The following is a 56,055-nucleotide window of genomic DNA, read 5'->3' as shown; positions in this document are numbered from 1 at the left end:
GGCCATCCAGCGCTGGCCCTTCAGCGTCTCCTTGAGCGAGTCGGCGGCGGTGATGCCGACCAGCATGACGACGAAGAGGAAGAGCATCATGATCGCGCCGGTGTAGACGACGATCTGCACGATGCCCAGGAAGTACGCGCCCTGGGCCAGATAGAACACCGCGAGGATGATCATCGTGCCGGCCAGCGACAGCGCGCTGTGCACCGACTTCTTCATCAGCACGGTGCCGAGCGCGCCGAGTACGGCGACGGTGCCGAGCACCCAGAACTGCACGGCCTCGCCGGTGGACGTCTGGGTCGCGGCGACGGCGATCGTGCTCATAGCCGCGCTCATACCTCGGCCCCCGTCCCGGCCGGGGCGGTACCGCCGGGGGCGGTGGTGTCGCCGGGCGGCGGTCCGGCGGAGCCGGCGGAGCCCACGGCCTCGACGGACCCGACCGAAGCGTCCGATCCAGCGGCGGCGACACCCTCCTCTGAGGGCGGCACCTCCCCCTTGGAGACGGCCACCTGCCGTACGGTGCCGGGCGCCGCCTCGGTGACCGCGCCCCGGTAGTAGTCGCCCTCGTCCATGCCGGGGAAGATCGAGTGCGGCGAGTCGACCATGCCCTCGGTCAGCCCGGACAGAAGCTGCTCCTTGGTGAAGATCAGCGACTCACGGGTGCGGTCGGCGAGTTCGTACTCGTTGGTCATCGTCAGCGCCCGGGTCGGGCACGCCTCGATGCACAGGCCGCACAGGATGCAGCGGGCGTAGTTGATCTGGTAGACGCGGCCGTAGCGCTCCCCCGGGGAGTAGCGCTCCTCCTCGGTGTTGTCCGCGCCCTCCACGTAGATCGCGTCGGCCGGGCAGGCCCAGGCGCACAGTTCGCAGCCGACGCACTTCTCCAGGCCGTCCGGGTGCCGGTTGAGCTGGTGGCGGCCGTGGAAGCGCGGCGCGGTGGGCTTCTTGTACTCCGGGTACTGCTCGGTCAGCCGCTTCTTGAACATGGCCTTGAAGGTCACGCCGAAGCCTGCGACCGGGCCAAGGAACTCAGGCATCGCTGTCCTCCGTGTTCTCGGTCTCGGCGGCGTCGGTGCCGGCTGCCCCGGACCCGCCGTTCGCGCCCACCAGTTGGGGCTGCGCCCGGCTGGGGCGCCGCGGCACCCGCTCCGCCTGCTGTCCCGGCAGCGGCGGTACGGGGTAGCCGCCCGCCATCGGGTCGAACCTCTCCGGCGGCGCGAGCGCGCCGCCGGTGGTCTTCTGCTTGTCCTCGTGGTCCCGGAGCAGGTCGACCAGCAGCGAGATCAGCAGCAGTGCCAGGACCGCGCCGCCGACATAGAGGACGATCTTGGTGAAATCGTAGTTCTCGTTGCGCATCGCCCGGACCGCGGCCACCAGCATCAGCCAGACCATCGAGACCGGGATGAGCACCTTCCAGCCGAGCTTCATCAACTGGTCGTAGCGGACCCGGGGCAGGGTGCCGCGCAGCCAGATGAAGCCGAAGAGCAGCAACTGCACCTTGATGACGAACCAGAGCAGCGGCCACCAGCCGTGGTTGGCGCCCTCCCAGACGGTGGAGATCGGCCAGGGGGCCCGCCAGCCACCGAGGAAGAGGGTGGTGGCGACCGCCGAGACCGTCACCATGTTCACGTACTCGGCGAGCATGAAGAGGGCGAACTTGATCGAGCTGTACTCGGTGTTGAAGCCGCCGACCAGGTCGCCCTCGGACTCGGGCATGTCGAACGGGGCCCGGTTGGTCTCACCGATCATGGTGAAGATGTAGATCAGGAACGACACCGGCAGCAGGATCACGTACCAGCGGTCCTTCTGCCCGTCGACGATCGCCGAGGTGGACATCGACCCCGAGTAGAGGAAGACCGCCGCGAAGGACAGGCCCATCGCGATCTCGTACGAGATCATCTGCGCGGACGCCCGCAGGCCGCCGAGCAGCGGATAGGTGGAGCCGGACGACCAGCCGGCGAGCACGATGCCGTAGATGCCGACCGACGCGGTGGCCAGGATGAAGAGGATGCCGATCGGCAGGTCGGTGAGCTGCATCGCGGTGCGCTGGCCGAAGATGGAGACCTCGTTGTCGGCCGGGCCGAAGGGGATCACCGCGAAGGACATGAAGGCGGGGATCGCCGCGACGATCGGCGCGAGGATGAACACCACCTTGTCCGCGCGCTTGACGACGAGGTCTTCCTTCAGCATCAGCTTGATGCCGTCGGCGAGCGACTGGAGCATGCCCCAGGGGCCGTGCCGGTTGGGGCCGATCCGCAACTGCATCCAGGCGACGACCTTGCGCTCCCACACGATGGAGAAGAGCACGGTGAGCATCGCGAAGGCGAAGCAGAAGACGGCCTTGATGACGACGAGCCACCACACGTCGTTGCCGAAGAACGACAGGTTCTCGGTGGCGGCCGCGAGTTGAGCGGTCATGACCGCACCTTCCCAACCTGGGCCGGCGCGGTTTCGGCCGGCGCGATGTCTTCCGGCGTGCTCGCCGCCGGCGCGGCGCCGACGCCGACGACCTGCCCCGGGCGGCTGCCGGTGTCCGAAGTGACCCCGCCGCCGGTGGAGTTGAGCGGCACCCAGACCACCCGGTCCGGCATCGGCGTGACCAGCAGCGGCAGCGTGGTGGCGCCGGCCGGCCCGGTGACGCTCACCAGGTCGCCGTCGGCGAGGCCCGCCTCGGCGGCGGTCGCGGCCGACAGCCGGGCGACGGCCGGGTGCCGGGTGGCGGTCAGCGCGTCGTCGCCCTCCTGGAGCCGGCCCTGGTCGAGCAGCAGCCGGTGTCCGGCGAGCACCGCCTGACCGGAGTCGGGGCGGGACAGCGGCACCGGAGTCTCCTGCGGGCCGGTGGCGTACGGGCCGGACCAGCCGGAGAGCAGGTCGAGTTCGGCGCGCGCCTGCCGTACGTCGGACAGGCCGAGCGACACATCGAGGGCGTCGGCGAGCATGGTCAGCACCCGGGCGTCGGGCAACTGGTGCCGGTTGGTGGCCTGGTCGGGCTTGATCGCGGCCTCGAAGGAGCGCAGCCGGCCTTCCCAGTTGAGGAAGGTGCCGGCCTTCTCGGCGACCGCGGCGACCGGCAGCACCACGTCGGCGCGCTCGGTCACCTCGCTCGGCCGCTGCTCCAGGCTGACCAGGAAGCCCACCGCGTCCAGGGCCTCGCGGGCCCCGGCCGGGTCCGGCAGGTCGGCGACCTCGACCCCGCCGACGACCAGCGCGGCGAGTTCACCGGCCGCAGCGGCCTCGATGATCTGGCCGGTGTCCCGGCCGAACCTGCCGGGCAGTTCGGCCAGTCGCCAGACCCGGGCCACCTCGTCGCGGGCCCGCGGGTCGGTGACCGGCCGGCCGCCGGGCAGCAGCCCGGGCAGCGCGCCGGCCTCGACCGCGCCGCGCTCGCCGGCCCGGCGCGGGATCCACGCCAGCGCCGCGTTGGTGGCGGTGGCCAGCCGGATCGCGGCGGTCAGCCCGCCGGGCACGGCGGCCAGCCGCTCGCCGACCAGGATGACCGATCCTTCGGCGCGCAGCGCCTCGGCGGCCAGCCGGCCGGCCTCGTCCAGGCCCACCCCGCCGGCCAGCGCGTCCAGCCACTCCGGTTCGGTGCCGGGGGCGGCTGGCAGCAGGATGCCGCCGGCCTTCTCCAGGCCGCGGCTGGTGTGGGTGGCGAGCGCGTACGTCTGCTGCTTGAACTTGCGGTGGCCCTTGCGCAGCCGCAGGAAGACCCCGGGGGCCTCCTCCTCGGCCTCAAGTCCCGCCAGCAGTACGGTCGGTGCCTTCTCCAGCAAGCGGTTGGTGACCGCTCCCCGGAGGCCCGCGGCACGGGAGGTGCCCCCACCGTCGAGGTCGAGGCCGCGGCCGGCCACCGCGGCGGCCAGGAAGTCGGCCTCCTCGGCGGAGTGGGCGCGCGCCCGGAAGTCGACGTCGTTGGTGCCGAGCACCACCCGGGCGAACTTGGCGTAGGCGTAGGCGTCCTCGATGGTCAGCCGGCCGCCGGTCAGCACCGCAGCCCGGCCGCGCGCGGCGGCGAGTCCGGCCGCGGCGGCGGCCAGCGCCTCGGGCCAGCTCGCGGCGACCAGGTCACCCTCGGCGTCGCGCACCAGCGGGTGGCTGAGGCGCTCGGGCCGCTGGGCGTAGCGGAAGCCGAAGCGGCCCTTGTCGCAGAGCCACTCCTCGTTGACCTCCGGGTCGTTGCCCGCCAGCCGCCGCATCACCTTGCCGCGGCGGTGGTCGGTGCGGGTGGCGCAGCCGCCGGCGCAGTGCTCGCACACCGACGGGCTCGACACCAGGTCGAACGGCCGGGAGCGGAAGCGGTACGCGGCCGAGGTGAGCGCGCCCACCGGGCAGATCTGGATGGTGTTGCCGGAGAAGTACGACTGGAACGGGTCGCCCTCGCCGATGCCCACCTGCTGGAGCGCGCCACGCTCCAGCAGCTCGATCATCGGGTCGCCGGCCACCTGGTTGCTGAAGCGGGTACAGCGCGCGCACAGCACACACCGCTCGCGGTCGAGCAGCACCTGCGCCGAGATCGGCACCGGCTTCTCGAACGTCCGCTTGCCGCCCTCGAACCGGGTGTCGCCCGCGCCGACCTGCATGGCCTGGTTCTGGAGCGGGCACTCACCGCCCTTGTCGCAGACCGGGCAGTCCAGCGGGTGGTTGATCAGCAGCAGTTCCATCACACCGCGCTGTGCCTTCTTGGCCACCGGCGAGGAGAGCTGGGTGCTGATCACCATGCCGTCGGTGCAGGTGATGGTGCAGGAGGCGACGGGCTTGCGCTGCCCCTCGATCTCCACGATGCACTGCCGGCAGGCGCCCACCGGGTCGAGCAGCGGGTGGTCGCAGAAGCGCGGCACCTCGATGCCGAGCATCTCGGCGGCCCGGATCACGAGGGTGCCCTTGGGGACGGAGATCGGGATGCCGTCGATGGTGACGGCGACCAGATCCTCCGGCGGCACCGCCGCCCCTCCCCCGGAGGGTGCGCTGGTGGTGATGGTCACGCGTGGTCCTCCGTACGGGACTTGTCGGCCCAGGCGGTGGAGCGGGCCGGGTCGAAGGGGCAGCCCTTGCGTTCGATGTGCTCCTCGTACTCCGCGCGGAAGTACTTCAGGGAGGAGAAGATCGGGGCGGCGGCTCCGTCGCCCAGTGCGCAGAAGGACTTGCCGTTGATGTTGTCGGCGATGTCGTTGAGCTTGTCGAGGTCCTCGGGCCGGCCCTTGCCGGCTTCGATGTCCCGCAGCAACTGGACCAGCCAGTAGGTGCCTTCGCGGCACGGTGTGCACTTGCCGCACGACTCATGGGCGTAGAACTCGGTCCAGCGGGTGACGGCCCGCACCACGCAGGTCGTCTCGTCGAAGCACTGGAGCGCCTTGGTGCCGAGCATGGAGCCGGCCGCGCCGACGCCCTCGTAGTCGAGCGCCACATCGAGATGGTCGGCGGTGAACATCGGGGTGGAGGAGCCGCCGGGCGTCCAGAACTTCAGGGTGTGTCCCGGGCGCATCCCGCCGCCCATGTCGAGGAGTTGGCGCAGCGTGATGCCGAGCGGGGCCTCGTACTGGCCGGGGCGGGCGACATGGCCGGAGAGCGAGTAGAGCGTGAAGCCGGGGGACTTCTCGCTGCCCATCGACTTGAACCACTCCTTGCCCCGCTGGAGGATCGCGGGAACAGAGGCGATCGACTCCACGTTGTTCACCACCGTGGGGCACGCGTAGAGCCCCTCGACGGCGGGGAAGGGCGGCCGGAGCCTGGGCTGGCCGCGCCGGCCCTCCAGGGAGTCCAGCAGCGCGGTCTCCTCACCGCAGATGTACGCGCCGGCCCCGGCGTGCACGGTGAGTTCGAGGTCGAAGCCGCTGCCCTTGATGTCCTTGCCGAGGTAACCGGCGTCATAGGCCTCGCGGACGGCTTCGTGCAGCCGGCGCAGGACGGGCACCACCTCACCGCGGAGGTAGATGAAGGCGTGGCTGGAGCGGATCGCGTAACAGGCGATCACCATGCCCTCGATCAGCGCGTGCGGGTTGGCGAAGAGCAGCGGGATGTCCTTGCAGGTCCCGGGCTCGGACTCGTCGGCGTTGACCACGAGGTAGTGCGGCTTGCCGTCGCCCTGCGGAATGAACTGCCACTTCATCCCGGTGGGGAAGCCGGCGCCGCCGCGACCGCGCAGCCCGGAGTCCTTCACATAGGCGATCAGGTCGTCGGGGGCCATCGCGAGCGCCTTGGCCAGGCCCTCGTATCCGTCGTGCCTGCGATAGGTGTCGAGCGTCCATGACTGCGGGTCGTCCCAGAACGCCGACAGTACGGGCGCGAGCAGTTTTTCGGCTGGTTCCGCGCTCATCACTCGCCCTCCTCCGGGTCGACCTTGGTGCCGGTGCCGGTGCCTGTGCCTGTGCCGGTGGTGCCCGCGGCGCCGCCCGAAGTGCCCGCGGTGCCGCCGGCGTTGTCCGCGACCGGGTCGGCCGGGTGGGCCGGGTCGGACTCGGCGGTCTTCAGCGGCGCGTCGTGCGAGCTGGGGTGCGCGGCGGGGGACGGCGCGGACGGGGTGTCGTACGTCCCGGCGTCCTGGTGTCCGGCGTCCCCGGCGTCCTCGCGCGGCGACTCGGCGCGCTGGCCGACCACCCGCGCCCCGGACGCCTCGCCGCGGTGCAGCTTCAGCCCGGCCAGCGAGGCGGGACCAGCCCCGCCGCTCGCCTCGACGGCGCCTTCGCGCGGGTCGGGGAAGCCGGCCAGGATGCGCGCGGTCTCCTTGTACGAGCACAGGGGGGCGCCGCGGGTCGGCCGGACCTCGCGTCCCGCGATCAGGTCGTCCACCAACTGCCGGGCGGAGTTCGGGGTCTGGTTGTCGAAGAACTCCCAGTTGACCATCACCACGGGGGCGAAGTCGCAGGCCGCGTTGCACTCGATGTGTTCGAGGGTGACCTTGCCGTCCTCGGTGGTCTCGTCGTTGCCGACGCCGAGGTGCTGCTTCAGCTCGTCGAAGATCGCGTCGCCGCCCATGACCGCGCACAGCGTGTTGGTGCAGACGCCGACCTGGTAGTCACCCGAGGGCTTGCGCCGGTACATGGTGTAGAAGGTCGAGACCGCGGTGACCTCGGCGGTGGTGAGATCGAGCAGTTCGGCGCAGAACCTGATGCCGGTACGGGAGACGAAGCCCTCCTCGGACTGCACCAGGTGCAGCAGCGGCAACAGGGCGCTGCGCGAACCGGGGTAACGGGCGATCACCTCCTTGGCGTCGGTCTCCAGCCGGGCCCGGACGTCGGCCGGGAAGTCCGGGGCGGGCAGCTCCGGGAGGCCCAGCGGGACGCCCCGGGACACCACGCCCTGGGGCACGCTCGGGAAAGCGCTTTGGGTCGCCTGCTGCGTCGCCCCCTGGGACACGCCTTGGCTGACGCCCTGAGAGGCACCCTGAGAGACAGCGGTCATCGGTCGACACCTCCCATCACGGGGTCGATGGACGCGACCGCGACGATGACGTCGGCGACCTGGCCGCCTTCGCACATCGCGGCCATGGTCTGAAGGTTGGTGAAGGAGGGGTCGCGGAAGTGGACCCGGTAGGGGCGGGTGCCGCCGTCGCTGACCACATGCACCCCCAGCTCGCCCTTGGCGGACTCCACCGCGGTGTACGCCTGGCCGGCCGGCACCCGGAAGCCCTCGGTGACGAGCTTGAAGTGGTGGATCAGGGCCTCCATCGAGGTGCCCATGATCTTCTTGATGTGGTCGAGGGAGTTGCCGAGGCCGTCCGGGCCGAGCGCGAGCTGCGCGGGCCAGGCGATCTTCTTGTCCTCGACCATCACGGGACCCGGCGCCAGCCGGTCCAGGCACTGCTCGACGATCCGCAGGCTCTCGTGCATCTCTGCCAGCCGGACCAGGAAGCGGCCGTAGGAGTCGCAGGTGTCGGCGGTCGGCACCTCGAACTCGTAGTTCTCGTAGCCGCAGTAGGGGTCGGCCTTGCGCAGGTCGTAGGGCAGTCCGGCGGCGCGCAGGATCGGTCCGGTGGCGCCGAGCGACATACAGCCGGTCAGGTCGAGGTAACCGACGTCCTCCATCCGGGCCTTGAAGATGGGGTTGCCGGTGGCGAGCTTGTCGTACTCCGGCAGGTTCTTGCGGAACTTCTTCACGAACTCCCGCACCTGGTCCACCGCGCCCGGCGGCAGATCCTGGGCGAGGCCGCCGACCCGGACGAAGGCGTGGTTCATCCGCAGTCCGGTGATCAGCTCGAAGATGTCGAGGATCATCTCGCGGTCGCGGAAGCCGTAGATCATGATCGTGGTGGCGCCCAGCTCCATCCCGCCGGTGGCGATGCACACCAGGTGGGAGGAGATCCGGTTGAGCTCCATCAGCAGCACCCGGATGACGGTGGCCCGGTCGGGTACCTGGTCGGTGATGCCGAGCAGCTTCTCCACCGCCAGGCAGTACGCGGTCTCGTTGAAGAGCGGCGTCAGGTAGTCCATCCGGGTGACGAAGGTGGAGCCCTGGACCCAGGTCCTGAACTCCATGTTCTTCTCGATGCCGGTGTGCAGATAGCCGATGCCGGAGCGGGCCTCGGTGACCGTCTCGCCGTCGATCTCCAGGATCAGCCGGAGCACGCCGTGGGTGGACGGGTGCTGCGGACCCATGTTGACGATGATCCGCTCGTCGTCGGCCTTGGCGACCGACTCGGCCAGCTCGTCCCAGTCGCCGCCGGTGACGGTGAAGACGCGGCCCTCGGTGGTCTCCCGCTCCTCGGCCTGGGCGGGCGCGTGCGGGGTGCTCTGTGTGCTGGTCATTAGCTGTACGACCTCCGCTGGTCGGGAGCCGGGATCTGCGCGCCCTTGTACTCGACGGGGATGCCGCCGAGCGGGTAGTCCTTGCGCTGGGGGTGGCCCGGCCAGTCGTCGGGCATCATGATCCGGGTCAGCGCGGGGTGGCCGTCGAAGACGATCCCGAAGAAGTCGTACGTCTCGCGCTCGTGCCAGTCGTTGGTCGGATAGACGGAGACCAGCGAGGGGAGGTGCGGGTCGCTGTCGGCGACGCCGACCTCGATCCGGATCAGCCGGGTGTGGGTGATCGACCGCAGGTGGTAGACGGCGTGCAGCTCGCGGCCGTGGTCGGCGGGGTAGTGCACACCGCTGACGCCGGTACACAGTTCGAAGCGCAGCGCCGGGTCGTCCCGGAGCGTCCTGGCCGTGGCGAGCAGGTGTTCGCGGGCGATGTGGAAGGTGAGTTCGCCGCGGTCGACCACGGTCTTCTCGATCACCTCGGCCGGCACCAGGCCCTGCTCCTCCAGCGCGCCCTCGAGTTCGTCGGCGATCTCGTCGAAGACGCCGCCGTACGGCCGGTGGCTCGCGCCGGGCAGCCGGACGGTGCGGACCAGGCCGCCGTATCCGGAGGTGTCGCCGCCGTTGTTGGCACCGAACATGCCGCGGCGGACGCCGATGACCTCGCCGGCGTCGTCGCGCTGGGACGGGAGGGTCTCGGGGGTTGCGGTTTCTTCGGCGTTCCCGGGGGTGCCGGGAGCGTTGGCGGTGTTGGAGGCCTTAGGGGTGCCGGGGGTGGCCGGCGTGGCAGGAGTGGTCACCGCAGCAGCCCCTTCATCTCAATGGTGGGGAGCGCCTTGAGCGCCGCCTGTTCCGCCTCGCGGGCGGCCTCCACGCGGTTCACGCCGAGCTTGCCGTGCTGGATCTTCTCGTGCAGCTTGAGAATCGCGTCCAGCAGCATCTCGGGCCGCGGCGGGCAGCCGGGCAGATAGATGTCGACCGGCACGATGTGGTCGACGCCCTGCACGATCGCGTAGTTGTTGAACATCCCGCCGCTGGAGGCGCACACCCCCATCGAGATGACCCACTTGGGATTCGGCATCTGGTCGTAGACCTGCCGCAGCACCGGGGCCATCTTCTGGCTCACCCGGCCCGCCACGATCATCAGGTCGGCCTGGCGCGGCGAGCCGCGGAAGACCTCCATGCCGAACCGGGCCATGTCGTACCGCCCGGCGCCGGTGGTCATCATCTCGATGGCGCAGCAGGCGAGTCCGAAGGTGGCCGGGAAGACCGACGCCTTGCGCACCCACCCCGCCGCGGTCTCCACCGTCGTGAGCAGAAATCCGCTCGGCAGTTTCTCTTCGATACCCATGCGTTGGCTCCCTGGTCCCCTTCTGTCCCTCTGTTACCGGTGACCCCGGTCCACCCGGCGCCCCCGGCAGTCCCGGAAGTGCCGGTGGTCCGGCAGGTCCTGGCCCTCTAGTCCCATTCCAGGCCGCCGCGGCGCCAGACGTAGGCGTAGGCGACGAAGACGGTGAGGACGAAGAGGAGCATCTCCACGAGACCGAACATCCCGAGGCGGTCGAAGGTGACGGCCCACGGGTAGAGGAAGACGATCTCGATGTCGAAGACGATGAAGAGCATCGCCGTCAGGTAGTACTTGATCGGGAAGCGCCCGCCGCCGGCCGGCTGCGGAGTGGGTTCGATACCGCACTCGTAGGCTTCCAACTTGGCCCGGTTGTACCGTTTCGGCCCGGTGATCGAGGCCATGAAAACGGAGAAGATCGCGAAGCCGGCCGCGAGACCTCCCAGCACGAGGATGGGCGCGTAAGCGTTCACCGTCCCCCGCTCCTTCCGTTCAGTCGGCTGTGACTGATGTCGAGGCCCCCCGCCGCAGGTGGGGGAGAACCGTGACCCGGACGTGTTCCCCGCCACAAAAAGCCGAAGATCGCGCCTATGTGAGGCAGTTCACAAGCCCAAGTCGCCTGCATCCTATGCCTCCCGGTCTGTGATCTGCGACACGGGGTACAGCACCGTCTTTGTGATCTCCACCACCCGGCGAACGATCATGAAGTCGGATGAGCGGTGATCAGGTGGCCCATGCATCACAAACGATCACTTCACGTCACAATGAGGGGTGTTTCCGCTGGTCACAGCGCCGGACGCACTATCAAGCAGGTCAACGCAAAGGCAAATTGGCCTTGGACCAATCGTCGTGATATCGCGAGCCGACCCGCTGCGGCGAGCCCCAAAACCCCGCCGCGGCACGCGTGAACGCGTGCACGAGCGCATAGGTGACCAGGGGCCGGAAAACCTCCCAAAGCATCCCTGGAGCAAGATCGTAAAACGGGCATTTAATACGTGAGCACGTCAAGTGTGGCGCATCCCACCTTTGTTGAACGGAACCATTCGTTCCTGATAGCCAGGGACGCATGTCCCCGAACCAGCTACGGACGCATACGTCCGACTCCCAGAGCCATACCCGCCGCCGGCGGCACGCGGCGCCGGGTCACCCCAGGTGGGTGCGCACGGCCGGACTCGTCGGCGGCGTTGTCAGCGCGCTCGCTCTCGGCGGCGCGGCCGCTCCCGCTTTGGCCGACAACACGCACAACTCCCGCGCCACCGGCAGCACGTCGGTCGCCACCGCACGGCCGCCCATCGCGGACAGCGCCCGGCAGGCCGCCGACGCCCTCGGCCGGACCGCCGTCGACGCGTCCTTCGTCGCGAACCAGGAGTGGGCCGAGGGCGTCGCCGCCCAGGACGCCCTGACCGTCAAGAAGGCCGCCGACGCCAAGGCGGCGACGGTCGCCAGGGCCAAGGCCGCGAAGGCCGCCAAGGAGCGGGCCGCCGCGAAGGAGCGCGCCGCCGCCAAGGCCGCCGCCGTCGCCGCGAAGGCCGCCCGGCAGACCCAACTCGTCGCCGTTCCGGTGGCCTCGGCCTCGCCCGCGCACACCGCGACGCTCACGTCGAACGCCGTGTCGAGCCCCGCGCCCAGCACGTCGAGCCCGGCGCCGGCCTCCGCCGGCAAGGTCGACCAGCTCATCGCCTTCCTGAAGGCGCAGATCGGCAAGCCGTACGTCTACGGTGCGACCGGGCCCGGCTCGTACGACTGCTCGGGCCTGACCCAGGCCGCGTTCGCCTCGATAGGCATCCAACTGCCGCGTACCTCGCAGGAGCAGTCGACCTTCGGTACGCCGGTGTCGCTCAGCGCGCTCCAGGCGGGTGACCTCATCTTCTGGGGCGGCGAGGGCAGCGCGTTCCACGTGGGCGTCTACATCGGCAACGGCCAGTACCTGGACGCGGCGAACCCCTCCACGCCGGTGGGGATCAAGCAGATGGTCGATTACGAGCCGGACTGGGCCGTCAGCGCGTTCTGATCGTTTTGACCGGGGGCTTGTGCCGCCCGCTCCTGCCGACCGCGCGGCAGCCGGAGCGCATCCGGGGCGTGGTCGTGAACCGCTCCCCCGAAGCGCAGGCACGCGCGTGCCGGGCGAAAAACCGTCGCAGCCCCTACCGGGGAACTTGTGGCGGTTTTTCGCCCGTTATGCGGTGATTGTTGGCATACCGTCAGGAGGGGGATGGCGGAGGCTGGGTGCTGGGTGCCGGGTGCCCTTGTGCTCGGCGGTCGGTGCCCTGTGCCTGGTGCTCGGCGGCCGCTGCTCGGTGCCTGGTGTCCGCCGCCCGGCGCCCTGCGCCCCTGGTCAGTCCGCCAGCAGGAGGACGCCCGTCGCCACCACGAGCGCGAGCACGACCACGTCCCCGGCGAGAAGCAGCGCGGGGTCACGTACCCGCACCCGCGAGGTGATCGCGCCGACCATCAGCAGCGCCAGCCCGCACAACGCGGCGACCCCCAGCGCGTGAACCGCGATCCCGAGCAGCACCCCGGCGCCCCCGGCGGTCTCCAGCGCCCCGACCAGCCGCCACGCCCCGGCGCCCATCGCGAAGTGGTCCCGCAACGCCAGGCTCTGCTTCACCCCGACCACCTTCACCCCGCCGGTCACCACGAACAGCACACCGACCGCACTCGCCAGCACGATCTCCGCAACGCCCACGCCCGCACCCCTGTCCTCGTCAGCCCTCGTTTGCCCAGGTCCACCCCGGTCCGCCCTGGTCCGCCCGACCCCGCCGCGCCGATCATGTCCCCTCCCCCGGCCCGCGACCCCGCGATCGGCGAAAGCTGCCGCCTGCCGGCCGCGGCGTCGCGGACGACGCGACGGAATGCGCGGGGGGCAAGGTCCGGGTGGGCGGCTGCGGTGGGTCCTTCGGCGCCTCACGCGAGGCCAACGGTCATGCGTCGGAACCCGGCTGATCCGGCTGATGCGGCTGATCCGGCTCGCCCGGCTAACCCGGCTTCCGCAGCACCTCGGCGATATTGGCCCGGTACGTCCGCAGTGCTCTCAGCCCGGCGGCGTAGCCGTCGCGATGCGCTGCGATGTCGGCGGCCTGAAGCCGCGCCCGTACCGCGTGCCAGATTTCCACCGTCCCGTGACGCCGCTTGCACGTGACGTCCGCGACGGCGGTGGCCCGCTCCGGCCGGGTGTGCCGGGTGTTGCCGTCGCTGCCGCGCTGCCAGGCGGAGTCCGTGTACGCGGCTACGGGGTCGGGATAGCGGGTGAAGCCGTGGTCCGCCATGCAGCGGGACCATGTGCCCCAGGCCGCGCGCAAGCGCGGGTCGCGTTCGACCGCCTTGTTGACTTCGATCGCCCGGCGGCCCGCGTAGAGGTAATCCCGGTTGAGGTCGATGCCGCGCATGAGCCGCCGGCTCGCCTCGTCGTAACAAGCGGGCCACTCCGCGGACTCGGCCCAGGTCATCCGGCGGCCCTTCGGTCGCGAGGCCGGATGCTGTGCCGGGTCCCAGCCGTAGCCCCAGCGGCGGGCGGCGTCGGGATCGAGGACGCCGTAGTCGGTGCTGACCGCGGTGGCGACTACAGGGTCGATGGGATCGCGGGGGTCGAGCGGGAAGTCCGGGTGGCCGCGGCCGGCCATGCACTGCCGGATCAGCAACGCCGACGCCTGCTGGGACCGCTGGTAGTCCCGCGCCGTGTCCGCGTACCGGTCCGCCGGCAGCGGGCCGAGGTCCGCCGCCGTACGCACGGCATCGGTCCGTTCCGGTCCGGACGCGCAGATCGCCGCCACCACCGCCACCCCCAGCGCGACCCCCGGCCGCCACCCCCGCCACCCCATACCCCCGGACCCTAACGGCCCCCCACCCTCCGGGTCGACCACCCGCCCCCGGCCGGACGTCGGCACCGTCCCCGGAGATCCTTGCGCCGCGGCGGATTTGCAGCGCGCCCGTTTCCGGAGGCCCGTCCGGAGCTAGCGTGGGGGTCATGATCGTATGGCTCAACGGCACGCACGGGGCGGGGAAGACGACGACCAGTGCGCTGGTGCAGCGGCTGATTCCGGATTCGCGGGTGTTCGACGCCGAGAAGGTCGGCGAGACGCTGATGGACATCCGGCCGGGGCTGCCCGCGACGGACAACTTCCAGCACTGGCCGCCGTGGCGGCCGCTGGTCGTGGAGACCGCCCGCCGGGTACTCGACTACACCGGCGGCACTCTGGTGGTGCCGATGACGGTCCTGGTCGAGGAGTACTGGCGCGAGATCAGCGCGGGTCTCGCCCAACACGCCATCCCAGTGCGGCACTTCGTCCTCCACGCCGACCAGGAGACCCTGCGCGGGCGCATCGCGGGCGACATGGTTCTCGGCCCCGACTCCCCCTTCCGCCTGCAATACCTCGCGCCCTACGCCGAGGCCGCCCGTACCTGGCTGCACGCGGAGGCGGAGGTCGTCGACACCACGCACCTCACCCCCACCCAGGCCGCCGAACTGATCGCGGCAGCGGTCAAGAGCTGAGGGGCCTGCACTCCCGTACGCGCGGCCCGGCCGCCCGGGTCATGAGCTGGATCCCGCGTCGCCTTCCCGCGCCTTGCGGGCGAGCAGGTGAACCGACTGGAACTGCCGCCGGTCGGCGGGCTGAGGCTCACTCACCATCCGGGCCACTTCGGCCAGCCCCGCTGTGCGCAGCAGGGCGGCTAGGTGGTCGGGCGACCACCGATAGGCCGGCGCGACGGCGTGGTCGAAGACCTGGGTCGGCCCGGACGGATCGTCGCCGGCCCAGAGCCCGAGCAGAAGGTAGCCGCCGGGGGCCAGCACGCGGTTGAACTCCGCGAGGATGACGGGGAGTTCCCCCGGCGGAGTATGGATGATGGACCACCGCGACAGCGCGCCGCCCAGCTCACCGTCGCCGAAGTCCAGCGCGGCCATCGAGCCCACCTCGAACCGCAGCCCCGGATAGGCCTCGCGAGCCAGCTCGACCATCGCCGGAGAGGCATCGACCCCGGATACCGCGAGCCCAAGTCCTTCCAGGTACGCGGTGATATGGCCGGGCCCGCATCCCAGGTCCGCGACCCGACCGCTCCCACTCGTACGCGAGACCTCGGCGAAGGCGCTCAACAGCCCCCGTTCGAGCGGCTCGTCCCGCAACGGATCGACAAACCGGCGCGCGTACTCGGCGGCCACCGCGTCGTAAGCCTCACGGGTGAAACTCAGGGCATCCTGTCCGATCATGCCCGCGACCGTATCCCCTGCCACTGACACCGACCGGGGCCCGCGATCTTCCCTCCGGCCCCTTCGGCCCCAAGCCAGGGCGGCCGGCAAGGGTGCGCTTACCGGACACCGTCAAGCACGACGGCCCGATCGCCCAGGCGCGCCGGTACCGCGCCGACCAACGGCCCTCCCCCGCTCAGCCGACGGGAAATTCGCCCGCCCGGACACCCCCGACGAACGCGCACCAAGCATCGGCGCCAAAGGCAAGCACGGGCCCCTCCGGGTCCTTCGAATCCCGGACGGGCACAACGCCGCCGACCATCCCGTCCGCCACCTCGACGCAGTTGTTCGTGCTGCCGCTGTAGCTGGACTTACGCCAGTTCACCGGAGTGTCCATCACTTCTCCTGCCCTACGACGTGGGTTGACCGTGCCGCCCACCCTCATCACGAATGATGCCCAGGCAGCCCGGACGTTCGCTCGGGGACACGGCCCGGAGTGGCCCGCGTGGACCGAACCGGGAACGGAATCGGGGCGGTGGCGCACCGGCGGGGCGGCCTCGGTGGGAAGGAGATCGCTACGCGCGGGGGGTGATTTTGGTGAGGCCGTTGATGATGCGGTCCATCGCGTCGCCGCCGGTGGGGTCGGTGAGGTTGGCGAGGAGTTTGAGGGAGAAGCGCATCAGCATGGGGTGGGTCAGGCCGCGCTGGGTGGCGAGTTGGAGGACCTTGGGGTTGCCGATGAGTTTTACGAAGGCGCGGCCCAGGGTGTAGTAGCCGCCGTAGGTGTCCTTGAGGATCTGGGGGTAGTTGAGCAGGGCGCGCTCACGCTGCGCGTCGGTGGCCCGGGCGTGGGCCTGGGTGATGACGTCGGCGGCGAGCTGGCCGGATTCCATCGCGTAGGCGATGCCCTCACCGTTGAACGGGTTGACGAGGCCGCCCGCGTCGCCGACGAGGAGCAGGCCGCGGGTGTAGTGCGGCTGGCGGTTGAAGGCCATCGGGAGGGCGGCGCCGCGGATGGGCTGGGTCATGTTCTCCGGAGTGAAGCCCCAGTCCTCCGGCATCGAGGCGACCCACGTCTTGAGCACCTCGCGCCAGTCCAGCTCGCCGAAGGCGGCCGAGGAGTCGAGGATGCCGAGGCCCACGTTGGACGTACCGTCACCGAGGCCGAAGATCCAGCCGTAGCCGGGCAGTTGGCGTGCCTGCGGGCCGCGCTTGTCCCACAGCTCCAGCCAGCTCTCCAGGTAGTCGTCCTCGTGCCGGGGCGAGGTGAAGTACGTACGGACGGCGACACCCATCGGCCGGTCCTCGCGCCGGTGCAGGCCCATCGCCAGCGAGAGCCGGGTGGAGTTGCCGTCGGCGGCGACCACCAGCGGGGCGTAGAAGGCGGCCGGGGTCTTCTCCTCGCCGAGCTTCGCCTGGACCCCGCTGATCCGGCCGGTGCGCTCGTCGATGATCGGGGCGCCCACATTGCACCGCTCGTAGAGCCGCGCGCCGGCCTTCACGGCCTGCTGGGCGAGGAGTTCGTCGAAGTCCTCGCGCCTGCGGACCAGGCCGTAGTTGGGGTACGCGGCCAGCTCCGGCCAGTCCATCTCCAGGCGCAGGCCACCGCTGATGATCCGCAGGCCCTTGTTGCGCAGCCAGCCCGCTTCCTCCGAGATGTCGACGCCCATCGACACGAGCTGCTTGGTGGCGCGCGGGGTGAGGCCGTCACCGCAGACCTTCTCGCGCGGGAAGGCGGTCTTCTCCAGCAGCAGTACGTCGAGCCCGGCCTTGGCCAGGTAGTACGCGGTCGTCGAACCGGCAGGGCCGGCGCCGACGACGATCACATCGGCGCTGCGCTCGGACAGGGCGGTGTCGGTCACGGTGGGGCTCTCCCGTTTCGGCGAGGGGGTGGTGCCAGCTACTGGTCCGGCCGCTGTCTCGGGCACAGCGGTAGGTCCGAGTCTATGAGGCGGAGGTCGCGGACGCGGCGGCGGCTCTCGGGTTCGGGCCCCGCGGGCCCCGCCCGCCGCCGACCCGCCGCCCGCCCGCCGCCTGCCCGCTGCCCGCCCCGCCGCCCGCCCGGCCCCGCTCAGCGGTGCCGGGGCGGCTTGTCCCCGCGGTCCCGCTTGCTCAGCCGGGGCGGCTGAACGACGCCCAGGTCGTGGACGGTCGGCCCGTCGGCCGGCGGAAGCGGCGGCGAGGTCGCGGGCGGCGGTACGTACCCGGACGCCGCCCCGGCGACCGGTGGCGGCCCCTGAGCCGGCAGCGGCCCGCGACCCCCCTCCCCGCGTCGGTCGAACGCCCCCGCCGGCATCCCCCGCCCGCCCAACGCCCGCCACAGATACGGCGCGACGAGCACCCCGCCGAACGACCACAGCAGCCCGTAGAGCAGCGCCCCCGGCACACTGGGGGCCAGCTCGAAGTGTCTGCCCGCGCCGGCCAGATCCAGCAGGCCGGCGTCCCCGTCGACCGCGAGACCGCCGACCGCGGCGAGCACCGCGAAGAGCAGGGTGAACGCCCCGGCCACCAGGAACTGCTCGGTCCGGTCCCGCGACCGCCACACCGCGAGGAACCCGATGAGCAGCGCGCACAGCAGGCCGCCGGCGAGCGCCCCGAACACCGACCAGCCGCCCCACAGGTCACCGAGGTCGGAAAGACCGAAGGCGTTGTGGACACCGCTCCCCGTCAACGTGTTCCCACCGCCCTGGACGGGCCCGCCCCAGGCCAGGCCGAGTCCGGCCACACCCAGGTTGAGGACCATCAGCGCGGCGAACGCCACACCCCAGCCGGTCAGTTGGTCGTAGTGGGCGCCGGCGATCACCAGCACCACCGCCCCCGCGACGCAGATACAGACAACCAGGGCCACCGCCGCCGTACTCACCGCCCGGACGACGGTGGCGGCGCCGGGCCGCACCGCCAGCCACCCCCGGAGGGCCGGCCAGCAGAGCACGATCAACGCGACCGCCAGGCTGAGCAGAAAAGACCAGAGGGCGACCCCGGCCGGCCCGCTGCCGACCCGGTCCGTATCGATGGTGGGCTGCCCGACCAGCGCCAGCGCCAGCGCGCCCGCCGTGGCGGTCAACGCGACCCGGACCGCCGCCTCGGCGCCCCGCTGCCGGCGGCGCATCAGCACCAGCACGACGACGAGCAGGACGATCCAGAGCAGGGTGACGGTCAGCGGCAGCAGGGTGTACGTCTCGGTGGAGGTCCTGGTCGGCGGAAAATCCCCGCCGTCGCCGAAGCCGTCACCGCTCAGCATGTCGTTGCCGTCGAAACCGGTGCCGAAGCCGGTGAAGTCGTAGTTCCGGCTGATCGTCAGCGAACCGCCGAGGCCCTGGACCAGCAGCGCGAGGGCCGCCCGGGTGCGGACTCCGAAGCCGTTGCCCGCCCCGTGCGCGGCGCCCCCCGACCAGGCGCCGATGAGCAGCGCGAGCGCGGCCAGGGCCAGCGGCGGTACGAGGGCCGTCCACTCCCAGGGGCCCCTGACCACCCGCCCGGCGAACCTGGCGGCGGGCGTCCGCATGAAGGGCCGGGGCGGCGGTCCCGACTCGATCGTCCCGGCGGGGGCGTACGGGGGCGGCGGGCCCTCCGGGACGGAACCGGCGGGCTCGGCGGGCCCGGCGAGCACGGCGCCGCCAGGATCACCGAGGCCGCCAGGGAGAACGAGTCCCTTGCCGCAGCGCGGGCAGAACAGGGCCGTGTCGTCGACCACTTGGTTGCCGCACGCGGGACAGTAGGACACGGGCCACCTCCGGGGCGAGGCGGGGGCGACGCCGGCTCCCCCGTCATCGCAGCTTAAAGGCGCGGCCGCGCGCCACGCCCCCGGAATAGCCGCTTCAGGCGGCCGGCTTCGTACCCCGGTGCAGCGCGACGATGCCGCCGGTCAGATTCCGCCAGGCCACCGAGGCCCACCCCGCCCCCTGCAACCGCCGGGCCAGCGCCTGCTGATCGGGCCAGGCGCGGATCGACTCGGCGAGGTAGACGTACGCGTCGGGGTTGCTGCTCACCTTGCTCGCGACCGGCGGCAGCGCGCGCATCAGGTACTCGGTGTAGACGGTGCGGAAGGGGCGCAGGGTGGGGTGGCTGAACTCACAGATCACCAGCCGCCCGCCGGGCTTGGCCACCCGCCGCATCTCGCGCATGGCGGCGTCGGTGTCGTGCACGTTGCGCAGCGCGAAGGAGATGGTGACCGCGTCGAACACCCCGTCGGCGAAGGGCAGTCGGGTCGCGTCGCCGGCGGTCAGCGGCAGCTCGGGGTGGCGTTTCTTGCCCTCGCCCAGCATGCCGAGGGAGAAGTCGCACGGTACGACCTCGGCGCCGGCCGCGGCGAACGGCAGCGAGGAGGTGCCGGTGCCCGCGCCGAGATCCAGCACGCGCTCGCCGGCCCGTACGTCCAGCGCCTGGGCGACGGCCCGTCGCCACAACCGGGTCTGGCCGAGCGAGAGCACGTCATTGGTCAGGTCGTACTTCGCCGCCACGCCGTCGAACATCGCGGCGACTTCCTGCGGTTGCTTCTCCAACGAGGCTCGGGTCACGCTCTTACCCTATTCGCCCCCGGGCACCCCTCCGCCCAGGGTGCCCCTGTCCGCCGGCGGCGGAACCTGACCGCCCGGGGTGCCCCTTGCGGCCGGTTGCCGGATCGTCCGCCGGTACGTGGCTTGTCGCGCAGTTCCCCGCGCCCCTAGGTGGTGCGGGTTCTCCGCGGCGACCAGCCCCAACCAGGGGCGCGGGGAACTGCGCGAGCAACCGGCCACCGGCGGACAGTCCGGCGACGGCCGGAGGGGCCACCCCGAGCGGTCGGGTCACCCCCGGTCCGCGGTCAGAAGCTTGAGCTCGGGGTGGGCGGTACCCCCCTCAATCGCGGTCGACGAAAGGTGGGACACCACGTGATCGTCGACCGGGTCGTTCGCCGGGTCCGTGTGGACAACCAAGTGCTCGTACGTGGTCGCGCGCTGCGCCGGCACCCGGCCCGCCGTCCGGATGAGATGGATCAGCTCCATCCGGTTGGAGCGGTGCTTCGCCCCGGCCGAGGACACCACGTTCTCCTCCAGCATCACCGAACCGAGGTCGTCCGCCCCGTAGTGCAGCGAGAGTTGGCCCACCTCCTTGCCGGTGGTGAGCCAGGACCCCTGGATGTGGGCGACGTTGTCGAGGAAGATCCGCGCGATGGCGATCATCCGCAGGTACTCGAAGAGGGTCGCCTGCGTCTGCCCCTTCAGATGGTTGTTCTCCGGCTGGTAGGTGTACGGGATGAACGCCCGGAACCCGCCGGTCCGGTCCTGCACGTCGCGGATCATCCGCAGATGCTCGATCCGCTCCGCGTTGGTCTCCCCGGTGCCCATCAGCATGGTGGAGGTCGACTCGACCCCGAGCCGGTGCGCGGTCTCCATGATCTCCAGCCAGCGCTCGCCGGACTCCTTGAGCGGGGCGATCGCCTTGCGCGGCCGCTCGGGCAGCAGCTCCGCGCCGGCGCCGGCGAAGGAGTCGAGCCCGGCGGCGTGGATCCGGCGGATCGCCTCCTCCGCGCTGACCCCGGAGATCCGGGCCATGTGCTCGACCTCGGACGCGCCGAGGGAGTGGATCACCAGCTGCGGGAACTCCCGCTTGATCGCGGCGAAGTGCTCTTCGTAGTACTCGACGCCGTAGTCCGGGTGGTGGCCGCCCTGGAACATGATCTGGGTGCCGCCGAGTTCGACCGTCTCGGCGCAGCGGCGCAGGATGTCGTCGAGGCCGCGGCTCCAGCCCTTGCCGGTGTCCTTGGGGGCCGCGTAGAACGCGCAGAACTTGCACGCCGTGACGCACACGTTGGTGTAGTTGATGTTGCGTTCGATGATGTACGTGGCGATGTGCTCGGTGCCCGCGTACCTGCGGCGGCGCACCGCGTCGGCGGCGGCGCCGAGCGCGTGCAGCGGGGCCGACCGGTAGAGGTCCAGCGCCTCCTCCGGGGTGACCCGGCCGCCTGCGGCGGCGCGGTCGAGGACGGTTGCGATGTCACTCGCCGAGGAGGTCGGGGAAGTCACCGGGGCGGTCCTTTCGGAGGGGGTCGGATCGGACCGGGCCAGCCTACGCCAGCCGGTCGGCGCCCCTCGGAAAGGGACCGGATGCCATCCGAAAGGAGGGCGGCGGGGCCTTGACAAAGCGAGGCCGCCCGAGAGAGGCAGGCCGGTCAGCCGCCGAGCCCCCTGGCGAGCCGCTCGTCCGCCTCCCGGAAGACCTCGGCCGCGCCGTCGAGGAACGCGGCCATGCCGTCGAGCCCCTCGAGGGTCGTGGTGGCGCCGCTGGTGAACTCCCGGTAGGCGTCGTCGAACCGCCGGGACGAACGGTCCGTGACGTAACCGCTGTTCACCAGGTCCTGTACGAATCTGGCCAGCGTGTGCAGCTTCTCGGTGATCTCGTGCCGGCCGGTCCGCAGCCTGGCCGCCGCGTCGCTGATGTCCTGATACGTAACGTTGACGTCACCCATGGCGCCAACGTACCCGGGGACGCGGCGGAACCCGGGCGGTGCGCCCGCCGCCCCGGCCGGGGCGAACGCCCGGTTGACGCCGGCTGAGGCCCGGGGCCGGTCCCGGGCCGGTCCGGGAGAGGCCTGGACCAGGGCGCGATCAGGCCGGCGGCAGCAGCTCGACACGGGCCGACGGGGGCATGCCGACCCGGCGGCCGAACTCGGCGATCCCGGTGAGCTGCTCCGGGCCGAGCGAGAAGTCCAGGGTGGTGAAGTAGCGGCGCAGCAGGTCCTGGTCGAAGGACTCCCAGCGGGCCGCCTGCTCGGCGACCTTCTCGACCTCTTCGAGGGACAGGTCGCGGGAGGCGAGGAAGGCCCGGTGCACCTCGTGGACCGCCTCGGGGTGGGCGGCGAGGTAGTCGCGCCGGGCGGCCCAGACGGCGAAGACGAAGGGCAGCCCGGTCCAGTCCTTCCACATCTGGCCGAGGTCGTGGACCTCCAGGCCGAGCCGGGGGGCGTCGTGCAGGGAGGCGCGCAGGGCCGCGTCGCCGATCAGCACGGCGGCCTGGGCCTCCTGCATCATCAGCGCGAGGTCGGGCGGGCAGCGGTAGTAGTCGGGGTGGACGCCGTACTGCTCGGTGAGCAGCAGCTCGGCGAGCCGGACCGAGGTACGGCTGGTGGAGCCGAGGGCCACCCGCTCGCCGTCGAGCTGCTCAAGGGGGAGCTGGCTGACGATCACGCAGGACATGACGGGGCCGTCGCAGCCGACCGCGATGTCCGGCAGGGCGATGAGCTGGTCGGCGTGGTTCAGGTACTCCATGAGGGTGACCGGGCCGATGTCCAGGGATCCCTCGATGAGCTGGGCGCTCAGCTTCTCCGGCGTGTCCTTGCTCAGCTCCAGGTCGAGCAGGGCACCGGTTCTGGCGAGGCCCCAGTAGAGGGGGACGCAGTTCAGGAACTGGATGTGGCCCACCCGGGGACGGACCGCTCCCGGGGTGGCGGCGTTGTCGCCGCTGCCACCGCTGCCACCGCTGCCACCGTTCCCGCCCTTGCCGTGGATCTCACGGTTCGCACGGTTATCCCGGTTATCCCTGTTGCCACCGTTTCCATCGGCGCGCGCAGATGTGTCCATATGCCGGACGCTACTCCTGGGGCCGGTCCGAACCGCGCCGGGGTGCTCGGCGGATCCCGCTCGCGGCCACGACCCGCCGAAGAGGGATCTTGTTGCCCTTCCGCGCGCCAGACCCCACATGCTAGGCTCGTTCGCAAGTTGCAGTTTGGTTTCCTTGCAGTACTAAAGCCTGCGGAGCATGTAACCCGCAGGCTTTTGTAATTTTCAGACTTCGCAGTTGCAGGTTCTGGAGCAGGGCAACCCTTTGGGCCCAAGGAGGGCTTTATGGCTACCGGAACCGTGAAGTGGTTCAACGCTGAAAAGGGCTTCGGCTTCATCGCCCAGGACGGCGGCGGCCCGGATGTCTTCGTCCACTACTCCGCGATCAACGCCTCCGGCTTCCGCTCCCTCGAGGAGAACCAGCCGGTGACCTTCGACGTCACTCAGGGCCCGAAGGGCCCCCAGGCGGAGAACGTCACCCCGAACTAGTAGCTCTCTAGTCCGGTCACAATCGGCGCGGTCGCGCCCAGAACCTGCAGTATCCAAGGGGCCCCGCACAGTATGCGGGGCCCCTGCCTTGTGCGCGGGGCCGCGCCGGAGGCCCTTGGCGCGAGGCCGTATCCCGGGGCCTTGGCGGCCGATCGTGCCCGAGCCGGCCCGCTCAGCGTTCCCTCGCGTACAGCTCCTCGATCTCCCCGGCGAAGTCCCGCAGCACCGCCGCCCGCCGCAGCTTCATCGACGGGGTGAGGTGACCGCCCGCCTCGGTGAAGTCCACCGGCAGCACCCGGAACCGCCGGATGGACTCGGCCCGCGACACGGTCGAGTTCGCGTCGTCCACCGCCTTCTGGAGCTCGGCGACCAGCTCCGGGTCCCGGACCAGCTCGGCCGGCCGTAGTCCCTCCTTGTGCCGCATCCGCCGCCAGTGGGCGACGCCGTCCGCCTCCAGGGTGAGCAGCGCGGTGACGTAGGCCCGGTTGTCGCCGACCACCATGCACTGGCCGACGAGCGGGTGGGCCCGCAGCCGGTCCTCCAGCGGGGCCGGGGCCACATTTTTGCCGCCCGCTGTGATGATGATCTCTTTCTTACGACCGGTGATGGTCAGATAACCGTCCGCGTCCAGCTCCCCGATGTCCCCGGTGGCGAACCACTCCCCGGCGTCCCGCACCGTCCGGGCCGGCTCCTCCCCCCAGTACCCGGCGAAGACCTGCCCGCCGCGCAGCAGCACCTCGCCGTCCGGGGCGATCCGTACCGCGGTCCCGGGCAGCGGCCAGCCGACCGTGCCGAGCCGGGGGCGCAGCGGCGGGGTGACGGTGGCCGCGGCCGTGGTCTCGGTGAGCCCGTAGCCCTCGAAGACCAGCACGCCGGCGCCCGCGTAGAAGGCGGCGAGGCGGCGGCCCAGCGGGGAGCCGCCGCAGAGCGCGTACCGGACGCTGCCGCCGAGGGCGGCGCGGATCCGCCGGTAGACCAGCGGGTCGTAGAGGGCGCGCGCGAGCCGCAGGCCGAGGCCGGGCCCGGGTCCCGCGCCGACCTGGCGGGCCACCATCGCCTCGCCGTACCGCTCGGCGATCCGCGCCGCCCGGTCGAAGGAGGCGGCCCGGCCGAGCTTCTCCGCGGTGGCCCGGGCGGTGTTGTAGACCTTCTCCAGCACATAGGGGATGGCCAGCAGAAAGGTCGGCCGGAAGCCGGCCAGATCGGCGAGCAGCTCCTCGGTGGCGATGCTGGGGGCATGCCCGAGCCGTACCCGCGCCCGCAGACAGCCGACCGCGACCATCCGGCCGAAGACATGGGACATCGGCAGGAAGAGCAGCGTCGAGGCGGGTTCGGTGCTGACCGTCTTGAAGAGCGGGTGCAGCAGCTCGCTCGCGTTGTCGACCTCGGCGAAGAAGTTGCCGTGGGTGAGGACGCAGCCCTTGGGGCGGCCGGTGGTGCCCGAGGTGTAGATCAGGGTGGCGACGGATCCGGGGGTGAGACCCTGCCGGCGGCCGGTGACCTGCTCGTCCGGGACGGCCCGGCCCTCGGCGACCAGGTGGCCGACGGCGTCGGCGTCGAGCTGCCAGAGCCGCCGCAGCGCGGGCAGCTCGGCGCGCCGGCCGCTGATCAGCCGGGTCTGCTCGACGTTCTCCACCACGCAGCCGGCCGCCCCGGAGTCGGCGAGGATCCAGGCGGCCTGGGAGGCGGCGGAGGTCGGATAGATCGGTACGGTGATCAGCCCGGCGGCCCAGCCGGCGAAGTCGAGCAGCGTCCAGGCGTAACTGGTCCTGGCCATGACGGCGAGCCGGTCGCCGGGGGCGAGACCGGCCGCGATCAGACCCTTGGCGACCGCGGTGACCTCCTCTGCGAAGGTGGCGGCGGTCACCGCTTGCCACCGGCCCTGCTCGTCCTTGCGGCTGAGCACGGTCTCGCCGGGCGCCTCAGCCGCGTTGGTGTAGGGGATGTCGGCGAGGCTGCCCCGCTCCGGGGGCGGCACCAGGGGCGGTACGGCCGCCTGCACGGTGCGGGCGCCCTCGCGGAGGGTCTCGGGTACACCACCGGGTGGGGTGGGTGCGGCCTTGGGCGCGGTGGCAGTCCGGCCGCCGGGGGACGGCGGCTTCTGACGTACGGTCATGGCGGCTCCGTTACGGGTGCGGGTGGTCGGCTCTCCGGTGGTGGGGGTGGGCGCAGGGCGGGGGCGGCGCCGGAAGCGGGGGCGCAGGGGTTCGGTGGGCCCGGTGGGCCCAGTGGGGCTCAGTACCTTTCGAGGACGGCCGTCACGCCCTGGCCGCCCGCCGCGCAGATGGAGATCAGGCCGCGGCCCGGCACGGCCCGCTCGGCCAGCAGATGGGCGAGGGTCGCGACGATCCGGGCGCCGGTCGCGGCGAAGGGGTGGCCGGTGGCGAGCGAGGATCCCGCGGTGTTGAGCCGGGCCCGGTCGACGGCGCCGAGCGGGGCGGCCAGGCCGAGGCGGCGGGCGCAGTAGTCCTTGTCCTCCCAGGCGGCGAGGGTGGCCAGCACCTGTGAGGCGAAGGCCTCGTGGATCTCGTAGAGGTCGAAGTCGGCCAGGGTCAGCCCGGCGCGGGCCAGCATCCGGGGTACGGCGTAGGCGGGCGCCATCAGCAGTCCGTCGGCGCGGGGTCCGTCGGAGACGTAGTCGACGGCGGCGGTCTCGTACGCGGTGAGGAACGCCAGCGGGATCAGGCCGTGCGCGGCGGCCCACTCCTCGCTCGCCAGCAGGACGACGGCGGCGCCGTCGGTGAGCGGGGTGGAGTTGCCCGCGGTCATGGTGCCGCCCGGGCCGCCGTAGACGGGCCCCAGGCGGGCCAGCTTCGCCACCGAGGTGTCGGGCCGCAGGTTCTGGTCACGGTGCAGGCCGCGGTACGGGGTGACCAGGTGCTCGAAGAAGCCGCGGTCGTAGGCGGCGGCGAGGCGCTGGTGGCTCGCGGCGGCCAACTCGTCCTGCGCCTGCCGGGTGACGCCCCATTGGCGGGCGGTGAGCGCCGCGTGCTCGCCCATGGAAAGGCCGGTGCGCGGCTCGGCGTTGCGCGGGATGTCCGGTACGAGGTGGCGCGGGCGCACCCCGGCGAGCGCCCGGACCCGCGCGGCGGGCGTCCTGGCGCGGCGGGCGGCGAGCAGGGTCCGCCGCAGCTCGTCGTTGAGGGCGAGGGGCGCGTCGCTGGTGGTGTCGGTGCCGCCCGCGACACCGGAGTCGATCACGCCGAGCGCGATTTTGGCGGCGACCGCGAAGACCGCCTGCAAGCCGGTCGCGCAGGCCTGTTGGAGGTCGTAGGCGGGCGTCATCGGATCGAGGGCCGAGCCGAGGACGGTCTCCCGCGCCAGGTTGAAGTCGCGGCTGTGCTTGAGCACCGCGCCGGCCACGAACTCCCCTACCGGCTGCCCGCCGAGGCCGACCCGTTCGACGAGGCCGTCCAGCGCGGCGGTGAGCATCTCCTGGTTGGACGCGGTGGCGTACGTCCGGTCGGAGCGGGCGAACGGGATCCGGTTCCCGGCCACGATGGCGACGCGGCGGACGGTTTGCATGGCGGTTCCCTCCGGGGGGTCGACAGGGGGCCTGCGGGGGCCGTGGGGGTCCGTGGGGTTGGCCGGGGCGGACGGGGACAGTAGCCTTACCGGCGGTAAACTTACTCCAGAGTAAGGAGAAGGCCAATGGCCGATCGCTACCTTCGGCTGGCCGGTACGGCACCGGGCCGCTTCCTCACCCGGCGGGTCGGGCTGCCGCAGCCGGCGGCGCTGATGCGGTGGACCGCGGAACGGCCGTCGCTCGACGGGGCGGTGGTACGGGTGGTGGCGGGCGAGGTGGTGGCCGAGCGGGTGGGGCCGGCGGAGCCGGTCGACCCGCCGGTCGAGCCGTACGCGGCGGTGGTGCTGGACGCCACCGGGATCGCGGAGGTGGGCGGGCTGCGGGCGGTGCGTACGTCGCTGGGGCCGCTGGTGCGGGGGCTGGCGCGCTGCGGGCGGGTGGTGGTGCTCGGGGCGGGGGCCGGTGGTGGGGCCGAGGCGGGCGCCGGGCCGGGCGGCCGGGACGCGGCCGGGGCGGGCGCCGGGGACGTCGAACAGGCCGCCGTGCAGGAGGCGTTGGCGGGTTTCGTCCGTTCGCTGGGCAAGGAGATCGGCGGCGGCAGGACCGTACAACTGGTGCGGGTGGCGCCGGGGGCGGCGCTGGACTCCACGCTGGACTTTCTGCTGTCGCCCAAGTCGGCGTATGTGTCCGGGCAGGTCATCGAGGTGGGTCCGGCGCTTCGGCAGCCGGAGGTATCCGGCCGGCGGCGTACCGCGCTGGTGACCGGCGCCGCGCGCGGCATCGGCGAGTCGGTGGCCGCCACGCTCGCTCGCGAGGGGGCGCATGTGGCCTGCCTCGACGTACCGGGGTCGGGTGACGCGCTCACCGCGGTCGCCGCCCGGCTCGACGGGACCGCGCTGCCGCTGGACATCACCGCGAGCGACGCGGGCGAGCGGATCGCCGCGGCCCTCGACCGGCTCGGCGGCGGCCTCGACGTCCTGGTGCACAACGCCGGTATCACCCGCGACCGCAGATTCACCCATATGGACGAGGACCGTTGGGACGCGGTGCTCGACGTCAACCTCGGCAGTGTGCTGCGCACCACGGGGTATCTGCTCAAGGCCGGTGTGCTCAACGACCACGGCCGGATCGTCGCCACCGCGTCCATCGCCGGCATCGCCGGCAACGCCGGGCAGACCAACTACGCCGCCTCCAAGGCCGGGATCATCGGCTTCGTCCGTTCCCTGGCGGCGGATCCGGCGCTGCGGGAGCGCGGGGTGACCGTCAACGCGGTCGCGCCCGGCTTCATCGAGACGGAGATGACGGCGGCGGTGCCGTTCCTCATCCGCGAGGCGGGCCGCCGGCTCAACTCCCTCGGCCAGGGCGGCCGGCCGGTCGACGTCGCCGAGACGGTGGCCTGGCTGGCGGCGACCGGATCGGGCGGGGTCAACGGCCAGGTGGTCCGGGTCTGCGGGCAGTCGCTGTTGGGGGCGTGATGGGACTTTCCCCTTCTTTTCCCGTGCCCACCGCCCTCGTCCTGGCCCGGGGCGCCCTCACCGGCCTGGCCAAACGGCCCGCCGGCTACCGGGACCCGCTGCCGGAGCTGCGGCTGTCCCGTCCCGGGGTACGGATCGACCCGGCGCGGGTGGCGGCGTACGCGGAGCTGTGCGGGTTTTCTTTGGGCGGGGGTGGGCGTGGGGGTGCGCTGCCGCTGACCTATCCGCACGTCCTGGGCTTTCCGCTGGCCGTACGGATCATGGCGGCGAGGGCGTTTCCGCTCCCGCTGGCGGGCCTGATCCACACCGGCCTCACCATCACCGCGCACCATGCGCTACGGATCACCGACCGGCCCGAACTCACCGTTTTCGCCGCGGACTTGCGGCCTCACCGACGCGGTACGCAGGTGACGCTGGTGACCCGGGCGGAGTTGGGCGGCGAGGTGGTGTGGGAGGACCACAGCACATATCTGGCCCGCCACGACCAAACACCGAACGAGCCGCCGGGAGTGCCAGCGGTGGAGACGGGACCTTCGGACCCGGCACCCGAACTCCGCCCGACTCCGTCCGGGGCGGACCCCTCAGCCGAGGGTGTGACGGGGTTGAGTGGGGGCGGGGTGGCGGTTGAGCAGGTCTGGCGGCTGCCGGCCGACCTCGGGCGGCGCCATGCCCGGGTCTCCGGCGACTACAACCCGATCCACCTCCACCCCTGGACCGCCCGCCCCTTCGGCTTCCCCCACCCCATCGCCCACGGCATGTGGACCGCGGCCCGCTGCGCCGCCACGGACCTGACGGCCACCACCCTCACCGCCCGCTTCCACCACCCCATCCCCTTGCCCTCCACCGTCCACTTCACCTCAACAACCCCCCACTTCGAGGTCCGGTCCCCCTCCGGCCACCTCCACGCCAGCGGTGAGCTGAGATAAACGCTGACCGGAAGGTCGCCCTCCACCCGCAAGGGCGCCGACAGGCGCGGATGTTGACCGGAGCGGGGCGCCGTCGACGGTGTGGGCGCCCACGGGGGCCGGGTCGGAGGCGAGGTCACCCAAAAGTGAGGGCCGTTCGCCCGAAAAGGCACCCAAACGTGGGCGCCGTCAAGAGCGTTGGTGCCGCCCTGGCCCCTTATTGCCGCACCCTCGCCTCCGGCCGCTCAGACCCGGTGTCGACGGTCATTGGTGCTCAACCCCTCTCCCCCTACCTTCGGCGGGGGGACCCCCACTCAGGACCTCCGCGCGTTCTCTCCCCAGACTCCGTCCGGGGGGACCCCCACTTCTCCACCAGCGCGGCCTTCGGCTCGGTCGCTATCGGCGAACCGCCGGACAGAAAAGCCGCTCAAGGGGGGGTTGGCGTTCGCCGGTAAGGGTGCCTAACGGGGTGCGGGTTGGTGGAAAGGGTGGCCGAAAGGGCGGGGGTTTGCCCGGAAGGTCGTTGGGGGGTGGGGGTTGGGCGGGGTGGGTAATGCGTATGTATAGGGTGAAGGTATGACACAGCCGATAGATTCCGCTGCCACCGACGCCGCGGTGAACGCGCTCTTTGCGACGATATCCCGACTCGTGGAACTCTCGGACGGAATGCGCCTGCGGCAAGGGGCCGCCGGCACACGACTGGTGTTCACCGGGCTGCCGACGGCGAGTCTCAACATCGTGTCCGTCGGGCCGGACGCGGATCTGGGCGAGGTGGATGCGTTCGCCAAGGAAATGTCCGCGATGGGGGCGCCGTGGAGCATTCAGTCGCGGGGAGAGGTCGATTCCGCGCTGCTCGAACTGGCCGCGCGCCACGGCAGGACATCTTCCAGCACGTTGCCGCTGCTGATCTGGGACGCCGAACTGCTGCCCACCGTCCCCGCGTCCGTCCCGGAAGGGACCACCGTGCGGGAGGTTCGGGGGGACGAGGCGGAGGTCTATGCCGCGGCCTTGGCGGCGGGGTTCGGCATGCCGAAAGAGGTGGCGGACCTTTTCTCGCTGCCGGCGCTGCTCGACGCACCCGACATGACCGCGTTCGTGCTGGACCTGAACGGTGCGGCGGTCGCCACCGGCTTCAACATCATCACCGGGGACCAGGTCGGCCTGTACAACGGCTCCGTCCCGCCCCAACACCGCGGCAACGGCTACTACCGCGCTCTGGTCGCCGCCCGGCTGAGGCACGCCGCCGCCTCCGGGGCGCGTTACGCCTTCACCCAGAACACCCCGATGTCCCGCCCCCTCTACGAATCCCTCGGCTTCCAACTCGCCGAAACCTGGACGTACCTCACATCCGCTTCATAAGCCCGCCCCCCACAGCGCGGAAAAGCACGGCGGCACGCCTCACCTACCGAGAAGTACGCTCGGCCCCATGCCCGCCGCCCCTTGCTACGCCTGCCGCCAAGAAGCCGGATTCGACTCCCTCCCGCCGCGCGAACGCATCGCCTCCGACGAGCACTGGCGGGTCGTGCACGACTTCAACACCGCGCTGCCCGGCTGGCTCGTCCTCCTCCCCCGCCGTCATGTGACCGCCATCCACGACCTGACCGACGCGGAGGCCGCCGCCCTGGGCAGTTGGCAGGTCCGGCTGTCCCGGGCGCTGCGCGAGGTCACCGGGTGCGTCAAGACGTACGTCGTGCAGTTCGCGGAGAAGGAGGGCTTCGCGCACACGCACTTCCACGTGATCCCCCGGATGCCCGACCTCCCGCCGGAACTCCGTGGCCCCGCCGTCTTCGACTTCCTCAGCCGCCCCGAGCCGGACCGGGTCTCCCCCGCCGACGCCGACACCCTCGCCCTGACCCTCCGCCCCTACCTCGCCCCCACACCCCAGCCGTGATTCCCGCCTCGCCAAGCCGCCGACCATGCCCCCGACGGTCCGCCAGTAGCCAGCGAGCCATAGGCCGCGCCGGTGTCGAAATGGGGGTCCCCCGGACGGAGTCTGGGGGGACAGAACGCGCGGAGGTCCTAGCCGGCACCCACCACCGGGCACCCTCGCTGCGGGCGTCAGCCCGAATGGGGCACCCGCACCGCCGCCTCACGGCCTAGCGGCCCGCCTCGCTCCGCCCTCCGCCTTCCAGCAGGCTCGACAGGCCCGACCAGGCGAAATTCATCAGGGTCGCCGCGTTGTCACGGGGGGTGCGGGCCGAGGGAGGAGAAGAGGTGATGGACCAGCCGGCCAGGGATTCCGCCGCGCCGACCAATGCCACGGCCAGGGCGGGGACTTCGCGGGCGGCGAGGGTTGTGTCGACGTGCTCGGCGGCGCGGGCCGCCGCGGCGATCAGGGTGGTGACGAAGGCGACGATCTCCGCGCGCATCGCGGCGACCTCGGTGGCGAAGGGCTCGCCGACGCTGCGGGCCTGGGTGTGAAGGAGGGTCCAGCCGTCGGGGTGGCCCGCGGTGTGCTCGAAGAAGCCGAGCAGGCCGTGCCAGAGCTGTCGGTCGGCGGGAGCGCGGGGCTCGACGGCGGCGCGGATCGCCGCGGTGAGGGCGCCGGCCTCCCGGCGGATGCAGGCGGTGAGCAGGTCTTCCTTGGAGTTGAGGTAGAGGTAGACCAGGGGTTTGCTGACCCCGGCCGCTTCCGCTATCTCGTCCATGGACGCGGCACGGTATCCGCGCCGGGCGAACGCCGTGACCGCCGCGTCCAGCATCTGCTGTTCGCGGATCGCCCGCGGCACCCTCTTGGTCCGCGTGCTCTCCGGCCCGGCCCCACGCTCCACGAGATGTCGCTCAGGCGGTGTGCGGCTCACCATCACGGGCGGCCGGCGCGGTGGGCGCGGCCGGCGCTGGGGTGGGCACAGGCTCAGCGGTCGCGGCGGGCGGGCCTGCCGTCACCGCCGCGGCGCGAGCCGCGTCGTCCGCCTCGTCCTCCTGCTGGATGCTGGCCGCCAGGTTCAGCCGGGTGCGCTCGACCCGGGCGGACACCTTGCGGGCGGCCTCCTCGCGGGCCCCCCGCAGCAGCACGAAGCTCAGCGGCGCGGAGACCACCAGCGCGAGCAGCGCGACCCAGAGGTAGTTGGAGTCACCGAGTCCGGCCGGCAGCAGGCGTACCCGGACCAGCGCCCAGATGACACCGAAGCAGCCGACGATGAGGCCGAAGCGCAGTGCGGTGTAACGGAACATGCTCCCAGTGAAGCACGCACCGTACCCGATCAACCGGCCGCCCCCGTGAACCCGCCCCGAACCCACCGCGAACCGTACGAACGGGACCGGCCGCCCCGGGCGGTCGACCCGGCGAACCGCGGACAGCCGCCACCGGCCCCCGCACCCCCCGCGGCTACCCCACAAGCCCCACAGACCTCACGGACCCCAAAAACTCCACAGACCTCAAAACTTCAGCAGCATATAGATGTCGTCCCGGTCGTCCCCCGGCGACACCCGTATCGCCCCCGGCACCCGCCCGACCTCCTTGTAGCCGCAACCCGCGTAGAAGGCGTCCACCCCCGTACCGCCCCGGCAGGTCAGCCGGATCGCCTCGATGCCGTGGAAAGTGCGGGCCGCCCGCTCGACGGCGGCCATCAGGGTCCGGCCGCATCCCTTGCCCTGCCGGCCGGGGTGGACCATGACGGTGTGGAGCCAGAGCCAGTGCCCCATCAGCCGGTGGGTGTTGTACGCGAGGAACGCGCTCGCGGTGATCCGGCCGTCCTCGTCGCGGCCGACGACCAGCCGCCGCCCGCCGGCCGCGACGGCGGCGAGCGCGCCATCGAGGTCGGGGCGGACGTCCGCGGCGGTGACCGGTGGGACGAAGCCGACGGCGCCCCCCGCGTTGGACACGTCGGTCCACAGCGCGAGGAGGCCGTCCCGCAGCTCGTCGTCGATCACCGGGTCCAACTGGCAGGTAAGACTCATAGCAGCATGCTAGCTATTACCGTGCCACCCGTCACCGCCGCTCGGCGCCCTCCCGGTGTCGCTCTCCTCACACCCGGCCCACCCGGCACAGGCCCACACCCGGAACACCCCGCACCCACTCACACCCGCATCGGCTGCGGCGCCTCCCGCCGCTCCCCGTCCGGGCCCGGGTACTCGCGGATGATCTCGTACCGCGTGTTCCGCTCGACCGGCCGGAAGCCCGCGTCGCGGATCAGGTCCAGGATGTCGTCCCGGGTGAGCTTGTTGGGCGTGCCGTACGAGTCCGCGTCGTGGGTGATCTTGTACTCGACCACCGAGCCGTCCATGTCGTCCGCCCCGTGGTTGAGGGCGAGCTGCGCGGTGGACAGGCCGTGCATGACCCAGAAGACCTTCACATGCGGCACGTTGTCGAAGAGCAGCCGGGAGACCGCGAAGGTCTTCAGCGCCTCCGCGCCGGTCGCCATGGTGGTGCGCGCCTGGAGGGTGTTGCGGATCTTGCCGTCCTTCATGTCCACGAAGTCGTGCTGGTAGCGCAGCGGGATGAAGACCTGGAAACCGCCGGTCTCGTCCTGGAGTTCGCGCAGCCGCAGGACGTGGTCCACCCGGTGCCTGGGCTCCTCGATGTGCCCGTACAGCATGGTGCAGGGCGTCTTGAGGCCCTTCTCGTGCGCCAGCCGGTGGATCCGGGACCAGTCCTCCCAGTGGGTGCGGTGGTCCACGATGTGCTGCCGGACCTCCCAGTCGAAGATCTCGGCGCCGCCGCCGGTGAGGGATTCGAGGCCGGCCTCGATCAGCTCGTCCAGGATGTCGGAGGCCGACATGCCGGAGATGGTCTCGAAGTGGTGAATCTCGGTGGCGGTGAACGCCTTCAGCGAGACCTGCGGCAGCGCTTCCTTGAGCGCCTTCAGGGAGCGCGGGTAGTAGCGCCAGGGCAGCGACGGGTGCAGACCGTTGACGATGTGCAGCTCGGTGAGGCTGTCGGCCTCCATCTCCTGGGCGAGCTTGACGGCCTCCTCGATGCGCATGGTGTACGCGTCCTTCTCGCCCGGCTTGCGCTGGAAGGAGCAGTACGCGCACGACGCGGTGCACACGTTGGTCATGTTCAGGTGCCGGTTGACGTTGAAGTGGACGACGTCACCGTTCTTCCGGGTGCGCACCTCGTGCGCCAGACCGCCCAGCCACGCCAGGTCGTCGGACTCGTAGAGGGCGATGCCGTCCTCCCGGGTCAGCCGCTCGCCCGCGTGGACCTTCTCCTCCAGCTCGCGCTTGAGTCCAGCGTCCATGTCTCTCCCTCTCCACGGTCCGGCCCACAAGGGTCCGTTCGACCTTACGCGCACGCCGTTCGCGGTGTGCGCTCAGACCTCTTCCGGCAGCTCGCCGACCCGGTTCTCCCACTTGGTGGACAGCACGATGGTGGTACGGGTCCTGGCGACGCCCTTGGTGCCGGACAGCCGGCGGATGGTGCGTTCCAGGCCGTCCACATCGCCGACCCGGACCTTGAGCATGTACGAGTCGTCGCCCGCGATGAACCAGCAGTCCTCGATCTCGTCCAGGTCGCGCAGCCGGTGGGCCACTTCCTCGTGGTCGGCGGCGTCGGAGAGCTGGAGGCCGACCAGGGCGGTGACGCCGAGGCCGAGGGTGGCGGGCGCGACGGTGGCCCGGTAGCCGGTGATCACCCCGGCCTGCTCCAGACGGTTGATACGGTCGGTGACGCTCGGGCCCGACAGGCCGACGAGCCGGCCCAGCTCCGCGTACGAGGCGCGGCCGTTCTCCCGCAAGGCCTGGATGAGCTGTCTGTCCACCGCGTCCATCAGAATGGACCCTCCCGTTCGTGCCGCGACTGCGCTGTCCGAACAAGAATCTAAGGCATAAACGGGGTTACGCCCTGCGCATCTGCCCGCCCACTACTCTTCCGGCTCTGGCATCGCTGGCTCGGCCGGGCTGAAGCCGCCGCCTAGTTCCCCCCGCCAGCGGCGGTAGAGGGTATGCGGGACCCCGGCCGCGTCCAGCGCCCGGCCGGCCACGAAGTCCACCAGATCCTGGATATGGGCGGCGCCGGCGTAGAAGGCGGGTGAGGCCGGCAGGACGACCGCGCCGGCGTCGTCCAGGGCGACGAGGTGGCGCAGCGTCTGGCCGCCGAGCGGGGTCTCACGCACCGCGACCACCAGCGGTCTGCGCTCCTTGAGGGTGACCGAGGCGGCCCGTTGCAGCAGGTCCTTGGACAGGCCGAGGGCCACCCCCGCCACACAGGCGGTGCTGGCCGGCACGATGAGCATGCCCTTGGCCGGATAGGAGCCGGAGGACGGTCCCGCGGCCAGGTCGCCGGCCGGCCAGAAGCGTACGGCGGCCAGATCCGGCGGGTCCGAGGCGAAGGCGTCGGCGCTGCCGTCGGCGCCCCGGGCGAGCCAGCGGGCCAGGTCCTCCCGCCAGTGCGCGTCACGGAAGGCGGCGCCGGTCTCGTCCAGCAGGGTGAGCCGCGCGGCCCGGCTGATCACCAGGTCCACCTGCTCACCGGCGTGCAGCAGAGCGCGCAGCACCGAGGCGGCGTACGGGGTGCCCGAGGCGCCGGAGACGCCGACGATCCACGGGGCGCGGCTGGTCTGTTCCACGCCGTCGAGCGTATCCGCCGCGCCGCTGGGTAGCGTGACCAGGCCGGTGGGGCGGCGGCCTGGCGGGAACCTCCACCGGTCTGCGGGACGTTGTGAACCATGGAGTGAGCCATGGACCGAGGGACCGCTGGGGGGCTTCGATGACGTACGGACAGGCCGAGCGACGGGCCGCGCGGCCCAGGACGGGTCTGGTGGACAGCGCGCTGAAGCCGCTGCGCGCCGGCGGCCGGGTGACCGCGGCGGCCGTCCTGATGGTGTCGTGGGTGGCGCTGCTGTGGGTGCTCGAGGCGATCGACGTCATCGCCGGGCACCGGCTGGACACCCTCGGCATCGTGCCGCGCAAGAGCGGCGAGCTGCTGGACATCGTGCCGTCGGCGTTCACCCACTTCGGGTTCGAGCATGTCGCCTCCAACAGCCTGCCGCTGCTGGTCCTCGGGTTCATCGCGGCGCTGCGCGGCATAGGCCGCTTCCTCGCGGTGGCGTTCAGCATCATCGTCATCGGCGGCCTCGGGGTGTGGCTGGTCGCGCCGGCGCACACCAACACCGCGGGTGCCTCCGGGCTGATCTTCGGCCTCTTCAGCTATCTGCTGGTCCGCGGTTTCGTCGACCGGCGGGCGCTGGACGTCGTGGTGGGCCTGATCGTGGGCGTGCTCTACGGCTCGATCCTGTGGGGCGTGCTGCCGACCGCGACCGGCGTCTCCTGGCAGGGTCATCTCTTCGGACTCATCGGCGGTGTGGCGGCGGCGTTCCTCTTCCGCGAGCGGGACCGCCCGGCGGCGGTCACCGGCCCCTGACCGCGCCTGTTCGTCCGCGGGCCCCGGTGACGGCCCCGTCGGTAATAGGGCCGCCGAGGCCGCCGACGCATCCGCCGCCGCAAAGGTTGCTTCCGGGTCCCGGCAGTCAAGAGCGCGCCAACTGACCGGAAATCCCCAAGAAATTCGGCAACCCTTCTGACTAGTCTCGTGTCGTAGCTCATAGCATTGTGTTTTTTGCCGCGACTGAGGAGCCGTCATCATCACCAAGCGCAAGGGCCTCGCCGCCGCCGGAGTTGTGGCCCTGATCGCCACCGGCGCTGCGGCCTGCGGGACCGCCCAGGCCACACCCCAGGGCAAGGTCCAGAACGCCTTCACCAAGCTCGGCGACCAGAAGTCCCTCACCGTCGGCCTGTCCTTCGACGCCTCCGCCGATCAGATCTACGCGGCGCTGAAGGACGAGGAAGACTTCACCAAGGGCGACGCGGCGATGCTGGCCGCCCTGCACGCCGGTTACGAGGTGAGCTCGGACAAGCCGCTCAGCCAGCTCAAGTCCGACGACAAGAGCACCTCGTTCGGCTTCCAGTTCGCCACCGACCCCGCCGCCAAGAAGAACCTGGTCGAGGTCCGCGACGTGGCCGGCAAGCTGTATCTGCGAGCGGACATCAAGGGCATCGAGAAGCTCAGCGAGACCGTGTCAGACAAGGGTGCCGCCGGCTCCGACGACTCGGACCTGAAGGACCTCGACGCCTTCCTCGGCAGCGCGGACAAACTGCCCGCCTCCCTGGGCGCCATCAAGGCGGCCCTGAACGGCGAGTGGATCAGCGTCGACCCGGCCACCTTCGAGGGCCTCGCCAAGACCCTCGGCGGAAGCTCGGCCACCCCCAGCGCCGTCCCGAGTTTCGACGCCGCCTCCCAGGCGAAGCTGGTGGCCGCGCTGAAGAACGCGCTCGCCCGCGACGCCACCTTCAAGGACCTCGGCAACCACGGCGGCGCCGACCACGTACAGGTGACCGTGCCGGCCCGGCAGTTCGCCAAGGACCTGAAGACCGGGCTGGTGCCCGCCCTCGCGAAGATCCCCGGCTTCAAGGCGTCGGACCTCGACGACCTGGACAAGGTGCCGAACAAGAAGGTCGCCGTCGACCTGGCCATCAAGGACGGCGCGCTCTCCGCGATCACCGTCGACCTGGCCCAGTTCGACGACCAGGCACACGCGGGCAAGCTGCCGCTGGTGGTCACCCTGGACGGGAAGGCCGCCACGGTGTCCGCGCCCGCCGGGGCCAAGGAGCTCAAGCCGCAGGACCTGATCGGCTTCTTCATGTCGAGCATGATGCCCGGCACCGACGACACCGCGACCGGTTCCGGCACCGCGGACCCGGGTTCGCTCGACGACCTGGTCAAGGGCATGGACCTGACGCAGCTCCCGCAGAGCTGAGCCGCGGCACGGCCCGCACCGGGAAAACGGCATAGCCGCCGCGCGCGGCCCGGGGACTCACCTTCCCGGGCCGCGCGCGCTCACGTGCCCAGGCCGCGCGCGATCAGGTCGCACAGCGCGAAGACGAAGAGCGTGATGCCGATGACGCCGTTCACCGTGAAGAACGCCCGGTTGAGCCGGCTGAGGTCGTGCGGCTTGACGATCGAGTGCTCGTAGAGGAAGGCGCCGGCCACCACCGCGAGGCCGACCCACCAGAAGGCGCCGGCGCGCGTGGCCAGGCCGTACCAGAGCAGCAGCCCGGTGGTCACCGCGTGGCAGACCCGGGAGCCGTAGAGCGAGGCCGGGACGCCGAAGCGGGCCGGTACCGACTTCACTCCGTGCGCCCGGTCGGCGGCCACGTCCTGGCAGGCGAAGATCAGGTCGAAGCCGCCGATCCACACGCCGACCGCCACCCCGAGGATCACCGCGTCCCACGACCAGGAGCCGGTGACCGCGAGCCACGCCCCGATCGGCCCCATCGCCTGGGCGAGGCCGAGAATGGCGTGCGGGAAGTCGGTGAACCGCTTCCCGTACGGATAGACCACCATCGGCACCACCGCGATCGGCGCCAGCGCCAGGCAGAGCGGGTTGAGCAGCGCGGCGGCCCCGAGGAACACCACGACCGCGACCAGCGCGCCGGTCCACGCCGACCGTACCGACAGCGCCCCGGTGACCAGTTCGCGCTTGGCGGTGCGCGGGTTGCGGGCGTCGATCTCCCGGTCGATGATCCGGTTGCAGGCCATCGCGAAGGTGCGCAGGCCCACCATCGCCACGGTGATCAGCAGCAGTTCACCCCAGTGCACCGAGCCGTCGTCCCGGAACATCGCGGTCAGCGCGGCGATGTACGCGAACGGCAGCGCGAACACCGAGTGTTCGATCATCACCAGCCGCAGAAAGGCCCGCAGCCTGCTGTCGTGCCGGGGTCCGGACTCGAAAAGGTCGGGCGTCGTGGCGCTCACAGGCCGTACTCCGTCCACCGCTTGGTCACCAGTTCCGCTGTCTCCGGATCGGAGACCACCATCTCGGGCCAGCCGCCGTCGCGGGTGTACCCCTCGGCGGGCAGCTTACGGGTCGCGTCGATGCCGGCCTTGCCGCCCCAGAACTGCTGGTACGACGCGTGGTCCAGGTGGTCCACCGGGCCTTCGACCATGGTCAGGTCCCGGGCGTAGTCGGTGTTGCCCAGCGCCCGCCAGGCCACCTCGTGCAGGTCGTGGACGTCGCAGTCGGAGTCGACCACCACGATCAGCTTGGTGAGCGACATCATGTGCGCGCCCCAGATCGCGTGCATCGTCTTCTGCGCGTGCTTGGGGTACTTCTTGTCGATCGAGACGATCGCGCAGTTGTGGAAGCCGCCCGACTCCGGCAGGTGGTAGTCCACGATGTCCGGCACGATGATCTTCAGCAGCGGCAGGAAGAACCGCTCGGTGGCCCGGCCGAGCGGACCGTCCTCGGTCGGCGGCCGGCCCACCACGATCGACTGGAAGAGCGGGCGCCTGCGCATCGTCACACAGTCGACGGTGAGCGCGGGGAACGGCTCCTGCGGGGTATAGAAGCCGGTGTGGTCGCCGAACGGCCCCTCCGGCAGCATCCGTCCCGGCTCGAGCCAGCCCTCGATCACCACTTCGGCGTTGGCAGGCACCTGGAGCGGCACCGTGACGCAGTCGACCATCTCCACCCGCTTGCCCTGCACGAAGCCGGCGAAGAGGTACTCGTCGATGTCCCCGGGGAGCGGCGCGGTGGCGGCGTAGGTGACCGCGGGCGGGCAGCCGAAGGCGATCGCGACCGGCAGCCGCTCGCCGCGCCGCTGGGCCACCTGGTAGTGGTTGTGGCTGTCCTTGTGGATCTGCCAGTGCATGCCGACGGTGCGGCGGTCGTGCCGCTGCAAGCGGTACAGGCCCAGGTTGCGGACACCGGACTCGGGGTCCTTGGTGTGGGTCAGACCGAGGTTGAAGAAGGAGCCGCCGTCCTGCGGCCAGGTGAAGAGCGCGGGCAGCCGGTCCAGATCGACCTCGTCTCCCTTGAGCACCACGTCCTGCACCGGCGCGTCCCCCGGCTTCACCTTCTTCGGCGGCACATGCGTCATCCCGGCCAGCTTGCCGAACGCCTCCCGCACCCCGACGAAGCCGTGCGGCAGCTCCGGCCTGAGCAGTCCGGCGATCTTGTCGCCGATGTCGGTGTACGCGGACAGGCCGAGGGACTTGAGCAGCCGCCGGTCGGTGCCGTAGACGTTCATCGCCAGGGGGGCGAGCGAGCCGCGGACGTTCTCGAAGAGCAGCGCGGGCCCGCCGGCCTTGTTGACCCGGTCGGTGATCTCGCCGACCTCAAGGTACGGGTCCACCTCGGCGGTGATCCGCCGCAGGTCGCCGTCCTTCTCCAGGGCCCGCAGGAAGGAGCGGAGATCGTCGTAAGCCATACGCCCAGTCTTCCACCCCGCGCTCCGTGATCCCGCGCGCGGGGCCCGCGCCCGGGGCGCTCTGGTTAACCTGGACCGGGTCAAGGGTCGGTAATCGGGGGGACGTGAGGGTCTGATGGCGCACTATCTGCCGTACTTGCTGCTCATCACGGTGTGGATCTACGCGTTCGTGGACTGTCTCGGCACTCCCAAGCGGCAGGTGCGCGGGCTGCCGAAGGTGGTGTGGCTGCTGATCATCGTCTTCTTCGGCGAGATCCTGGTCGGCCCGCTGGCCTGGCTGCTCGCGGGCAAGCGGCGGATCGCGACGGAGTACCCGCGGTCGGCGTACGGACTCGGCGGGCGCGGTGCGGACGCGGCGGACGAAAGCGGAGCGGCCGGGCTCGGGGAGCGCGCGGAGCCGGCGCCCTGGATAGCCCCCGACGACAACCCGGAGTTCCTGAAGTCGCTGAGCGAGCAGATCAGGCGGAAGCGGGAGGACGGCACCCTGCCGTCCGAGGGCGAGTAGCCGGGGCCGGGACGGGCGACGACCCCGGGGCCTTCGCGGGCCGCGGGGTCGTCGGGTGGTGAATTCCGAGGTCACACCCCGGCGTAGGAGTGCTTGCCGGTGACGAAGATGTTGACGCCGTAGTAGTTGAAGAGGAAGCAGGCGAAGGCGATCAGCGCCAGGTAGGCGGCCTTGCGGCCCTTCCAGCCGGCGGTGGCGCGCGCGTGCAGGTACCCGGCGTAGGCGACCCAGGTGATGAATGACCAGGTCTCCTTCGGGTCCCACTCCCAGTAGTGGCCCCAGGCGGCCTGCGCCCAGATCGCGCCCGCGATGATGGTGAAGGTCCACAGCGGGAAGACCAGCGCGTTCATCCGGTAGGCGAACTTGTCCAGGCTCGCCGCGGCCGGCAGCCGCCGCATGATGTCGCCCCAGCGGTTGTCCTGCGCCCGGCCCGCGGTCAGCGCCATCTCGTAGTGGTCGCGGAAGAGGTACAACAGGGTGCCGACGGCGGCCAGATAGAAGATCGCGCCCGAGATGATCGCGCACGACACGTGGATCCACAGCCAGTACGAGTGCAGCGCCGGTACCAACTGCTCGCTCGACGTGTAGAGCACCGACAGGGCCAGGCCCAGGTCGAGCAGCACCGTGGTGGTGAGGAAGAGGCCGATCCAGCGGACGTCCTTCTTCAGCGCGAGCAGCAGCAGGTACGCGCCGACGGCCACCGCGCCGAAGGTGGTGGAGAACTCGTACATGTTGCCCCAGGGGGCCCGCTGCACCGAGGCGGCGCGGAAGGCGACCCCGCCGACGTGCAGCAGCCAGGCCAGCACGGTGAACGACACCGCGATCCGGCCGTACAGGTCGCCCTTCTCGGTGCCGCCGGCCGCGCCGGGTCCGTCGGCGATGCCCCGGTCGCTGGCCGAGGCCCGGGTGATGACCTTGGGGCGCTCGATGGTGGTGGTGCCGCCACCGCGCTTGGCCACCGTCACGGAGACGGTGGACGGCGCGGCCGCGGCGGCGGCCTCGCCGGCGTCGGTGGCTTCGGTGGTGAGGGCGGCGGACTGTACGGCGACCCTGCTGCGGCCGCCGAAGACCCACTCCGCCAGGTGCGCGAGGAAGGCGAGCGCGTAGACGAACATCGCCGAGCGGATGAGGTAGTTGCTGTAGTTCGCGAAGTTCTCGTTGACCGCGGCCGCGAGGTTGACGTGCATCACGCGCGGGCTCCTTCGTCGTTCGTCTGGGGCGTGGGTGGGGCGGGGTCTGGGGAGTCTTCCGGGCCTTCGGGGCCGGGCGCGGTGTCCGCGGCCGGCGGGTCGTCGGGGCCGCCAGGCTCGGCGGGATCGGCCGGATCGGCGGGGCCGGCCGGGCTGTCCGGTTTCATAGGGGCGGTCGGCAGCAGTTGCAGGCCGATGTCGCCGAGTTCGTCGGCGATCCGCGCGGACTCGCTGCGGCCGAGGCCGCCCAGCTCGACCAGCGTGCCGCCGCCCGCGCCCGGGACCGCCCTGACCCAGATCCGCCGCCGCTGGATGAAGAGCGACCCCATCAGACCGAGGATGGCGCAGAAGCCGCTGACCAGGGCGAGCACATTGCCCGACTGGTGCGAGACGGTGAAGCTGGCCCACGTCTTGACGCCGTCGAAGGTCAGCGAGCCGCCGCCCGGGAGCTGCCAGGTCTGGCCGACCGCCAGCGCCTTGCTCACCGGCTGGCCCTTGGCGTCCTTGAACTGCGTCAGGTGCTGGGTGTCGAGCTGGTAGACGTTCTGCGGGATGCCGGAGGCCATGCCGAGGTCGCCGTGGTAGGCGTTCAGCACCAGCGCCGGGTTGGCCAGCGTCGGGAAGACCGAGTGCGGGCCCTGGACCGAGTCGAGGGCGAAGGACGGGGCGAAAATGCCGGAGAAGCCGAGCTGGTCGGACTTGCCGTTCTTGCCGACCGCGGTCTCCACCTTGATCACGCCGGTGGAGGTCAGATTGGCGTCCTGCGGCAGGAAGGGCACCGCGTCCTGGTAGACCAGGTTGCCCTGGCCGTCCTTGACGGTGACCACGGGTGCGTAGCCGTGGGAGATCAGATAGACCTTCTCGCCGCCGATGTTCAGCGGGTGGTTGACCGAGATGGAGCCCTTGGTCTCCTTGCCGACGGCGCCGGTCCAGTAGTGGATGTTCGCCTGGAACTTCAGCGCGGTGCCCCGCTCGGGGCCCGAGGTCGCGTACTTGTCGTCGAAGCTGTCCAGGTCGAAACCGAACGGCTTGAGGTCGTCCGCGCCGTACCAGGTGCCGGGGCTGAAGTCGTCGTACTGCGTCAGGTTGTTGGTGAAGCCGCCGCCCTCGACGATCAGCTTGCCGCCCTCGGCCTTCTCCAGCGAGGTCAGCGCGAAGCCGATCAGCAGCCCGAAGAGCGCCACATGGAAGAGCAGGTTGCCGGCCTCGCGCAGATAGCCCTTCTCGGCCGCCACCGAGGTGCCGGTGACGCTGGTACGGAACCGGCGTCCGCGCAGCGCCGTACGGGCCGCCTCGGCGACCTGCTCGGGCGAGGCGTCGGTCCGCCAGGTGCTGTACGCGGGCAGCCGGGTCAGATGGCGCGGGGCGGCCGGCGGCCTGGCCCGGAGCTGGCCGACGAACTGCCAGCTGCGCGGCACGATGCAGCCGGCCAGCGAGACGAAGAGCAGGATGTAGATCGCCGAGAACCACGGCGAGCTGTAGACGTGGAAGAGGCCGAGCCGGTCGTAGAGCGGGCTGACGTCGGGGTGCGCCTTGGTGAAGCGGTCCACCTTCAACTGGTCGGAGCGCTGCGGGATCAGCGAGCCCGGGATCGCGGCCAGCGACAGCAGGAAGAGCAGGATCAGCGCGACCCGCATCGAGGTGAGCTGCCGCCACATCCAGCGCAGCCAGCCGAGCACGGTCAGCGAGGGGACCTGCGCGAGGCTGTCCACCGGCTGGGTGCTGAGCTGCGCGCCGGCCGCGCCCAGGCCCTCCTCGGCGGGTTCCTGGCCGGCGGCCCGGTCGGCGGTGGTGCGGGCGTCGCCGTCCGGCTTCTGCGTGATGCTCATGGGTCAGACCCCTGGGGTGAAGCTGCTCGACCAGATCTGCATCTGCTGGGTGATGTGCACCCACACGCCGGTGACCAGCAGCACGCCGACGGCGACGAGCATGCCACCGCCGAGCCGCATCACCCACGCGTAGTGGCGTTTGACCCATGTGAAGGCGCCCAGCGTACGGCGGAAGGCCACCGCCGCCACGATGAAGGGGAGCCCGAGTCCCGCGCAGTAGAAGACCATCAGCAGCGCGCCGCGGCCCGCGCTGGCGTCGGTGATCGCCAGCGACTCCACCGCGCCGAGGGTCGGGCCGACGCACGGCGCCCAGCCGAGGCCGAAGAGCACACCGAGCAGCGGCGCGCCCGCCAGGCCGACGGCCGGCCGGTAGTGGAAGCGGAACTCGCGCTGGGTGATGCCGCCGACCAGGCCCATGAAGGCGAGGCCGAGCACGATGGTGATGGCGCCGAAGATCCGGGTGAGGGTGTCGCGGTGCTCCTGGAGCGTCCAGCCGAAGTTGCCGAACAGGGCGCCGGTGGAGATGAACACGGCGCTGAAGCCGAGGACGAAGAGCGAGGCGCCGACCACCATCCGGCCGCGCTTGGCCTCCGCCAGATCGGTGCCGGTGATCCCGGTCACGTACGACAGATAGCCGGGCACCAGCGGCAGTACGCACGGGGAGAAGAAGGAGATCAGCCCGGCGAACATGGCGACCGGTATGGCCGCCACCAGCGCTCCGGTAAGCACCGTCTGGCTGGCGTCGGCGAGGACGACGGGGCTGGGAACGGCCGCCAGGACGGCCGGCGCGCCGGATGTCACGTCACTTCTCCGCGGCGATCGGGTCGATCAGCTCACGGAGTTCGTCCTCGCTGAGCGCCTTCAGCGCCCGACCCGCCACCCGCCCCTGCCGGTCGATGACCAGGGTCGCGGGCAGGCTCTGCGGGTTGAGGCTGCCCTTGGGGAAGCGCAGGATCTGCTTGCCCGAGGGGTCGAAGAGGCTGGGGTACGGGATGTGGTTGGTCTTCTCGAACCGGGCGGCCCCGACCGTCTGGTCCCGGGTGTTGATACCGAGGAACTCCACGCCCTTGGCCTTGTCCGCGTTGGCCACCACGGCCAGGTTCGGCGCCTCGGCGATGCAGGGGGCGCACCACGAACCCCAGATGTTGATCACTACGACCTTGCCCTTGTACGCCGCCAGGCTGGCCCGGCCGCCGTCGACGGTTTTGCCCGAGATGTCCGGGGCGGCCACGCGGTCGGCGGCCTTCACCGTGGAGATCTGGCCGCTGCCGCCGACGAAGTTGGTGCCGCTGGCCGAGGAACCGGCGGAACCGGATGTGCAGGCCGCGGCGGCCAGCGCCAGCACCACGAATCCGGCGAGCGCCGCGGCACTGCGGAACGGGCGGCGTCGGGGGACGCGCGTAGGACTCATGTGAAAAGTTTCGCATGGGCCTCCGGGCGATCTCTCCCACCCCCCGACAGCGACCCCAAAAGCGGCAATCGCCCCAAGTAAGGACCGGTGAGGCGGAGGCGCGGGGCCCTGCGGGGTGCGGTTGCGGGGCCTGCGGGGGTGCGGCTGCGGAGGCCGCCGGGTGCGGCGGTACGGGCCGGCGGGGTGTGGGTCGGGCCGCGGGTCAGGCGGTGGGGACCGCCGGCTGGGGCGGCGCGGTCATGGTGACCGGCGCCAGGAACTCGCTCCAGCCGCCCGGCGGCTTCTCGCCGACCTCCAGTTGGCGCAGCCGGTCGAGGACCGCCGGGTCCTGGGCGTCCAGCCAGTCGACGAACTGCCGGAAGGAGACCATCCGGACGTCCCGCTCGCCGAGGGCGGCGATCTGCTTGAACGCTTCTTCGACGGCGTCCATGTAGATGCCGCCGTTCCACTGCTCGAAGTGATTGCCGATGTAGAGGGGCGCGCGGTTGGTCTCGTACGCCCGCTGGAAGCCGGCCAGGTAGGAGGCGGTGGCCTGGGCGCGCCAGCCGGGATAGTTGCGCGGGTCGGAGCTGGTGGCGGTCTTCGACTGGTTGGCCAGCATGTTGTAGTCCATCGACAGCACTTCGAAGCTGTGGCCGGGGAAGGGGATGAGCTGGAGCGGCAGGTCCCAGAGGCCGCCGCGCTTGCCGGGCCAGACCTGGTTGCCGCCGGGGGAGCTCGCGTCGTAGCGCCAGCCGAGGGCGGCGGCGGTGGGCAGCAGGTTGTCCTGGCCGAGCAGGCAGGGGGTGCGGCCGCCGACGAGTTCGGCCTCGTAGTCGAAGGGCAGCGGGGGCAGGTCGTCCCAGCCGGTGCTGGTCTTCCAGGAGGTGACGAAACGTTTCGCCTGGTCGATCTCGCTCTGCCAGTCGGCCGGGGTCCAGTTGCCGACGCTGCCGCCGCCGGCGCAGAAGTGGCCGTTGAAGTGGGTGCCGATCTCGTGGCCGTCGAGCCAGGCGCGGCGGATGTTCTCCAGGGTGAGGCGGAGGTGCTCGTCGGTGAGGTAGCCGATCTCGCTGGCGCCGACGGGGTTGTTCGGCGGGGCGTAGGCGAGTTTCTCGGTCTCCGGGAGCAGGTAGATGCCGGAGAGGAAGAAGGTCATCCGGGCGCCGTGGTCGGCGGCGAGCTTGAGGAAGCGGGGGAAGAGGCCGGTACCGACCTCGCCGGCGCCGTCCCAGGAGAAGATCACGAACTGGGGCGGGGTCTGGCCGGGCTCCAGCTTCTCCACGACGGGCTGGTTGGGCTGGGCGCCGGTGCGGGCGGTGGAGCCGTCGCCGATCAGGGAGAGCGGGCGGGCCGGCCGGCGGTTCGCGCTGGCCCCGGATTTCTGGCCCTTGCGGCCGCCCGGTGCCGGTTCCTTCTCGGCGAGTTCGGTGCCGCACCCCACGACCACGCTCGCGGCTGCTCCGGCGGCAGTGGTCAGCAGGGTCCTGCGGCTCAAAGCACTCATGTGCGATCCCCGTCTTTCTGCGTCCCCGGATCTGCCTGCCCCGGGAAGCCGCCTGAGCGAAAATGGGGGCCGACCTCCCGCCCCCTGAGAGTTTCCGCCCACCCCCACCGAATCGTCCCGATCCCCCCAACACCCCCCAAACGGCCCAAAAATATCACCACATCGCCCCCACCCCACCCTGCGGGGCCCACCCAGACCACTGCCGCACGGGGCTCCACCGGAAAGGCCCGCCCCCGCCGCCCGGACCCCCGCAAACCGGCGCAGCCGGAAGCCCCCGGCCCGGGGGGGCCGCACGCCGTCGGCGGAAGCCCGGGCCCGGCGGAGCCGGAAGCTCCCCGCAGGGGCCGGTGGGGGCCGAGGTGGTGGGTCCGGTGCGGCCCTCCGAGGGCTACGCTCCGGCGGACTTGGATGCCCCCGGGACCCGCTTCGCGCCCGCGCGGAGGTGAGGGGGGACCAGATCGAGCGCCGGCTCGGTGTAGGCGACGGAGACGATGCGGTCACCCTCGTAGGTGAAAGAGGTGAGACTCGCCAGGGTGCACTGACGGTTGCGGGGGTCGTGCCACAGCCGCCGATGCTCGGCGGAGCAGCGCATCACCCAGATGGGGAGCTGATGGCTGACGCACACCGCCTCGTGCCCGCGCGCGGCGTCCCGCGCCGCGTCGAGCGCCGCCGTCATCCGCGCCACCTGCTCCACGTACGGCTCGCCCCAGCTCGGCTTGAACGGGTTCACCAGGTATTTCCAGTTGGACGGCTTGCGCAGCGCCCCGTCGCCGACCCCGAACGCCTTGCCCTCGAAGATGTTGGCCGCCTCGATCAGCCGCCCGTCCGTGGCCACCTCCACCTGGTGCGACGCGGCGATCGGCGCCGCCGTCTCCTGCGCCCGCTCCAACGGGGACGCCACCACATGGCGGATGTCCCGCCCGGCCAGATGCTCGGCGACCCGGTCGGCCATCCGCCGGCCCAGCTCGGACAGGTGGTACCCCGGGCTGCGCCCGTAGAGCACACCGCCGGGGTTGTGCACCTCACCGTGCCGCATCAGATGGACGACGGTCAGCTCCGTACCGGCCGAACCGCCGGCCCCCCCGGAACCCCCGGAAGCGCCGGCACCCTCGGCACCCCCGCCACCCTCGGCACCCTGAAAACCCGCCTCACTCATACCTGTGCCTCCGCTGCGGCGCGCGCGGCCGCGGGCAGCGCGGCGGCGATCCGCGCCACGGCCCGCTCGTCGTGCGCGGTGGATACGAACCAGGACTCGAACGCCGACGGCGGCAGATACACACCCCGCGCCAGCATCGCGTGGAAGAAGGCGGTGAAGCGGAACGCCTCCTGCCGCTTGGCGTCCTCGAAGTCCCGCACCTCGTGATCGGTGAAGAAGACCGAGAACATGTTGCCCGCCGTCTGCACCCGGTGGGCCACGCCCTCCTTGGTGAGCGCCTCGGCGACCAGCCCCCTGATCTCCGCCGAGACCGCGTCCACCGTCGCGTACGCCGCCTCGTCCAGCAGCCGGAGCTGCGCCAGCCCGGCCGCCGTGGCGATCGGGTTACCCGACAGCGTGCCCGCCTGGTAGACCGGCCCGGCCGGCGCCAGCAGCGCCATCACATCGCCCCGGCCGCCGAACGCCGCCGCGGGGAAGCCGCCGCCCATCACCTTGCCGAAGGTCATCAGGTCCGGCCGTACGCCGTCGATCCCGTACCACCCGGCGCGGTCGACCCGGAATCCCGTCATCACCTCGTCGGAGACGTAGAGCGCGCCGTTCTCCGTACTGAGCTGTTTCAGCGCCGCGTTGAAGCCGTCACGCGGCGGCACCACACCCATGTTGCCCGGCGACGCCTCGGTGATGACGCAGGCGATCTCACCGGGGTGCGCGGAAAACGCCTGCCGTACGGCCTCGACGTCGTTGTACGGCAGCACGATCGTGTCGCCGGCCTGCGCGCCCGTCACCCCAGGGGTGTCAGGCAACCCGAACGTGGCGACACCGGAACCCGCGGCCACCAGAAGCGCGTCCACATGTCCGTGGTAGCACCCCGCGAACTTGACCACTTTGGCCCGCCCGGTGAAGCCGCGGGCGAGCCGGATCGCCGACATCGTCGCCTCCGTGCCGGACGACACCAGCCGTACCTGGTCGAGGGGTTCGACCCGGGCCACCATCGCCTCGGCCAGCGCCACTTCGCCCTCGCCAGGGGTGCCGAAGGAGGTGCCGCGGTCCACCGCGGACCGCACGGCGGCGAGCACCTCGGGGTGGGCGTGGCCGAGGATCATCGGGCCCCAGGAGCAGACGAGATCGACGTACTCACGCCCGTCCGCGTCGGTGAGGTACGCACCGGTGCCGGACACCATGAATCGGGGCGTACCGCCCACCGCCCGGAACGCCCGGACCGGAGAGTTCACGCCTCCTGGCGTCACGGCCGCCGCACGGTCGAAGAGTTCCTGGGACACTGGTGCTTCGTACGGGTAGTTCTTGGGGCTCACGGGATCGTTCACCTATACATGCTCTCAAACGCCGGGCGTTGCGCCGCAACGTCTCAACCCTGCATCTGAGACGATGATCGGGTTGCATGGTTGGGTCAGCGGATGGTCGGGTAGTGGAAGGCAGCAGCGTGGTGGCGAGCCGGACGAAAGTCCGGACGGCCGCGACCTCGGGCGCACCTGAACGACCGGCGGACGACGCCGCACGCCGCAGGATCCACACACACATGAACACCGCAGCCGAGCACAACGCGATCAAGAACACCACAAGCACCAGGGACCTCGCGCGGAGCGCGAACTCCGCAGACCATGACACCGATCGACCGCAGAGGGCAGGAGCAGGGGTGGCCGAGTGGGGGTGACCTACAAGTACTTCGGCGCGCCCGACGGCGCCACCGCGGCACGCGTCCCGATCTCCATGCGCCCCGAGGAGCTCGGCGGCGACGAACTCGGCCAGGGCATGTACACCAAGGTCAAGCCGGAGACGATGGCCGCCATGGTGCTGACCGGCATCGAAGGCATAGCCCCGTCCAAGGTCCCGCCGCTCGAACTCGTCGTGCTGCACCCGGACTACGCGGTGGTCCGGCTGCCCGCCTCGGTGGTCGAGCCGCTGCGCACCGCCAACGAGGAGTCCCTCGGCGCCGCCGCCTTCATCTGGTCCACCGTCCCTGACCGCCGGGGGCCGCGCGACGCCTTCGTCATCTATCAGATGCTGCACGAGTGGCAGGACTTCGCCCGCCGCTGCGAGGAGTCCGGGCACCAGCTCTACTGTCTGGTGTGGCCGTAAGGCGCCGAGCGGCGGCGGGGGCGAGCCGGTGCGCCCATCACTTCGGCTCCACCGTTTCGCGGTATTCGCCCGCTTTGCCGCTGGCGGATCCCCGCAACGTCGGGGACACGCAGAACCCCCGTCTGACCCGGCCCGACCGGTGGCCGGATCAGGGCCATGTGCTAAACTGAGTGCAGTTGCAGTTTTGGTACCCATGAACTCTGTGTGCGCCTGACGGGATGTGACCCTTCGGGCGCATTTTTGTTTTCCGGCCTCCAGATGGGGTCAATGCAGCGACGCCGGTCCCGTGAAGTGCGGGCTCGGAAACTGCCCCTATCAAGAGGAGTCAGATATGGCAACCGGCACCGTGAAGTGGTTCAACGCCGAAAAGGGTTTCGGCTTCATCGAGCAGGACGGCGGCGGCGCTGACGTCTTCGCCCACTACTCGAACATCGCCACCCAGGGCTACCGCGAGCTCCAGGAAGGCCAGAAGGTCAGCTTCGACGTCACGCAGGGCCAGAAGGGCCCGCAGGCGGAGAACATCGTTCCTGCCTGATCCTGGGCCGGCACCACCAGGGCTGGGTCCCGCACTTTCGGGCGCGGGACCCGGCTTTTCTGCTGTTCCCCATGAATTGGTTTCCCATTCATTCATCTGTTCGGCTCGTTCTGCGAGTCTCCGCCCCACCTGCACGCTGCGGAGTCTTTCCTGGCACGCGCCGCCTTCTAGGAAGACTCCACGCATGAATGGCAAAGGCCGACGCACCTCGACGCGTTATTCCACGAGTTCGCCCCGCCGCTCCGGCCCCTCGCGCGCGGGCGGCGGCCGACCGGTCGCGCCGCAGGGTGAGTTCGCGTTGCCGGTGAGTGTCACCCCGGCGCTGCCGGCCGTCGAGGCCTTCGCCGACCTCGACATGCCCGCGCCGCTGCTCGCCGAGCTGACCCGGCAGGGCGTCACCGTGCCGTTCCCGATCCAGGGCGCCACGCTGCCGAACTCGCTGGCCGGCCGGGACGTGCTGGGCCGCGGCCGTACCGGCTCCGGCAAGACGCTCGCCTTCGGTCTGGCGCTGCTGGCCCGTACCGCCGGACAGCGCGCCGAGCCCCGCCAGCCGCTCGCCCTTGTCCTCGTCCCCACCCGCGAGCTGGCCCAGCAGGTCACCGACGCGCTCACCCCCTACGCCCGCACGCTGCGTCTCCGGCTGACCACCGTCGTCGGCGGGATGTCGATCGGCCGCCAGGCCGGCGCGCTGCGGGAGGGCGTCGAGGTGGTCGTCGCCACGCCGGGACGGCTGAAGGACCTGATCGAGCGCCGGGACTGCCGGCTCGACCGGGTCGCCATCACCGTGCTCGACGAGGCCGACCAGATGGCCGACATGGGCTTCATGCCGCAGGTCACCGCGCTGCTCCAGCAGGTGATGCCGGGCGGTCAGCGGATGCTCTTCTCGGCGACCCTGGACCGGAACGTGGACAAGCTGGTCCGGATGTTCCTCGACGACCCGGTGGTCCACTCGGTCGACCCCTCGGCCGGCGCGGTGACCACCATGGAGCACCACGTGCTCCAGGTCGCCACCGACGACAAGCGCGCCGCCACGCTGCGGATCGCCGCCCGCGAGGGCCGCGTGCTGCTCTTCATGGACAGCAAGCGAGCGGTGGACCGGCTCACCCGCGACCTGCTGGCCGGCGGCGTACGGGCGGGAGCGCTGCACGGCGGCAAGTCGCAGCCGCAGCGCAACCGCACGCTGGCGCAGTTCAAGAACGGCGATGTGACGGCCCTGGTCGCCACCAACGTGGCGGCCCGCGGCATCCACATCGACGACCTCGACCTGGTCGTCAACGTCGACCCGCCCGCCGACCACAAGGACTACCTGCACCGCGGCGGCCGTACGGCGCGGGCCGGCGCGTCCGGCAGCGTGGTGACGCTGGTGCTGCCCGACCAGCGCCGGGACATGGACCGGCTGATGGTCCACGCAGGCATCGCCCCTCGTACGGCCCAAGTGCACTCCAGCGACGCCGAGTTGGCCCGGATCACCGGGGCCAGGGTGCCGTCCGGCATCCCGGTCACCATCGCCGTGCCGGAGCCTGCCGCGGCGGCCGGCGGCAGCGGCGGCGGTTCGTCCGCGGGACGCGGCAGGCGCGGCCGTGGCCGCAGCGGCGGCGGCAGCGGCGGCTCCGCGACGCGCGCGGCAGGCTCGGGCACCGGATCCGCCGCCGGGACGGGTTCCGGCGGCGGCACCGGACGCCGTACCGGCGGAGGTTCGGGACGCGGCACGGGCGGCGGCACCGGACGCACGGCGGCCGGCTTCGGCTCCGGGCGATCGGGCAACGGCGCCGGCTCGGCCGGCGGCACGGGCCGCGGCGGCAACGGCGCCGGCGGCCGAAGCGGCAGCCCCCGCTCCTCCCGCTCCCAGCCCCGCCGCAACGCCGCTTGACGCCCACGCGGTGACCGAAATCGGCGGGTGCCCCGCACGGCACCCGACCGCATAGCCGGGTCGGGCTGAGTCGCGCCGCCGCGGCGACCGAGCGGTAGCGCCGCACGGGACGCGCCGCACGGGACGCCGCGAGTCGCGCCGCCGCGGGCCGACGGCAACGGCTCCGGCGGCTCCCGGCCCCCGCCGGAACGCCGCCTGGCGCCCACGCGGTGGCCGAAATCGGGGGGTGCCCTGCACGGCACCCAACCGGTACGGCTGAGTCGCGCCGCCGCGGGCCCCGGCGGAACGCCGCCTGATGCCCACGCGGTGGCCGGAATCAGGGGGTGCCCCGCACGGGTCGGCTCAGTCGCGCCGCCTCGGCGACCGAGCGGTAGCGCCGCACGGGACACCGCGACCGGAGCCGGTCTTTCCGGCCGCGGCACCTGTGCCGTGCCGCCCATGCCTTCGGCGTGGAGTGGCCGGAAGGCCTCGTGGCGGAGCCACCTGGGCTCCCGGCCATCCCGGCTGCGGGACCCCGGCGGTAGCCGCCGTGCGGACCGGCGGAGCCGAACTCGCCGAGCGGGGCGCGGCTCTCAGCCGCCTCCGGACATCCGGCGGACACGGGCCGGACACCGGATTTCCACCTGGCCGGAGGGGGCGGTCCGGCTGCCGTCAAGACGGGAGCCGGACGGACTTCCTCCGCCGACCGGTACGCTGGCAGAGCCGAGGACATCTCGCATGCCGGACCTTAGACGGTGTCATCCTGCGGTGAGTGGATACGCCGGGTCCACGCACCCGGGGACGGGCCCAAGCCATGTCGAGCAAACCCGTGACCGTACTCTCGACCTCGCCGCCAACGGACGACACGCTCCCCGCGGCCCTCGTCGAATGCTCCGACGGGACCCTCGCCGGAACCCCGCGCGACGCCGGCAGCGACTTCGCCAAGCTGGCCCGGCAGGTGGCCGGCGCCGGCCTGCTGAGGCGGCGGCCCGGGTACTACGTGACGCGGATAGGCAGCGTCGCCCTCCTCTACGCGGGCGTCTGGGCGGTGTTCGGCGTCCTCGGCAGCTCATGGTGGCAGCTCCTCACCGCGGCCGCCCTGGGGGTGATGTTCTCCCAGATCGCCCTGGTCGCGCACGACATCGCGCACCGCCAGGTGTTCCGGCTGCGCCGGCCGAGCGAGGTGGCGGGCCGGATCGCCGGCAACCTGTGCGTCGGCATGAGCTACGGCTGGTGGCAGGACAAGCACACCCGCCACCACGCCAACCCCAACCACGAGGAACTCGACCCCGACGTCAACCCGGACGTCCTGCTCTGGTCCACCGACCAGGCACGCGCGGCCCGCGGCGTGGCCCGGCTCATCGGCGGCAGCCAGGCGTACCTCTTCTTCCCGCTGCTCACGCTGGAAGGCATGAACCTGCACGTGGCCGGCGTACGCGCGCTGTTCCGCCCGGCGTTCAAGCAGCGCGGCCTGGAAGCGGCGCTGCTCGGCGTGCACGTCGCCGGCTACCTCTCGGTGCTGTTCCTGGTGCTGACCCCGCTCCAGGCGCTCGCCTTCATCGCCGTCCACCAGGGCGTCTTCGGCGTCTACATGGGCTGCACCTTCGCGCCCAACCACAAGGGCATGCCGACGCTCACCGGCACCGACCGCCCGGACTTCCTGCGCCGCCAGGTGCTCACCTCCCGCAACGTACGCGGCGGCTGGTTCGTCGACGTGGCGCTCGGCGGGCTCAACTACCAGATAGAGCACCATCTCTTCCCGAGCATGCCCACTCCGCACCTGCGCCGGGTCCGCCCCATCGTGCGGAGGTACTGCGAGGAGCTCGGCGTCGACTACACCGAGACCGGGCTGTTCGCCTCGTACGCGCAGGCGTTGCGGCATCTGCACCGCGTCGGAGCGCCGCTGCGCGCGGCTCCGCAGCCCTCCTGAACCCTCCCGGATCCGGCCCAGCGCCCCGCTGGAGGGATCAGCACCCCGCTGAGCCCTCCAGCGGGGCGCTGGGCCGCCTCGGACCCTTCCCGGGTGTCCCCACCGCCACGATCGTGAGAGTCTGGCACCTCCGGCTCCACCCCCTCCGTCCCCTTGCTGAGGCATGATGCGCGTCACCATCGCCCGCCGACACTTCTACTTCCACCGGAACGAGGTGGAAGAGGCGATGAACGGTGTCGCCCCCGAGCCCGTTACGGGTGTATCGGTCGAGATCGGTGGCATCAGTTACCCCATCATGCAGGTGGGGGCCGTCATCACCCGCCAGGACCGGCGCGATTTCAGCTCGGGCGAAGTGCAGCGGGCGATGACCGCGCTGGGATTCCCCATGCGTAACGGCTCCGAATGACCCGGTCTCGAACCGGCTCCGAATGATCCGGCGGATGGCCCCGGCCCGGCCGGGGCCATCCGCCGCGTCGCCGCCCGGATCGCCGCTCGGATCACGGCCCGCCGGGCCCGCGATCCCCGGCGATCATCCCGGTCGGCGCCCGTAGGATCGGGGCGGAGGACCTGCGCCGACAGGGACACGGCACGAAGGGCGGCCCGGTGCACGACCAGACGATCAGCGGCTATCTCGAACGGCTCGCCGCCCGCGAGCCGGCGCCCGGCGGCGGCGCGGCGGCCGCCCTGCACGCGGCACAGGCCGCCGCCCTGCTCGGCATGGTGGCCCGCTACACCACCGGCGACAAGTACGCGGCGCACGCCGAGGAGGTCGCCGCGATCATCGTCGAGGTCGACCGGCTCCGGGAGCGCGCGCTGGAGTTGGCGGTCGAGGACGCGGCGGCCTTCACCGCCGTCACCGAGGGGTACAAGCTGCCGCGGGCCGACGACGGGCAGAAGGCGGCCCGCTCCCAGGCCATCGCCGACGCCCTGGTCGGCGCGGCCCGCCCGCCGGCCGCGGTGATCGGGCTGGCGGCCGGTCTCGTCTCGCTGGCCGAGCAGTTGCTCCCCTACGGCAACCCCAACGTCGTCACCGACATCGCCGCCGCCACCGAGGCGGCCCGCGCGGCGGCCACCACCGCCCGGGTCAATGTCGAGATCAACCTCGGCGGCATCAAGGACGCGGCGGTACGCGCCGAGCTGACCGCGTCGGCCGACGAGGTGGACGCGCTGGCGGCCCGGGCGGAAGCGGTGACCGGGGCGGTACGGGAGAGGATCGCGCGATGAGTCCACAGGACGGGCGGGCCGGGCAGGACGGGCAGGACGGGCGGGCCGGGGGCCGGCAGAGTCCCGGCGGGCAGCAGGGCACGGCGGAGGCCGGCGTCCTCCGCGGGACCGGGCGCGCGGCGCAACTGCGCGCCGAGGTAGCGGAGTTGGCCGCCGAGCTGACCACGCGGGGGACGAACCCGCTGCTTGCCGTGGTGGTCGCCACCGAGGACGAGTCGACGGCCTGGTACGTGCGGTCCATCGCGCGGGCCGCCGGGAAGGCCGGGATCACCTGCGACACCGTACGGCTGCCGGCCGACGCCGAACCCGCCATGATCCGGCGGCGGCCGGCGGAGCTGAGCGCCGACCCGGCCGTGCACGGGGTGATCCTCCAGACGCCGCTCCCCCAGGGCGCGGTCGCCGCGGAACTGGCCGCCGCCATCGCGCCCGAGAAGGACGTGGACGGCGCCAACCCGCTGAGCCTCGGGCGGCTGGCCGCCGGGCTGCCGGCTTTCGCGCCGGCCACCGCC

The 56,055-nt window shown here is 71.6% G+C and carries 54 protein-coding genes (2 of these 54 running past the window's edge); 17 read left to right on the top strand and 37 right to left on the bottom strand.

The annotated features are described in order from the left end of the window. The 10 genes from OG519_RS20735 to OG519_RS20690 form a co-directional block, all read right to left on the bottom strand. A protein-coding gene (locus OG519_RS20735; RefSeq protein ID WP_405586037.1) for an NADH-quinone oxidoreductase subunit J crosses the window boundary here: on the bottom strand, positions 1 to 321 show its 5' end (the start). Its footprint begins 573 nt before the window's first position; 321 of the gene's 894 nt are visible here — the first part of the coding sequence; it begins with the start codon at positions 319 to 321; the stop codon falls past the left edge of the window. Positions 322 to 329: 8 nt separating this feature from the next. After that, complete coding sequence (nuoI, locus tag OG519_RS20730) at positions 330 to 1,034, bottom strand: NADH-quinone oxidoreductase subunit NuoI (protein ID WP_405586034.1); 705 nt, start codon at positions 1,032 to 1,034, stop codon at positions 330 to 332. Further along, on the bottom strand, positions 1,027 to 2,415 hold the full coding sequence (gene nuoH, locus OG519_RS20725; RefSeq protein ID WP_405586031.1) for an NADH-quinone oxidoreductase subunit NuoH: 1,389 nt from the start codon (positions 2,413 to 2,415) through the stop codon (positions 1,027 to 1,029). The genes nuoI and nuoH overlap by 8 nt, the downstream gene beginning before the upstream one ends. Further along, complete coding sequence (locus tag OG519_RS20720; protein WP_405586028.1) at positions 2,412 to 4,979, bottom strand: NADH-quinone oxidoreductase subunit G; 2,568 nt, start codon at positions 4,977 to 4,979, stop codon at positions 2,412 to 2,414. The genes nuoH and OG519_RS20720 overlap by 4 nt, the downstream gene beginning before the upstream one ends. Next, a complete protein-coding gene (gene nuoF, locus OG519_RS20715) occupies positions 4,976 to 6,310 on the bottom strand; it encodes an NADH-quinone oxidoreductase subunit NuoF (protein ID WP_405586025.1) in 1,335 nt (444 codons plus the stop codon). The genes OG519_RS20720 and nuoF overlap by 4 nt, the downstream gene beginning before the upstream one ends. Further along, positions 6,310 to 7,395 (bottom strand): NADH-quinone oxidoreductase subunit NuoE, encoded by a 1,086-nt coding sequence (gene nuoE / locus OG519_RS20710; RefSeq protein WP_405586022.1) that lies wholly within the window; start codon positions 7,393 to 7,395, stop codon positions 6,310 to 6,312. The genes nuoF and nuoE overlap by 1 nt, the downstream gene beginning before the upstream one ends. After that, positions 7,392 to 8,738, bottom strand: coding sequence for an NADH-quinone oxidoreductase subunit D (locus OG519_RS20705; RefSeq protein WP_405586019.1), 1,347 nt, complete (start codon positions 8,736 to 8,738; stop codon positions 7,392 to 7,394). Before OG519_RS20705 ends, nuoE begins: the two co-directional genes overlap by 4 nt. After that, positions 8,738 to 9,529, bottom strand: coding sequence for an NADH-quinone oxidoreductase subunit C (locus OG519_RS20700; RefSeq protein ID WP_405586016.1), 792 nt, complete (start codon positions 9,527 to 9,529; stop codon positions 8,738 to 8,740). Before OG519_RS20700 ends, OG519_RS20705 begins: the two co-directional genes overlap by 1 nt. Next, a complete protein-coding gene (locus tag OG519_RS20695) occupies positions 9,526 to 10,080 on the bottom strand; it encodes a NuoB/complex I 20 kDa subunit family protein (protein ID WP_405586013.1) in 555 nt (184 codons plus the stop codon). The genes OG519_RS20700 and OG519_RS20695 overlap by 4 nt, the downstream gene beginning before the upstream one ends. Before the next feature lie 107 nt (positions 10,081 to 10,187). Further along, positions 10,188 to 10,547, bottom strand: coding sequence for an NADH-quinone oxidoreductase subunit A (locus OG519_RS20690; RefSeq protein WP_329135279.1), 360 nt, complete (start codon positions 10,545 to 10,547; stop codon positions 10,188 to 10,190). A 683-nt stretch (positions 10,548 to 11,230) separates the two neighbouring features. On the opposite strand from OG519_RS20690, the gene OG519_RS20685 reads away from it, so the two are divergent. Next, the gene (locus OG519_RS20685) at positions 11,231 to 12,085 is read left to right on the top strand and encodes a C40 family peptidase (protein ID WP_405586010.1); all 855 of its coding nucleotides are present in this window, start codon (positions 11,231 to 11,233) and stop codon (positions 12,083 to 12,085) included. A 324-nt stretch (positions 12,086 to 12,409) separates the two neighbouring features. Here OG519_RS20685 and OG519_RS20680 read toward each other — a convergent pair whose 3' ends face one another. Further along, positions 12,410 to 12,760 (bottom strand): DoxX family protein, encoded by a 351-nt coding sequence (locus OG519_RS20680; RefSeq protein ID WP_405586007.1) that lies wholly within the window; start codon positions 12,758 to 12,760, stop codon positions 12,410 to 12,412. Between the two features lie 289 nt (positions 12,761 to 13,049). Further along, positions 13,050 to 13,892 (bottom strand): hypothetical protein, encoded by an 843-nt coding sequence (locus OG519_RS20675; protein ID WP_405586004.1) that lies wholly within the window; start codon positions 13,890 to 13,892, stop codon positions 13,050 to 13,052. A gap of 146 nt (positions 13,893 to 14,038) precedes the next feature. Between OG519_RS20675 and OG519_RS20670 the strand changes: the two genes are divergently transcribed. After that, positions 14,039 to 14,563: an AAA family ATPase gene (locus tag OG519_RS20670; protein ID WP_405586002.1), complete on the top strand. Its 525-nt coding sequence runs from the start codon at positions 14,039 to 14,041 to the stop codon at positions 14,561 to 14,563. Between the two features lie 39 nt (positions 14,564 to 14,602). Here the strand turns inward: OG519_RS20670 and OG519_RS20665 are convergent, their stop codons facing one another. From OG519_RS20665 to OG519_RS20630, 8 genes are all read right to left on the bottom strand, one after another. Further along, entirely contained in the window at positions 14,603 to 15,277 is a 675-nt protein-coding gene (locus OG519_RS20665) for a methyltransferase domain-containing protein (protein ID WP_405585999.1), read from the bottom strand. Between the two features lie 175 nt (positions 15,278 to 15,452). Continuing rightward, positions 15,453 to 15,653, bottom strand: coding sequence for a DUF397 domain-containing protein (locus OG519_RS20660; protein WP_405585996.1), 201 nt, complete (start codon positions 15,651 to 15,653; stop codon positions 15,453 to 15,455). Positions 15,654 to 15,831: 178 nt separating this feature from the next. Continuing rightward, positions 15,832 to 17,118, bottom strand: a complete 1,287-nt coding sequence (locus tag OG519_RS20655) for a geranylgeranyl reductase family protein (protein ID WP_405585993.1) — start codon at positions 17,116 to 17,118, stop codon at positions 15,832 to 15,834. Between the two features lie 209 nt (positions 17,119 to 17,327). After that, positions 17,328 to 18,980, bottom strand: coding sequence for a zinc ribbon domain-containing protein (locus OG519_RS20650; RefSeq protein WP_405585990.1), 1,653 nt, complete (start codon positions 18,978 to 18,980; stop codon positions 17,328 to 17,330). A gap of 94 nt (positions 18,981 to 19,074) precedes the next feature. Continuing rightward, positions 19,075 to 19,773 carry a demethylmenaquinone methyltransferase gene (locus OG519_RS20645; RefSeq protein ID WP_405585988.1) on the bottom strand — a complete coding sequence of 233 codons (699 nt, stop codon included), beginning with the start codon at positions 19,771 to 19,773 and terminating at the stop codon, positions 19,075 to 19,077. Between the two features lie 267 nt (positions 19,774 to 20,040). After that, positions 20,041 to 21,258, bottom strand: coding sequence for a cyclic dehypoxanthinyl futalosine synthase (mqnC, locus tag OG519_RS20640; protein WP_405585985.1), 1,218 nt, complete (start codon positions 21,256 to 21,258; stop codon positions 20,041 to 20,043). Between the two features lie 146 nt (positions 21,259 to 21,404). Further along, complete coding sequence (locus OG519_RS20635) at positions 21,405 to 21,701, bottom strand: WXG100 family type VII secretion target (RefSeq protein WP_405585983.1); 297 nt, start codon at positions 21,699 to 21,701, stop codon at positions 21,405 to 21,407. A 139-nt stretch (positions 21,702 to 21,840) separates the two neighbouring features. After that, entirely contained in the window at positions 21,841 to 22,653 is an 813-nt protein-coding gene (locus OG519_RS20630) for a menaquinone biosynthetic enzyme MqnA/MqnD family protein (RefSeq protein WP_405585980.1), read from the bottom strand. A gap of 423 nt (positions 22,654 to 23,076) precedes the next feature. Between OG519_RS20630 and OG519_RS20625 the strand changes: the two genes are divergently transcribed. Continuing rightward, positions 23,077 to 23,280, top strand: a complete 204-nt coding sequence (locus OG519_RS20625; RefSeq protein WP_033177709.1) for a cold-shock protein — start codon at positions 23,077 to 23,079, stop codon at positions 23,278 to 23,280. A gap of 172 nt (positions 23,281 to 23,452) precedes the next feature. Here the strand turns inward: OG519_RS20625 and OG519_RS20620 are convergent, their stop codons facing one another. Both OG519_RS20620 and OG519_RS20615 read right to left on the bottom strand, forming a co-directional pair. Further along, positions 23,453 to 25,396: an AMP-dependent synthetase/ligase gene (locus OG519_RS20620; protein ID WP_405585976.1), complete on the bottom strand. Its 1,944-nt coding sequence runs from the start codon at positions 25,394 to 25,396 to the stop codon at positions 23,453 to 23,455. Positions 25,397 to 25,515: 119 nt separating this feature from the next. Beyond that, entirely contained in the window at positions 25,516 to 26,805 is a 1,290-nt protein-coding gene (locus OG519_RS20615) for an acetyl-CoA C-acetyltransferase (protein WP_405585973.1), read from the bottom strand. Positions 26,806 to 26,931: 126 nt separating this feature from the next. Here OG519_RS20615 and OG519_RS20610 point away from each other — a divergent pair, with 126 nt between their 5' ends. The 4 genes from OG519_RS20610 (at position 26,932) to OG519_RS20595 (ending at position 31,077) form a co-directional block, all read left to right on the top strand. Further along, positions 26,932 to 28,281, top strand: a complete 1,350-nt coding sequence (locus OG519_RS20610) for a 3-oxoacyl-ACP reductase (protein WP_405585970.1) — start codon at positions 26,932 to 26,934, stop codon at positions 28,279 to 28,281. Then, positions 28,281 to 29,207 carry a MaoC family dehydratase gene (locus OG519_RS20605; protein WP_405585968.1) on the top strand — a complete coding sequence of 309 codons (927 nt, stop codon included), beginning with the start codon at positions 28,281 to 28,283 and terminating at the stop codon, positions 29,205 to 29,207. Before OG519_RS20610 ends, OG519_RS20605 begins: the two co-directional genes overlap by 1 nt. A gap of 555 nt (positions 29,208 to 29,762) precedes the next feature. After that, entirely contained in the window at positions 29,763 to 30,545 is a 783-nt protein-coding gene (locus OG519_RS20600) for a GNAT family N-acetyltransferase (RefSeq protein WP_405585965.1), read from the top strand. Between the two features lie 67 nt (positions 30,546 to 30,612). Beyond that, a complete protein-coding gene (locus OG519_RS20595; protein WP_405585963.1) occupies positions 30,613 to 31,077 on the top strand; it encodes an HIT family protein in 465 nt (154 codons plus the stop codon). Positions 31,078 to 31,282: 205 nt separating this feature from the next. Here the strand turns inward: OG519_RS20595 and OG519_RS20590 are convergent, their stop codons facing one another. From OG519_RS20590 to OG519_RS20565, 6 genes are all read right to left on the bottom strand, one after another. Then, on the bottom strand, positions 31,283 to 31,888 hold the full coding sequence (locus OG519_RS20590) for a TetR/AcrR family transcriptional regulator (RefSeq protein WP_405592872.1): 606 nt from the start codon (positions 31,886 to 31,888) through the stop codon (positions 31,283 to 31,285). 79 nt (positions 31,889 to 31,967) lie between these two features. Next, on the bottom strand, positions 31,968 to 32,360 hold the full coding sequence (locus OG519_RS20585; protein ID WP_405585960.1) for a DUF4229 domain-containing protein: 393 nt from the start codon (positions 32,358 to 32,360) through the stop codon (positions 31,968 to 31,970). A gap of 204 nt (positions 32,361 to 32,564) precedes the next feature. Then, entirely contained in the window at positions 32,565 to 33,086 is a 522-nt protein-coding gene (locus OG519_RS20580; RefSeq protein ID WP_405585958.1) for a GNAT family N-acetyltransferase, read from the bottom strand. A 119-nt stretch (positions 33,087 to 33,205) separates the two neighbouring features. Continuing rightward, positions 33,206 to 34,369, bottom strand: coding sequence for an aminofutalosine synthase MqnE (gene mqnE / locus OG519_RS20575; RefSeq protein WP_405585956.1), 1,164 nt, complete (start codon positions 34,367 to 34,369; stop codon positions 33,206 to 33,208). A gap of 72 nt (positions 34,370 to 34,441) precedes the next feature. Then, a complete protein-coding gene (locus OG519_RS20570; RefSeq protein ID WP_405585953.1) occupies positions 34,442 to 34,897 on the bottom strand; it encodes an Lrp/AsnC family transcriptional regulator in 456 nt (151 codons plus the stop codon). A 93-nt stretch (positions 34,898 to 34,990) separates the two neighbouring features. Then, positions 34,991 to 35,695, bottom strand: a complete 705-nt coding sequence (locus tag OG519_RS20565) for a UbiX family flavin prenyltransferase (protein WP_405585950.1) — start codon at positions 35,693 to 35,695, stop codon at positions 34,991 to 34,993. 251 nt (positions 35,696 to 35,946) lie between these two features. Here OG519_RS20565 and OG519_RS20560 point away from each other — a divergent pair, with 251 nt between their 5' ends. Both OG519_RS20560 and OG519_RS20555 read left to right on the top strand, forming a co-directional pair. Further along, on the top strand, positions 35,947 to 36,489 hold the full coding sequence (locus OG519_RS20560; protein ID WP_405592870.1) for a rhomboid family intramembrane serine protease: 543 nt from the start codon (positions 35,947 to 35,949) through the stop codon (positions 36,487 to 36,489). Between the two features lie 256 nt (positions 36,490 to 36,745). Beyond that, the gene (locus OG519_RS20555; protein WP_405585947.1) at positions 36,746 to 37,882 is read left to right on the top strand and encodes a hypothetical protein; all 1,137 of its coding nucleotides are present in this window, start codon (positions 36,746 to 36,748) and stop codon (positions 37,880 to 37,882) included. 80 nt (positions 37,883 to 37,962) lie between these two features. On the opposite strand, the gene mqnP is transcribed toward OG519_RS20555, so the two are convergent. Both mqnP and OG519_RS20545 read right to left on the bottom strand, forming a co-directional pair. Then, the gene (mqnP, locus tag OG519_RS20550; protein ID WP_405585944.1) at positions 37,963 to 38,880 is read right to left on the bottom strand and encodes a menaquinone biosynthesis prenyltransferase MqnP; all 918 of its coding nucleotides are present in this window, start codon (positions 38,878 to 38,880) and stop codon (positions 37,963 to 37,965) included. Further along, positions 38,877 to 40,334, bottom strand: coding sequence for a menaquinone biosynthesis decarboxylase (locus OG519_RS20545; protein WP_405585941.1), 1,458 nt, complete (start codon positions 40,332 to 40,334; stop codon positions 38,877 to 38,879). The genes mqnP and OG519_RS20545 overlap by 4 nt, the downstream gene beginning before the upstream one ends. A gap of 115 nt (positions 40,335 to 40,449) precedes the next feature. On the opposite strand from OG519_RS20545, the gene OG519_RS20540 reads away from it, so the two are divergent. Then, positions 40,450 to 40,839 (top strand): PLD nuclease N-terminal domain-containing protein, encoded by a 390-nt coding sequence (locus OG519_RS20540; RefSeq protein ID WP_405585939.1) that lies wholly within the window; start codon positions 40,450 to 40,452, stop codon positions 40,837 to 40,839. A gap of 71 nt (positions 40,840 to 40,910) precedes the next feature. Here OG519_RS20540 and ccsB read toward each other — a convergent pair whose 3' ends face one another. From ccsB to hemL, 7 genes are all read right to left on the bottom strand, one after another. After that, the gene (ccsB, locus tag OG519_RS20535; RefSeq protein WP_405585936.1) at positions 40,911 to 42,026 is read right to left on the bottom strand and encodes a c-type cytochrome biogenesis protein CcsB; all 1,116 of its coding nucleotides are present in this window, start codon (positions 42,024 to 42,026) and stop codon (positions 40,911 to 40,913) included. Beyond that, positions 42,026 to 43,858, bottom strand: a complete 1,833-nt coding sequence (locus OG519_RS20530; protein WP_405585933.1) for a cytochrome c biogenesis protein ResB — start codon at positions 43,856 to 43,858, stop codon at positions 42,026 to 42,028. Before OG519_RS20530 ends, ccsB begins: the two co-directional genes overlap by 1 nt. Positions 43,859 to 43,861: 3 nt before the next feature. Further along, positions 43,862 to 44,659, bottom strand: a complete 798-nt coding sequence (locus OG519_RS20525; RefSeq protein WP_405585930.1) for a cytochrome c biogenesis CcdA family protein — start codon at positions 44,657 to 44,659, stop codon at positions 43,862 to 43,864. Position 44,660: 1 nt separating this feature from the next. Continuing rightward, entirely contained in the window at positions 44,661 to 45,269 is a 609-nt protein-coding gene (locus OG519_RS20520; protein ID WP_405585927.1) for a TlpA family protein disulfide reductase, read from the bottom strand. A gap of 202 nt (positions 45,270 to 45,471) precedes the next feature. Then, a complete protein-coding gene (locus tag OG519_RS20515) occupies positions 45,472 to 46,755 on the bottom strand; it encodes a hypothetical protein (protein ID WP_405585925.1) in 1,284 nt (427 codons plus the stop codon). Positions 46,756 to 47,143: 388 nt separating this feature from the next. Beyond that, positions 47,144 to 47,911, bottom strand: a complete 768-nt coding sequence (locus tag OG519_RS20510; protein WP_405585922.1) for a histidine phosphatase family protein — start codon at positions 47,909 to 47,911, stop codon at positions 47,144 to 47,146. Beyond that, positions 47,908 to 49,236, bottom strand: a complete 1,329-nt coding sequence (hemL, locus tag OG519_RS20505) for a glutamate-1-semialdehyde 2,1-aminomutase (protein ID WP_405585920.1) — start codon at positions 49,234 to 49,236, stop codon at positions 47,908 to 47,910. Before hemL ends, OG519_RS20510 begins: the two co-directional genes overlap by 4 nt. A gap of 343 nt (positions 49,237 to 49,579) precedes the next feature. On the opposite strand from hemL, the gene OG519_RS20500 reads away from it, so the two are divergent. The 7 genes from OG519_RS20500 to OG519_RS20470 form a co-directional block, all read left to right on the top strand. Beyond that, positions 49,580 to 50,008: a hypothetical protein gene (locus OG519_RS20500; RefSeq protein WP_405585917.1), complete on the top strand. Its 429-nt coding sequence runs from the start codon at positions 49,580 to 49,582 to the stop codon at positions 50,006 to 50,008. Between the two features lie 331 nt (positions 50,009 to 50,339). Next, positions 50,340 to 50,543, top strand: coding sequence for a cold-shock protein (locus OG519_RS20495; RefSeq protein WP_329135225.1), 204 nt, complete (start codon positions 50,340 to 50,342; stop codon positions 50,541 to 50,543). A 184-nt stretch (positions 50,544 to 50,727) separates the two neighbouring features. Continuing rightward, on the top strand, positions 50,728 to 52,413 hold the full coding sequence (locus tag OG519_RS20490; protein ID WP_405585915.1) for a DEAD/DEAH box helicase: 1,686 nt from the start codon (positions 50,728 to 50,730) through the stop codon (positions 52,411 to 52,413). A gap of 793 nt (positions 52,414 to 53,206) precedes the next feature. Beyond that, complete coding sequence (locus tag OG519_RS20485) at positions 53,207 to 54,322, top strand: fatty acid desaturase family protein (RefSeq protein WP_405585912.1); 1,116 nt, start codon at positions 53,207 to 53,209, stop codon at positions 54,320 to 54,322. Positions 54,323 to 54,488: 166 nt separating this feature from the next. Continuing rightward, a complete protein-coding gene (locus OG519_RS20480; protein ID WP_405592868.1) occupies positions 54,489 to 54,728 on the top strand; it encodes an SCO5918 family protein in 240 nt (79 codons plus the stop codon). A 197-nt stretch (positions 54,729 to 54,925) separates the two neighbouring features. Next, positions 54,926 to 55,546, top strand: coding sequence for a cyclodeaminase/cyclohydrolase family protein (locus OG519_RS20475; protein ID WP_405585909.1), 621 nt, complete (start codon positions 54,926 to 54,928; stop codon positions 55,544 to 55,546). After that, positions 55,543 to 56,055, top strand: partial view of a bifunctional 5,10-methylenetetrahydrofolate dehydrogenase/5,10-methenyltetrahydrofolate cyclohydrolase gene (locus OG519_RS20470; protein WP_405585906.1) — the 5' portion only. Its footprint extends 426 nt past the window's final position; only the first 513 of its 939 coding nucleotides appear in the window; the start codon lies at positions 55,543 to 55,545; its stop codon lies off the right edge, out of view. The genes OG519_RS20475 and OG519_RS20470 overlap by 4 nt, the downstream gene beginning before the upstream one ends.

Source organism: Streptomyces sp. NBC_01190 (assembly GCF_045039895.1).
GTDB lineage: Bacteria > Actinomycetota > Actinomycetes > Streptomycetales > Streptomycetaceae > Actinacidiphila.
This window is presented reverse-complemented; position numbering and strand designations above follow the sequence as displayed.

What these genes read in the sequence shown, in the direction of transcription:
- nuoI (WP_405586034.1), bottom strand. Translation starts at nt 1,034, where the DNA reads ATGCCTGAGTTCCTTGGCCCGGTCGCAGGCTTCGGCGTGACCTTCAAG.
- nuoH (WP_405586031.1), bottom strand. Translation starts at nt 2,415, where the DNA reads ATGACCGCTCAACTCGCGGCCGCCACCGAGAACCTGTCGTTCTTCGGC.
- nuoF (WP_405586025.1), bottom strand. Translation starts at nt 6,310, where the DNA reads ATGAGCGCGGAACCAGCCGAAAAACTGCTCGCGCCCGTACTGTCGGCG.
- nuoE (WP_405586022.1), bottom strand. Translation starts at nt 7,395, where the DNA reads ATGACCGCTGTCTCTCAGGGTGCCTCTCAGGGCGTCAGCCAAGGCGTG.
- OG519_RS20705 (WP_405586019.1), bottom strand. Translation starts at nt 8,738, where the DNA reads ATGACCAGCACACAGAGCACCCCGCACGCGCCCGCCCAGGCCGAGGAG.
- OG519_RS20695 (WP_405586013.1), bottom strand. Translation starts at nt 10,080, where the DNA reads ATGGGTATCGAAGAGAAACTGCCGAGCGGATTTCTGCTCACGACGGTG.
- OG519_RS20675 (WP_405586004.1), bottom strand. Translation starts at nt 13,892, where the DNA reads ATGGGGTGGCGGGGGTGGCGGCCGGGGGTCGCGCTGGGGGTGGCGGTG.
- OG519_RS20670 (WP_405586002.1), top strand. Translation starts at nt 14,039, where the DNA reads ATGATCGTATGGCTCAACGGCACGCACGGGGCGGGGAAGACGACGACC.
- OG519_RS20665 (WP_405585999.1), bottom strand. Translation starts at nt 15,277, where the DNA reads ATGATCGGACAGGATGCCCTGAGTTTCACCCGTGAGGCTTACGACGCG.
- OG519_RS20660 (WP_405585996.1), bottom strand. Translation starts at nt 15,653, where the DNA reads ATGGACACTCCGGTGAACTGGCGTAAGTCCAGCTACAGCGGCAGCACG.
- OG519_RS20635 (WP_405585983.1), bottom strand. Translation starts at nt 21,701, where the DNA reads ATGGGTGACGTCAACGTTACGTATCAGGACATCAGCGACGCGGCGGCC.
- OG519_RS20625 (WP_033177709.1), top strand. Translation starts at nt 23,077, where the DNA reads ATGGCTACCGGAACCGTGAAGTGGTTCAACGCTGAAAAGGGCTTCGGC.
- OG519_RS20620 (WP_405585976.1), bottom strand. Translation starts at nt 25,396, where the DNA reads ATGACCGTACGTCAGAAGCCGCCGTCCCCCGGCGGCCGGACTGCCACC.
- OG519_RS20615 (WP_405585973.1), bottom strand. Translation starts at nt 26,805, where the DNA reads ATGCAAACCGTCCGCCGCGTCGCCATCGTGGCCGGGAACCGGATCCCG.
- OG519_RS20610 (WP_405585970.1), top strand. Translation starts at nt 26,932, where the DNA reads ATGGCCGATCGCTACCTTCGGCTGGCCGGTACGGCACCGGGCCGCTTC.
- OG519_RS20605 (WP_405585968.1), top strand. Translation starts at nt 28,281, where the DNA reads ATGGGACTTTCCCCTTCTTTTCCCGTGCCCACCGCCCTCGTCCTGGCC.
- OG519_RS20600 (WP_405585965.1), top strand. Translation starts at nt 29,763, where the DNA reads ATGACACAGCCGATAGATTCCGCTGCCACCGACGCCGCGGTGAACGCG.
- OG519_RS20595 (WP_405585963.1), top strand. Translation starts at nt 30,613, where the DNA reads ATGCCCGCCGCCCCTTGCTACGCCTGCCGCCAAGAAGCCGGATTCGAC.
- OG519_RS20590 (WP_405592872.1), bottom strand. Translation starts at nt 31,888, where the DNA reads ATGCTGGACGCGGCGGTCACGGCGTTCGCCCGGCGCGGATACCGTGCC.
- OG519_RS20585 (WP_405585960.1), bottom strand. Translation starts at nt 32,360, where the DNA reads ATGTTCCGTTACACCGCACTGCGCTTCGGCCTCATCGTCGGCTGCTTC.
- OG519_RS20580 (WP_405585958.1), bottom strand. Translation starts at nt 33,086, where the DNA reads ATGAGTCTTACCTGCCAGTTGGACCCGGTGATCGACGACGAGCTGCGG.
- mqnE (WP_405585956.1), bottom strand. Translation starts at nt 34,369, where the DNA reads ATGGACGCTGGACTCAAGCGCGAGCTGGAGGAGAAGGTCCACGCGGGC.
- OG519_RS20570 (WP_405585953.1), bottom strand. Translation starts at nt 34,897, where the DNA reads ATGGACGCGGTGGACAGACAGCTCATCCAGGCCTTGCGGGAGAACGGC.
- OG519_RS20560 (WP_405592870.1), top strand. Translation starts at nt 35,947, where the DNA reads ATGGTGTCGTGGGTGGCGCTGCTGTGGGTGCTCGAGGCGATCGACGTC.
- OG519_RS20545 (WP_405585941.1), bottom strand. Translation starts at nt 40,334, where the DNA reads ATGGCTTACGACGATCTCCGCTCCTTCCTGCGGGCCCTGGAGAAGGAC.
- OG519_RS20540 (WP_405585939.1), top strand. Translation starts at nt 40,450, where the DNA reads ATGGCGCACTATCTGCCGTACTTGCTGCTCATCACGGTGTGGATCTAC.
- ccsB (WP_405585936.1), bottom strand. Translation starts at nt 42,026, where the DNA reads ATGCACGTCAACCTCGCGGCCGCGGTCAACGAGAACTTCGCGAACTAC.
- OG519_RS20530 (WP_405585933.1), bottom strand. Translation starts at nt 43,858, where the DNA reads ATGAGCATCACGCAGAAGCCGGACGGCGACGCCCGCACCACCGCCGAC.
- OG519_RS20520 (WP_405585927.1), bottom strand. Translation starts at nt 45,269, where the DNA reads ATGAGTCCTACGCGCGTCCCCCGACGCCGCCCGTTCCGCAGTGCCGCG.
- OG519_RS20515 (WP_405585925.1), bottom strand. Translation starts at nt 46,755, where the DNA reads ATGAGTGCTTTGAGCCGCAGGACCCTGCTGACCACTGCCGCCGGAGCA.
- OG519_RS20510 (WP_405585922.1), bottom strand. Translation starts at nt 47,911, where the DNA reads ATGAGTGAGGCGGGTTTTCAGGGTGCCGAGGGTGGCGGGGGTGCCGAG.
- OG519_RS20495 (WP_329135225.1), top strand. Translation starts at nt 50,340, where the DNA reads ATGGCAACCGGCACCGTGAAGTGGTTCAACGCCGAAAAGGGTTTCGGC.
- OG519_RS20490 (WP_405585915.1), top strand. Translation starts at nt 50,728, where the DNA reads ATGAATGGCAAAGGCCGACGCACCTCGACGCGTTATTCCACGAGTTCG.
- OG519_RS20485 (WP_405585912.1), top strand. Translation starts at nt 53,207, where the DNA reads ATGTCGAGCAAACCCGTGACCGTACTCTCGACCTCGCCGCCAACGGAC.
- OG519_RS20480 (WP_405592868.1), top strand. Translation starts at nt 54,489, where the DNA reads ATGCGCGTCACCATCGCCCGCCGACACTTCTACTTCCACCGGAACGAG.